Annotated in this window: 46 protein-coding genes, 1 tRNA gene and 1 riboswitch (2 of these 48 cut by a window edge); of the genes, 29 read left to right on the top strand and 18 right to left on the bottom strand. The window is 47.4% G+C overall.

Annotation, left to right across the window (positions count from 1 at the left end; translation table 11 throughout):
- The 4 genes from ACO0K1_RS02160 to rapZ all read left to right on the top strand — a co-directional run.
- A protein-coding gene (locus ACO0K1_RS02160) for an EAL domain-containing protein (RefSeq protein WP_423022221.1) crosses the window boundary here: on the top strand, positions 1-1679 show its 3' portion. It extends 997 nt beyond the left edge of the window; 1679 of the gene's 2676 nt are visible here — the last part of the coding sequence; its start codon lies off the left edge, out of view; the stop codon is at positions 1677-1679.
- Positions 1680-1777: 98 nt separating this feature from the next.
- Positions 1778-2251, top strand: a complete 474-nt coding sequence (locus ACO0K1_RS02155; RefSeq protein WP_423022219.1) for a PTS sugar transporter subunit IIA — start codon at positions 1778-1780, stop codon at positions 2249-2251.
- 39 nt (positions 2252-2290) lie between these two features.
- Positions 2291-3232, top strand: coding sequence for an HPr(Ser) kinase/phosphatase (gene hprK, locus ACO0K1_RS02150; protein WP_423022217.1), 942 nt, complete (start codon positions 2291-2293; stop codon positions 3230-3232).
- A 1-nt stretch (position 3233) separates the two neighbouring features.
- Positions 3234-4094, top strand: coding sequence for an RNase adapter RapZ (rapZ, locus tag ACO0K1_RS02145; RefSeq protein WP_423022215.1), 861 nt, complete (start codon positions 3234-3236; stop codon positions 4092-4094).
- Between the two features lie 107 nt (positions 4095-4201).
- On the opposite strand, the gene ACO0K1_RS02140 is transcribed toward rapZ, so the two are convergent.
- From ACO0K1_RS02140 to mutM, 6 genes are all read right to left on the bottom strand, one after another.
- A complete protein-coding gene (locus tag ACO0K1_RS02140) occupies positions 4202-5365 on the bottom strand; it encodes an ABC transporter permease (protein ID WP_423022213.1) in 1164 nt (387 codons plus the stop codon).
- On the bottom strand, positions 5362-6195 hold the full coding sequence (locus ACO0K1_RS02135) for an ATP-binding cassette domain-containing protein (RefSeq protein WP_423022211.1): 834 nt from the start codon (positions 6193-6195) through the stop codon (positions 5362-5364). The genes ACO0K1_RS02140 and ACO0K1_RS02135 overlap by 4 nt, the downstream gene beginning before the upstream one ends.
- Positions 6192-7625, bottom strand: coding sequence for an alpha/beta hydrolase (locus ACO0K1_RS02130; protein WP_423022209.1), 1434 nt, complete (start codon positions 7623-7625; stop codon positions 6192-6194). Before ACO0K1_RS02130 ends, ACO0K1_RS02135 begins: the two co-directional genes overlap by 4 nt.
- Before the next feature lie 232 nt (positions 7626-7857).
- On the bottom strand, positions 7858-9006 hold the full coding sequence (gene mutY / locus ACO0K1_RS02125) for an A/G-specific adenine glycosylase (protein WP_423022207.1): 1149 nt from the start codon (positions 9004-9006) through the stop codon (positions 7858-7860).
- Between the two features lie 5 nt (positions 9007-9011).
- Positions 9012-10949 carry a dynamin family protein gene (locus ACO0K1_RS02120; RefSeq protein ID WP_423022205.1) on the bottom strand — a complete coding sequence of 646 codons (1938 nt, stop codon included), beginning with the start codon at positions 10947-10949 and terminating at the stop codon, positions 9012-9014.
- Positions 10950-11049: 100 nt separating this feature from the next.
- Entirely contained in the window at positions 11050-11871 is an 822-nt protein-coding gene (gene mutM, locus ACO0K1_RS02115) for a bifunctional DNA-formamidopyrimidine glycosylase/DNA-(apurinic or apyrimidinic site) lyase (RefSeq protein WP_423022203.1), read from the bottom strand.
- 509 nt (positions 11872-12380) lie between these two features.
- On the opposite strand from mutM, the gene ACO0K1_RS02110 reads away from it, so the two are divergent.
- From ACO0K1_RS02110 to ggt, 7 genes are all read left to right on the top strand, one after another.
- On the top strand, positions 12381-14228 hold the full coding sequence (locus tag ACO0K1_RS02110) for a tetratricopeptide repeat protein (protein ID WP_423022201.1): 1848 nt from the start codon (positions 12381-12383) through the stop codon (positions 14226-14228).
- A gap of 127 nt (positions 14229-14355) precedes the next feature.
- On the top strand, positions 14356-14979 hold the full coding sequence (gene lolB, locus ACO0K1_RS02105) for a lipoprotein insertase outer membrane protein LolB (RefSeq protein ID WP_423022199.1): 624 nt from the start codon (positions 14356-14358) through the stop codon (positions 14977-14979).
- An 18-nt stretch (positions 14980-14997) separates the two neighbouring features.
- The gene (gene ispE, locus ACO0K1_RS02100) at positions 14998-15852 is read left to right on the top strand and encodes a 4-(cytidine 5'-diphospho)-2-C-methyl-D-erythritol kinase (RefSeq protein ID WP_423022197.1); all 855 of its coding nucleotides are present in this window, start codon (positions 14998-15000) and stop codon (positions 15850-15852) included.
- Positions 15853-15923: 71 nt separating this feature from the next.
- A tRNA-Gln gene (locus ACO0K1_RS02095) sits at positions 15924-16000 on the top strand.
- Positions 16001-16119: 119 nt separating this feature from the next.
- Complete coding sequence (locus tag ACO0K1_RS02090) at positions 16120-17082, top strand: ribose-phosphate pyrophosphokinase (protein WP_423022195.1); 963 nt, start codon at positions 16120-16122, stop codon at positions 17080-17082.
- 111 nt (positions 17083-17193) lie between these two features.
- Positions 17194-17781 (top strand): 50S ribosomal protein L25/general stress protein Ctc, encoded by a 588-nt coding sequence (locus ACO0K1_RS02085; RefSeq protein ID WP_423022193.1) that lies wholly within the window; start codon positions 17194-17196, stop codon positions 17779-17781.
- A gap of 223 nt (positions 17782-18004) precedes the next feature.
- Positions 18005-19732, top strand: a complete 1728-nt coding sequence (gene ggt, locus ACO0K1_RS02080; RefSeq protein ID WP_423022383.1) for a gamma-glutamyltransferase — start codon at positions 18005-18007, stop codon at positions 19730-19732.
- Between the two features lie 162 nt (positions 19733-19894).
- On the opposite strand, the gene ACO0K1_RS02075 is transcribed toward ggt, so the two are convergent.
- Complete coding sequence (locus tag ACO0K1_RS02075; RefSeq protein WP_423022191.1) at positions 19895-20485, bottom strand: 5-formyltetrahydrofolate cyclo-ligase; 591 nt, start codon at positions 20483-20485, stop codon at positions 19895-19897.
- Between the two features lie 35 nt (positions 20486-20520).
- On the opposite strand from ACO0K1_RS02075, the gene ACO0K1_RS02070 reads away from it, so the two are divergent.
- The 4 genes from ACO0K1_RS02070 (at position 20521) to ACO0K1_RS02055 (ending at position 25204) form a co-directional block, all read left to right on the top strand.
- Positions 20521-22491, top strand: coding sequence for a transglycosylase SLT domain-containing protein (locus ACO0K1_RS02070; protein WP_423022189.1), 1971 nt, complete (start codon positions 20521-20523; stop codon positions 22489-22491).
- The gene (locus ACO0K1_RS02065) at positions 22491-23204 is read left to right on the top strand and encodes a glutathione S-transferase family protein (protein WP_423022187.1); all 714 of its coding nucleotides are present in this window, start codon (positions 22491-22493) and stop codon (positions 23202-23204) included. Before ACO0K1_RS02070 ends, ACO0K1_RS02065 begins: the two co-directional genes overlap by 1 nt.
- A 2-nt stretch (positions 23205-23206) precedes the next feature.
- A complete protein-coding gene (locus ACO0K1_RS02060) occupies positions 23207-24439 on the top strand; it encodes a multifunctional CCA addition/repair protein (RefSeq protein WP_423022185.1) in 1233 nt (410 codons plus the stop codon).
- A 96-nt stretch (positions 24440-24535) separates the two neighbouring features.
- A complete protein-coding gene (locus ACO0K1_RS02055) occupies positions 24536-25204 on the top strand; it encodes a GNAT family N-acetyltransferase (RefSeq protein ID WP_423022183.1) in 669 nt (222 codons plus the stop codon).
- A 40-nt stretch (positions 25205-25244) separates the two neighbouring features.
- Here the strand turns inward: ACO0K1_RS02055 and ACO0K1_RS02050 are convergent, their stop codons facing one another.
- A complete protein-coding gene (locus tag ACO0K1_RS02050) occupies positions 25245-25748 on the bottom strand; it encodes an Lrp/AsnC family transcriptional regulator (RefSeq protein ID WP_423022181.1) in 504 nt (167 codons plus the stop codon).
- A 255-nt stretch (positions 25749-26003) separates the two neighbouring features.
- Here ACO0K1_RS02050 and hppD point away from each other — a divergent pair, with 255 nt between their 5' ends.
- Positions 26004-27119 (top strand): 4-hydroxyphenylpyruvate dioxygenase, encoded by a 1116-nt coding sequence (gene hppD / locus ACO0K1_RS02045; RefSeq protein WP_423022179.1) that lies wholly within the window; start codon positions 26004-26006, stop codon positions 27117-27119.
- 103 nt (positions 27120-27222) lie between these two features.
- Positions 27223-28116 carry a phenylalanine 4-monooxygenase gene (gene phhA, locus ACO0K1_RS02040; protein ID WP_423022177.1) on the top strand — a complete coding sequence of 298 codons (894 nt, stop codon included), beginning with the start codon at positions 27223-27225 and terminating at the stop codon, positions 28114-28116.
- 105 nt (positions 28117-28221) lie between these two features.
- Here the strand turns inward: phhA and ACO0K1_RS02035 are convergent, their stop codons facing one another.
- Entirely contained in the window at positions 28222-29067 is an 846-nt protein-coding gene (locus ACO0K1_RS02035; RefSeq protein WP_423022175.1) for a DUF2087 domain-containing protein, read from the bottom strand.
- 603 nt (positions 29068-29670) lie between these two features.
- Here ACO0K1_RS02035 and ACO0K1_RS02030 point away from each other — a divergent pair.
- Positions 29671-31707 (top strand): PIG-L family deacetylase, encoded by a 2037-nt coding sequence (locus ACO0K1_RS02030; RefSeq protein ID WP_423022173.1) that lies wholly within the window; start codon positions 29671-29673, stop codon positions 31705-31707.
- Positions 31708-31956: 249 nt separating this feature from the next.
- Here the strand turns inward: ACO0K1_RS02030 and ACO0K1_RS02025 are convergent, their stop codons facing one another.
- Entirely contained in the window at positions 31957-32823 is an 867-nt protein-coding gene (locus ACO0K1_RS02025) for a lipid A biosynthesis acyltransferase (RefSeq protein WP_423022171.1), read from the bottom strand.
- Positions 32820-33683: a lysophospholipid acyltransferase family protein gene (locus ACO0K1_RS02020; protein WP_423022169.1), complete on the bottom strand. Its 864-nt coding sequence runs from the start codon at positions 33681-33683 to the stop codon at positions 32820-32822. Before ACO0K1_RS02020 ends, ACO0K1_RS02025 begins: the two co-directional genes overlap by 4 nt.
- Before the next feature lie 231 nt (positions 33684-33914).
- Here ACO0K1_RS02020 and metK point away from each other — a divergent pair, with 231 nt between their 5' ends.
- The 8 genes from metK (at position 33915) to ACO0K1_RS01980 (ending at position 47327) form a co-directional block, all read left to right on the top strand.
- Positions 33915-35099 carry a methionine adenosyltransferase gene (gene metK, locus ACO0K1_RS02015; RefSeq protein ID WP_423022167.1) on the top strand — a complete coding sequence of 395 codons (1185 nt, stop codon included), beginning with the start codon at positions 33915-33917 and terminating at the stop codon, positions 35097-35099.
- A gap of 33 nt (positions 35100-35132) precedes the next feature.
- On the top strand, positions 35133-36104 hold the full coding sequence (locus ACO0K1_RS02010; RefSeq protein ID WP_423022165.1) for a M14 family zinc carboxypeptidase: 972 nt from the start codon (positions 35133-35135) through the stop codon (positions 36102-36104).
- Between the two features lie 406 nt (positions 36105-36510).
- Positions 36511-38349 carry a M4 family metallopeptidase gene (locus tag ACO0K1_RS02005; RefSeq protein ID WP_423022163.1) on the top strand — a complete coding sequence of 613 codons (1839 nt, stop codon included), beginning with the start codon at positions 36511-36513 and terminating at the stop codon, positions 38347-38349.
- A gap of 185 nt (positions 38350-38534) precedes the next feature.
- A complete protein-coding gene (locus tag ACO0K1_RS02000; protein WP_423022161.1) occupies positions 38535-40646 on the top strand; it encodes a prolyl oligopeptidase family serine peptidase in 2112 nt (703 codons plus the stop codon).
- A 131-nt stretch (positions 40647-40777) separates the two neighbouring features.
- The gene (locus ACO0K1_RS01995) at positions 40778-42529 is read left to right on the top strand and encodes an ABC transporter ATP-binding protein (protein WP_423022159.1); all 1752 of its coding nucleotides are present in this window, start codon (positions 40778-40780) and stop codon (positions 42527-42529) included.
- Positions 42519-44291, top strand: a complete 1773-nt coding sequence (locus ACO0K1_RS01990) for an ABC transporter ATP-binding protein (protein WP_423022157.1) — start codon at positions 42519-42521, stop codon at positions 44289-44291. Before ACO0K1_RS01995 ends, ACO0K1_RS01990 begins: the two co-directional genes overlap by 11 nt.
- Before the next feature lie 9 nt (positions 44292-44300).
- The gene (locus tag ACO0K1_RS01985; protein ID WP_423022155.1) at positions 44301-46565 is read left to right on the top strand and encodes a penicillin-binding protein 1A; all 2265 of its coding nucleotides are present in this window, start codon (positions 44301-44303) and stop codon (positions 46563-46565) included.
- 249 nt (positions 46566-46814) lie between these two features.
- The gene (locus ACO0K1_RS01980) at positions 46815-47327 is read left to right on the top strand and encodes a hypothetical protein (protein WP_423022153.1); all 513 of its coding nucleotides are present in this window, start codon (positions 46815-46817) and stop codon (positions 47325-47327) included.
- A 138-nt stretch (positions 47328-47465) separates the two neighbouring features.
- Here the strand turns inward: ACO0K1_RS01980 and metC are convergent, their stop codons facing one another.
- Positions 47466-48671: a cystathionine beta-lyase gene (gene metC / locus ACO0K1_RS01975; RefSeq protein WP_423022151.1), complete on the bottom strand. Its 1206-nt coding sequence runs from the start codon at positions 48669-48671 to the stop codon at positions 47466-47468.
- A 153-nt stretch (positions 48672-48824) separates the two neighbouring features.
- Between metC and ACO0K1_RS01970 the strand changes: the two genes are divergently transcribed.
- Complete coding sequence (locus tag ACO0K1_RS01970) at positions 48825-49307, top strand: Lrp/AsnC family transcriptional regulator (protein WP_423022149.1); 483 nt, start codon at positions 48825-48827, stop codon at positions 49305-49307.
- 30 nt (positions 49308-49337) lie between these two features.
- Here the strand turns inward: ACO0K1_RS01970 and ACO0K1_RS01965 are convergent, their stop codons facing one another.
- The 6 genes from ACO0K1_RS01965 to ACO0K1_RS01940 form a co-directional block, all read right to left on the bottom strand.
- On the bottom strand, positions 49338-50120 hold the full coding sequence (locus ACO0K1_RS01965; protein ID WP_423022147.1) for an MBL fold metallo-hydrolase: 783 nt from the start codon (positions 50118-50120) through the stop codon (positions 49338-49340).
- A gap of 203 nt (positions 50121-50323) precedes the next feature.
- Positions 50324-51154 carry a methylenetetrahydrofolate reductase [NAD(P)H] gene (gene metF / locus ACO0K1_RS01960; protein WP_423022145.1) on the bottom strand — a complete coding sequence of 277 codons (831 nt, stop codon included), beginning with the start codon at positions 51152-51154 and terminating at the stop codon, positions 50324-50326.
- Positions 51154-51495 (bottom strand): phage holin family protein, encoded by a 342-nt coding sequence (locus tag ACO0K1_RS01955; protein WP_423022143.1) that lies wholly within the window; start codon positions 51493-51495, stop codon positions 51154-51156. Before ACO0K1_RS01955 ends, metF begins: the two co-directional genes overlap by 1 nt.
- 80 nt (positions 51496-51575) lie before the next feature.
- Positions 51576-52985 carry an adenosylhomocysteinase gene (gene ahcY, locus ACO0K1_RS01950; RefSeq protein ID WP_423022141.1) on the bottom strand — a complete coding sequence of 470 codons (1410 nt, stop codon included), beginning with the start codon at positions 52983-52985 and terminating at the stop codon, positions 51576-51578.
- A gap of 39 nt (positions 52986-53024) precedes the next feature.
- Positions 53025-53172: riboswitch (S-adenosyl-L-homocysteine riboswitch) on the bottom strand.
- A gap of 189 nt (positions 53173-53361) precedes the next feature.
- Positions 53362-53904, bottom strand: a complete 543-nt coding sequence (locus ACO0K1_RS01945) for an adenine phosphoribosyltransferase (protein ID WP_423022139.1) — start codon at positions 53902-53904, stop codon at positions 53362-53364.
- Between the two features lie 32 nt (positions 53905-53936).
- Entirely contained in the window at positions 53937-55964 is a 2028-nt protein-coding gene (locus ACO0K1_RS01940; RefSeq protein ID WP_423022137.1) for a cation:proton antiporter, read from the bottom strand.
- Between the two features lie 213 nt (positions 55965-56177).
- Here ACO0K1_RS01940 and ACO0K1_RS01935 point away from each other — a divergent pair, with 213 nt between their 5' ends.
- Together ACO0K1_RS01935 and ACO0K1_RS01930 are read left to right on the top strand one after the other, a co-directional pair.
- Positions 56178-57188 (top strand): KpsF/GutQ family sugar-phosphate isomerase, encoded by a 1011-nt coding sequence (locus ACO0K1_RS01935; RefSeq protein WP_423022381.1) that lies wholly within the window; start codon positions 56178-56180, stop codon positions 57186-57188.
- On the top strand, positions 57188-57671 hold the 5' portion of the coding sequence (locus ACO0K1_RS01930; RefSeq protein ID WP_423022135.1) for a KdsC family phosphatase. 41 nt of this gene lie beyond the right edge of the window; only the first 484 of its 525 coding nucleotides appear in the window; its start codon is at positions 57188-57190; the stop codon falls past the right edge of the window. The genes ACO0K1_RS01935 and ACO0K1_RS01930 overlap by 1 nt, the downstream gene beginning before the upstream one ends.

Genomic DNA, 57671 nt, shown 5'->3' with positions numbered 1-57671 from the left:
ATCGCTCTGTGGTGACAAATCTATCTGAAGGCATTATGGTGATCGCCCCCGGAGGGCGAATCGTCACGAGCAATCCCAGTGCTTTACGGATTTTAAAAATTGATGATGTCGATAATGTCGGACGCAGACACCGATATTTCAAACGTATATTTAACGAAAGCGGTCGCACGGTAAACCTCGGTGAAGACCCTGCATCACGGGTCTTCAAAACGGGCACACCTGTTTTGAATTTATCAACGGGCGTAGAACTCAGCGATGGGTCAGTTGTCTGGTTGCTGGTCAATTGTTTGCCGATTTTCAAGAAAAGTAATTCTTCCATTTCTGCTGTCTTGATTTCGTTTACCGATACGACCGAAGTACGTGAAACTCAGCGGCAACTCAACTTTATGGCATCTTACGATGCCTTGACTGGATTACCAAACCGACATCAGCTCAACCTCAGATTAACCAAGGCCTTAGCGCACGCACAAAAGCATCAACAGCGCGTTGCGTTATTATTCCTTGATCTCGATCGTTTTAAAAACGTGAACGATACCGCAGGTCACGCTGCGGGTGACAAATTGCTTCGCGATGTTTCAAAGCGACTGAGCGCCTGCATAAGATCAACCGACCTGCTTGCGCGTCTGGGGGGCGACGAGTTTGTGATCATCGCTGAAAACATTTCTGATGCGCAATACTTACGAGACCTGGGCGAACGGGTTTTAGTGCAGATGCGCGATCCCTTTGCGATCGAAGGGAACGAATATCACCTCGGCACCTCCATCGGCATCAGTGTCTTCCCGCATGATGGCGACGATGCGGCAACGCTGATGCGTTGCGCTGATTCCGCGATGTACCACGCAAAAGAGTCAGGACGGAATAACTATCAATTCTTCACGACCGAGTTAAACGTCCGCGCACAACATCGTTATGCGCTCGAAACCAACTTACGGCGCGCACTGACTGAACAAGAATTTCTGGTCTATTATCAACCTAAAATTTCTCTGCAAACTTCACGTATTGTCGGCGCTGAAGCGCTGATCCGTTGGCAAATGCCTGGCGTCGGATTGATCCCACCAAATGAGTTCATCCCAATCTCGGAAGAAATCGGCTTAATCCTGCCTTTAGGTCGCTGGGTATTAGAACAAGTTTGTCGCCAAACGAGCATCTGGCGCAAAGGCTTGGCGCCGGATATCGTCGTCAGTGTGAACATTTCACCCAAGCAATTTCAAGATCCAAGCTTGAGCAAATTTATCGAGCGCACCTTGCAAGAAAGCAATTTGCCACCGTCGGCGCTGCAATTAGAAATCACTGAAGGTTTATTGATGGGTGAAATAGACTTATTGTTACCTGTCTTCGATGCCATCAAGCGACTCGGGGTCAGCATTTCACTTGACGATTTTGGGACGGGCTTTTCTTCGTTATCGTATTTGCAGCGGTTTCCTATCGACAACTTAAAGATTGATCGGTCATTTATTCATAAAATTCCAGACAATCAAGATTCAGTGGTGCTCACGCACGCAATTATAGCGATGGCAAACGCACTGGGCATGAGCGTTACCGCAGAAGGCGTCGAAAATGCGGAACAAATGTTCTTTTTAACGGATTCAGGTTGTCAAGAGATGCAAGGTTTCTATTTTAGTCAACCCCTTCCGTTGGACCAATTTGAGAAGCTACTTCAGAACAACAGGCAGCAGTAAGAGCATGTTTATTTAAACAAGTTAATAAAAAGAAGCCTATAATTTGGTTCACTCAGATCAGCACATGACATTTTATTGCTGTAACCAGATCTTGCACCATGACCAATATTGCAAAAATTCTTCCTTTAGCCAATGTCCTCCTGGATTTGGAAATTTCCAGTAAAAAACGTGCTTTTGAACAGGCTGGCCTGCTGTTTGAAAATAATTGCAGCATCGCCCGCTCTACGGTTTCCGACAATCTATTTGCCCGTGAACGTTTAGGTTCCACAGGCTTAGGTCATGGTGTTGCTGTGCCGCATGGACGAATCAAAGGGCTGAAAGCGCCGATTGCCGCGCTTGTCAGGCTAAAAGAAGCCATTCCCTTTGAATCACCAGATGCGCAACCAGTGAATTTATTGATTTTTCTACTGATGCCGGACAATGTCACGCAGCAGCATCTTGAGATATTATCTGAAATTGCTGAAATGCTTTCCAACGAAAATTTCCGCAACGAACTCAATTCTGAACCGAGCCCCACTGCCATTTACGAGAAAATTCTCGCCTGGCGCCCGGATTTATCAGCAACAACCTGATCAACATACTCGCTGTCCCGGGATTTTTACTTTATCGCCATGCCCTTATTCACTGAATTAACGATACAAAAAATCTACGATGACAATCGTGACATCATGCAACTGGGATGGTTTGCCGGTTTTTCAGGTGCTGACAAGCAAATCACCGGCGATGCGGCATCTTCCGCTGATCAGGTAGGTCATTTAAACCTGATCCACCCCGGGCGCATACAAGTGTTAGGACATCAAGAGCTCGCCTATTACAACCGCTTGTCGAATGCCTCGCGCGCCAATTTGATTCGTGAATTGGTTGCTGGAGGTCCACCTGCGCTGATCGTAGCGCAAGGGCTGGAATCACCACCCCCATTCCTGACAACCTGCGACGATAATAATATCCCCTTATTTTCGACCCCTTATCCTTCCGCGCAAGTCATCGATTACCTGCGCGTTTATTTGTCCAAAAAACTCGCACAAAGTATCACCATGCATGGCGTGTTTATGGATGTTTTAGGGGTCGGTGTTTTAATTACGGGCGAGTCTGGGTTAGGGAAAAGTGAGTTGGGTCTGGAACTCATTTCACGTAGTCATGGGTTGGTCGCAGATGATGCGGTGGAATTTTCACGGATCGCACCAAACATGATAGAAGGCCGCTGCCCTGAGTTATTGCAAAATTTATTGGAAGTGCGTGGACTAGGTTTGCTCGATATTAAAACCATTTTCGGTGAAACCGCAGTCCGTCGCAAAATGCGTCTGAAATTGATCGTACATTTGGTTCGTCGCAGCACACTCGAAGAAAATTACGAGCGCTTGCCGATCGATTCACAAACCGAAGATGTGCTTGGATTGCCGATTCGCAAAGTGGTTATCCCCGTGGCTGCAGGTCGCAACATTGCGGTGTTGCTGGAGGCTGCGGTACGTAATACGATATTGCAATTGCGTGGCATCAACACTCTCGAAGATTTCATGGAAAGACAGCGCCGCGCAATGGAGGCTGGCGACTAATATGCAAATATTACTCATCTCCGGGATCTCTGGCTCTGGCAAATCTGTCGCACTGAATGTTTTGGAAGATGCTGGCTATTATTGCGTCGACAATCTGCCGCCAAGTCTTTTGCCTGACCTCATCAAAACACTAACGCAAGAAGATCATACCAACACAGCTATCGCCATCGACTCACGTAGCGCGCATCTGCTGACAAACTTGCCGCAGACATTGCAGGTTCTGCGCGATCAGGGACATGATGTCAGGGTCTTATTTTTAACTGCCAGTACCGATTCACTGGTTGCCCGTTTCTCAGAAACGCGCCGTAGCCATCCGCTATCTCATCGTCTGGCGATGGAACTCGCTTCCAATGTGGATCTGAGTTTGACTGAATGTATCGAAGAAGAACGTGAGATTTTGGCAGGCATACAAAACTTAGCGCACGTCATTGATACAACCGATTTACGGGCGAATCAATTGCGCTCCTGGGTAAAAGCGGTGGTACAAATTCAACGCTCACCGTTGACGCTGATGTTCGAATCCTTTGCATTCAAACGTGGGGTGCCATTAGATGCTGATGTGGTGTTTGACGTACGCATGATCCCAAATCCGCATTACGATCCGTTGCTGCGCCCACTCACCGGACGTGACCAGCCAGTGATGCGTTTTCTGGACAACCAGGAAATGGCGCAAGAAATGTACAACGATATCCGGACTTTTATAAGCAAATGGCTGCCTGCATTTAAACAAGATAATCGCAGCTACGTCACTGTTGCAATTGGCTGTACCGGTGGGCAACACAGGTCAGTCTATATGGTAGAAAAACTCACCAAATACTTTCAACAAACGGAACAGGTTTTAATTAGACATCGACGGCTGTAAATAAATTTTAAAATATACTCCAGCCCAGTATTAAAAATACCCCATTTATTGTCAATGATAAATGGGGCATTTTTACAATGAAACAGGGGGAGTATCTATAAAATAGTTTAATTCATCACGACTTTACGCATTTTTTGTGCAATGTAAGCAAGGCTCACTCCAGTGATGCCGACACAAACTAACAAGGCTATTGTTACCGCCAGCGTATTCAAGCTCTCACCTTTCAAGACCTGATTCATCATCTGATTTTGTGCCAGCACCGGTATCCACTGAAACCACGCTGGCTCGCGTCCGGGAAACATGATCGGTATTAATGAGACAAAAGGAATGAACATCGACACGATTTGATTTCTGACCTGAGCTTCTTTATAACTTTTACAGTCCAAAGCCACCGCAATCTGCATCGCAGCCACACTCGCTGCAAGCGGAAGCAATACCACTAAAAACCCACATGCGTCTTTGAGACTGAACTGAAATTCAGCACGTAAAGTATCATTTCTAATCATCCATTGCGACGGGAAAAAACTCGCAATCGTTAAAATTGCCACCCCCATACCAACCAAAGCGACAGCACTCCACTTGCCGACTGCCAATTGCCAACCACTGACAGGATTCATCATCAATGGCTCCAACGAGCCACGCTCCCGTTCGCCGGCTGTTGTGTCTATCGCTGAGTACATGCCACCGATCACGATCGCCATCAACACCATCATCGGCAGCATTTCAGTCACGGAGGTCTTTCGCTCTTCCGGCTTTTGCAGATAATGCTCCTTGACCTCAACGAGTTGCAAAAGTTCGGCTGAAATTCCGCGCATCGTCAATCCCATCAATGTCAGTTCCTGGGTATAACTATCAAGCAAGCGCCGCAACGGACGCACACCAAATTCAGCAGTACGGTTAGAAGTATCGTAAGCAATTTCCAGATTTACTTTGATGCCACTACCCAATTTGTTTTCAAAATCTGGCGGAACGATCAGCACAGGTTGATCAATTTCCTTACTCCGTGACTTGGCCTCATAATCAACTGGCGCTGTCTTAATTTGATAACCTTGACGCAAAATAAAATTTTCTAACTGCGGTGCATATTGCATACCGACCGCTAACACGACGCGCTTTTCTTCCTGCGATTCGACTTGTGATAAAACGGTAGAAAATATAAGTAATAACAATGGAACACCAAGGAGCGAACTAAATAATGCCGTCATCAAAGTGCGCCGATCACGGAGCGCGTCCTTTAATTCTTTCCAGATAATAGCGAACAACACATTCATGACCGTCCCCCTTGCGATGGCTTCTGCTGTTCTAAAAATGCTAATTGCACGAAAGCATCTTCAAAATTCGATTCATGGGCTTGCTGCATCAATTCATCCACCGTTCCGCGTGCGACATTGCGACCTTGTGCGACGATCACCACGTCGTCACATAAACGTTCAACTTCTTGCATGATATGCGTAGAAAAAATGATGCATTTAGCACCGCCCTCAGGAGAGCGTAGACAACGCAAAAATTCACGTAAGGCGCGGGTTGCCACCACATCCAGTCCGTTGGTAGGTTCATCCAATATAATGTTTTTGGGATCATGTACTAGGGCCCGCGCTAACGCCGTCTTCATACGTTCACCCTGACTAAAACCATCTGTCCGACGATCCAGTAAATGCCGCATATCCAGCGAATCCGCCAATTGCTGCGTGCGCTGCGCGGTCTTCTCTGGCGTCAAGCCATGTAAGACACCGTAGTAATGAATATTTTCTCTGGCCGTCAGACGCGGATAGAGACCGCGTGCATCCGACAACACGCCCATATGAGATTGCGTTGAGGACTCGCCAGCGCGTACCTCGACGCCGTCCACCATGACATTACCAGAATCCGCCTGCAACAACGCTGCGACCATTCGTAAGGTGGTCGTCTTGCCCGCACCGTTCGCGCCAAGCAGACCGGTAATCTGACCATCACTGGCAGTAAAACTAACGCCGTTCACTGCTTGCACCACTTGCTCGGTCTTTTTCCCCACGCCAAGTAAGCGCACTATGTCGCTAACGCTCTTCAGACCAGGTTTATCGTGACGAACAAATTTTTTATGCAAATCATTCACAATAATCATGGCCGTTGCTCCTGTGTTTCGCGCAATGGCTGCCACGCTAAGGGGCGTGGAATTGACCGCACACAACTACTATCCACATGCAAAGCGTCTTGATCTTGCTTCGCATTCAAAAAACGATACACCACATCGCGAACACATCCTTGTGACAGCAAACCGTGGCCGGCATTATTGAGTGTCACGTGCACTGCATTTGAACCTAGCGCCTTGGCGACTGCAGCACCATGCCTGATCGGCGTGACAGGATCAATACCGCCACTCAGCAGCAATACGGGTGATTGCGCAACAGGGAGTGTAAAAAATCCATCCGGAATTTTCGCGCGTGGCCAATTTTTACAGGTACGTTCATACATACGGTTCATCAACTGTTCAAACTCATCTTTGGCGGCGGGCAATGGTCGCGCGAACGCCTCAGAACACCAGACTGAAAAATGCATCCCATAGTTAATGCTTCCAGCGCCGGGCAAATTGGTGGCACCACTCAGCGTGATGAGCGGTTGATAATTCCCGCGCTCTGCTTGCGTAATCACGTACGGTAACGCCCCCGTGTTTGACGCAGAATACAAAGTTTTATGCACCAAACTCAACAATAAATCGCGACGTAGTTCAAAATTTAACGGTGTTCCCAAACGTGGATGGGTAACACTGATTCGCTTGGGCATACTCGCCAACAACTGTTGCCAGCGAGCAGCCAATTGAGGATAACTGGCATTGCATGCCGCTTCTTGCACACAACTCCCAAAGACACCGTCCAACGCAGCTTGCGCATCACCGGCTGGCAAACTCATATCCGGCGGTACCACGCCATCGAGCACAAGTCGTTTCACTGATCGCGGAAATTGACGCAAATATTCGAGACCAACGCGCGTGCCATAAGAAGCCCCAACCAGATTGATTTTATCGTAGCCCTGCTGCACCCTGACGGCGTCAAGATCCTGCACCGCAATGCTGGTGCTAAAAAAACGTAAATCACCGTACGGCAGAGTCTTTAAACGCGCCAGGCACGCATCGGTCTTCTTTAACATCTGCTCTTCATTATCGACATCTGCTGCGTTCTCTACTTCGGGACACGCTAGCGATGCGCTTCGCCCTGTTCCGCGCTGATCAACAAAGACAATATCGCGGCGTTTATTCAAGCGACTCAGTACAGCCTGACCAAAACTGGCTACATTGATTGCACTTTGGCCCGGACCACCGGCCAGCAAAAATAGGGCGTCTTGTAATTTATTTTTATCTTGCGACGGCAAAATTACATAGTGAATATCGATTTTTTTCCCGGCTGGTTCGTCTGGATTCAGCGGGCGTTGGATTTTTCCACATCGAAGTTCCTGTGGGAAATCTGGCAAGCGGCATGGCGTAACTTCAGCTTGCGCAGCGACACATAAAAGCAACCCACACACCGCGAATAAACTCTGAAAAACGGGTCTCAACAAAGTATTCCCCTGATGAAAAAATGACAGGAATACAGTGTAAATCGAAGTGCGATTAAATTGTCAGGATGTGTACAAAATCTTTTTCTGCATCGGCAAAATCGAGCCAATGCAATTCACACAAGCATCGTATTTGTGTCGATCTGGCGAGTTACCCGCCCGACAAAATTCGAGCCATTTTGTACTGCTATACAGGGGGATAGCACTCGGTGGCGCACCACGAAAAAAATCTGAACTAGATGAGTATGGATGATTGTTCAGGCAGCGATAGCAATAATGTTTTAATCGGTGCTGGCAAAGCCGCATCACGCATTGCCGACAAGTTCATCCATACAAATTTATCCTCAGCAACCTCGTTATGTCGCTTCAAAAGTTCGGCCACAACCGGCTGTATATGTAACTTGAAATGGGTAAAACCATGTTCAATAGTCGGCAGCGTCCGGGTGGTAACCGCCACGCCAAATTTTTCCAGCATCTTATGCAATGCTTGCTCGTTCACAGATGCTAGCGTCGCGTCTTTTCCCAAATCTATCATGCCATCAAGTTCTGGCAGTGATAACAAGCCGCCCCAAATGCCGCTATCTGGCCGACGTTCTAATAGTACCTGCCCCTCATGCAGCACTACGAGCATCACCGCTTGTTTTTCTTTGGGTTGCTTTTTGGGCTTACGAGTCGGTAACTCTGCTGTGCGATTTTCAGCAAAAGCAACGCAACGCGTTTGCAAAGGGCAGCGTGGGCAAGCCGGACTGCTACGCGTGCACAAAGTTGCGCCTAAATCCATCAATCCTTGCGTATAGGCTTCAATCCCATTGTCTGGCAATAAAGCCATCGCTCGCAACCATAAATGATCCTCGATAGGCTTACTTCCCGGGTAGCCAGAGATGCCAAACACACGCGCAAAAACGCGCTTCACATTGCCATCTAAAATCGCGGCGGTTGTGCCATAAGAAAACGCAGTAATCGCGGCTGCAGTCGAACGGCCAATGCCAGGTAATTGTTCCAACAAGGCCGGATCGGCAGGAAAATTTCCATGATATTTTTCAACGACTTGCTTCGCGCATTGATGCAGATTGCGTGCGCGCGTGTAATACCCAAGACCACTCCAATGGGCCATGACAGATTCAGCAGAAGCAGTAGCCAAATCAAAGACCGTAGGAAAGCTTTGCAGAAATTTTTCGTAGTACGGAATGACGGCAGTCACCTGAGTTTGTTGCAACATGATCTCGGACAACCAGACGCGATAAGCTTCACGGCTTTGTTGCCATGGCAACAGATGACGGCCATGCTGTTTTTGCCATTCAATGACGGCGCGTGAAAAACTGGGATCGACGAATTCTGGATGAATAAAATTGGCGGCCGCAGCCGCCGGAATACTTCTTTTCATGTTGTTTACGCCGCTACTCTGAGGGTAGATAATTCAGCGGATAAAGCAGCTTTTAGCTTTGTTTCCAGCATACCTAAAGACGCTTTTTGTTCGTCAACTTCGCTTTGCAATTGCTCGAACGATTCAATTTTATCTTCCAGACTATCGGTCGCCATATGAATGCGCTGGATGGACTGCATGCGATTTTTCAATTGCGCTTTATGTTCGCGGATCTGCGCTTCCAAGGGTGCCATCACTACTTTTTGCCAGGCTTCGACATCCTTGTTTGCCTGCAAAAAATTTTGCTTTACCCGCGCCGCAACGGAATCAAAAAATTTATGAACAAGAGCAACGCGCGTGTTAGTCAACATCGTGGTGGCATTGAACTGTTTCTGATACACGATTTCAATGGCTTCTAGTTCTTTGATGTATTTATCCAACGAAAATGGCATCGGCGCGGTGAGTGCTAATCCATGTTCCGTTGAAAATTTACGGTACATGACCGTCATCATTTCTGAGATTTCGTCCGTTTTTTGATTTGATACGATCAAATTTAATTTAACCTGGGCAAAAAATTGTTTGATTGCATCGCGCAGCCCCACCGACAAATAACTTTTCTCCATCGCATCGCGGGTTCTGTGAATTTCTTCGCGCAAAATATCCATGCCAAGGCTGGTATAGACCTCCGTCGACAAACGGGTAAATACCGCCCGCGTACCTTGCATCCGTATCAGACTGGCATCAAAATCTTTTTTCTCGGCATCGACACGTTTCATCATGTGTTCGATGACATTCATATTTTTGCCGCGCAAACTCTTAAGCTCCAACATTTGCTCTACGACGCTTCGACCGCGCGAAGAAACAATCGACTGCTGGCCATTCGTAATCTCATTGATTTCCGCAACCATTTGCGAACGGATAATGCTCTGCTTTGCGGGAATTAATTCTTTCGACAGCGCGTACTCCAACGCTGGCAAGCGACTCTTAGCTAGCAGAGGCGCATCTTTGTTGATCTTCGCAACCAGCCCTTTTTGCGCAGAGACCGGAAATATTTGCTTCTCTTGCAGCGCCAGCGTATGCGCAACGGTATTCACCTGACGTACTAGCTGCTGTTCAATTTCTGCTGGCGTACGGAGTTCATCCCACATGCTATCGATTTTATTTAACACCACCATACGGCCCGGGCCACCGCCAATATGATTGCGCCAGACATCAATATCGCTCTTTGTCACGCCGGTATCGGCGGCCAAAATAAACAAGACGGCATGCGCGTTAGGAATCAAATTCAGTGTTAATTCGGGCTCAGTTCCGATCGCGTTTAAGCCAGGCGTATCGACAATGATCAAACCTTCTTTTAATAGCGGATGCGGGAAATTCACAATCGCATGACGCCATCTTGAAATTTCAACTAAGCCATTTTCATCGACTTCAAGTGCGGCATCTGGATCTTCTTCGTCAAACAGTCCATAAGACTTTGCCACCGCGATACTGACTTTCTTCGTCAAACTAACTTGTTTAAACGCTTCCAGCATGCCGTCGCCGGAATTGATGTTTAATGGTAAAACCGTCCAGACATGGCTTTGCCCTTTATATTCGCTCGTCGACTGTGTTTCTGCGCGAGTTTCGATGGGTAATAGGCGAATACAAGGAGGAATAGTGTCGTCGTACAATAATTCGGTAGGGCACATCGTCGTGCGTCCTGCCGACGATGGCAAAATCCGCTGGCCATAATCAGCAAAGAAAATCGCGTTGATTAATTCTGATTTACCGCGAGAGAATTCCGCAACAAAGGCGATCGATAGTTTATCGTCGACTAAACGCTCCATTAACCGCGCCAAACGCTGGTCAACTGCAGGATCCGCCATATCCGATTCACTAATCCAGGCACGATACTGCTCAAGCGCCCGGGTGACACCCTTACGCCACTCGCTGTACTCTTGGAATTTCTGAACCAGATTGCTCATGTTTCTCTCAGTTAATTTTTATACGTTTAAGTATATATGCTCGCGTGGAAAAATACGCGCAAAACGCCATTTCTGAAGGTTTTCAGACAACAAATTCGGTCTATTTCTGACAAAATACACAATAAAAGCTACTTCTTTGGCCTTGGATAATTTGTCTGATTGGCTTGGCGCATATTCTGCATGGTTCACCTGCGCGATTATAGACAAAATAGTTTTGCTGGAAATACCCGCTCTGACCATTCACGTTGAGAAAGTCTTTTAGGGTACTCCCTCCCTGTTCAATCGCCGCAGCGAGGGTCTCCCGAATCGCCTCTGCTAATAAGCCATATCGCGCCCGACTGATACGTTTTGCCTGCGTCTTGGGATTGATTCTGGCTTTAAACAGGCTTTCGGACGCGTAAATATTCCCGACGCCGACCACCACATCGCCGGCGAGCAACACTTGCTTTATCGGGGCGCTACGGGTTCGTGTTTCGGCAAACAACAATTCAGCGCTAAAGCCGCCTTCTAAAGGCTCAACTCCTAGTTGCCGTAGCATCACATGTTGGCCAAGATCGCCATCCTCAACGGCATGCCATAACACAGCGCCAAAGCGACGCGGGTCGGTCATTCTCAGGCATTGGTCACCCAATACGATATCAATATGATCGTGTTTTTCGGCGGGTGTAAGCCTTGGTAACACGCGCAAATGCCCAGACATACCCAGGTGAATCAATACGGTGCCATATGAAAAATGGAGTAATAGATATTTGCCACGCCGCCCGGTGGAAAGCACCTTCTGCCCACGCAACAGGGCCGGTAAATGAAAGGGAAATGGCCAGCGCAAACCTTCGCGACGCAAAATAACGTCCGTCACAATTCGCCCCTTTAAATGTGGATCAACCCCACGGCGTGTCACTTCTACTTCTGGCAATTCTGGCATGGTCAGGAACTTTAAAAAAAAATGCTGCTCTAAAATGCTGATTCAAATACGATGATAAATTTTGCGAAATGATTGAAGTAGTAATAAATTAGTAAATACTGAATAGTAACTAGTAGTAATAACTAGTAACTATTAAGTAGTGTTGAAATTCGCAAATTTTTTTGTTCATAGGAGCAATCAGATCATCCTGGCCCTACTCTACACATATTTCCGTATCAATTTTGATTCAGGTTTTACGTAAAATTTAAGGTCGTTTGTCTGCGCACTAAAAGGCACTTTTGACCTAATTCATGTATGCTGGCTAACAGACATTTTTTCACACTCAGCTTAGCTTTACAATTTGACACAAGACTTACAGTGCTACTCATTAATAATACGGATCAATAATACGAACCAATAATATGAATCAAGGATTTGGATCAACGCGCGCAAAATAAGCCCTTGACAAAAACACACACCATGAATACTTCGGCGTAAAATCAGCCATCACCGCTCATTTCGGACTTGTCTTGAAAACTATCTCTGCTTCTGTCACTACCTCTATTGTATCCGCACTTAGGCCTGCGGCTTTCCTCACCTGTGCGGCTGTGCTATCAGCGTGTACCAGCCTGAGCGGAAATGTGCCGCCGACTACGGTTGATGCTGGCCATGCGAGCGATGCAGCGCAAGCGGCATTAGCTGCGGATAAAGACCTCAACGGTTCAGTGCCTGCCGTTACTGAAAGCAAAGAAAAGCTGCCAAATACAGTTCTCACTGAAGAACTGTTTTACAAAATTCTGACCGCCGAAGTCGCCTATCAACGTGGCAACTGGCAAGCGGCCTATGTCACCCTGCTGACGACTGCGCAGCAAACACGCGATCCCCGCTTGGCTAAACGAGCAGCTGAAATCGCCTTAAGTGTGAAGCAAGCTGGCGAAGCTTTGGGTGCCATACGTTTATGGCGTGAGCTGTCACCAGACTCCAATGAAGCCACCCAGTATTACCTCGGCTTCATGGTGATGAACAATAACTTAGCCGAAATACAAAGTGTATTTTCAGAAAAACTAGCGAGCGCCGAAGGAAAACAATTTGGCGTCATCATGTTACAAGCACAACGTCTTTTAGCACGTGCCCGTGACAAAAATGCCGCTTTTGATGTCCTGGAAGAACTGTTAGCGCCCTACAAAAGCATGCCTGAAGCGCACCTCGCCTTAGCTCAGGGTGCCTACACAAAAGGCGACAATCAAAGGGCAATACTCGAAGCCAACGTCATGCTGGCCGCGTATCCAGACTCGCAACTCGCCATCTTGACGATTGCTCAAGCATCCTCACAAGTCGATGCAGCGCAAGCTTTAGCAGGTTTCATTGCGAAAAATCCGAATGCACGTGACATTCGTATGGCATATGCCAGCATCTTGATCGACCTCAAGCAATTTGATAAAGCCCAGGATCAATTTCAATTGATGTTGCGCGACCATCCTGACGACCTTAATTCAATATACACCCTCGGTGTCTTAGCGTTGGGCAAAAATCAACTACAGCGTTCTGAAGAATACTTTCTACGCTTCTTAAAAACCCTTGATGAAAAATCCGAGGATAGGGATGCCACGTCGACCTATATCAATTTAGCTGGCATTGCGGTTGAACGTAAAGACTACAAGGCCGCACAGGAATGGCTGGCAAAGGTAGAACCATATGAAGGGCGCAACCCTGCATGGTTCAACGTGCAATTGCGCCGCGCCAGTTTGTATGCCAAAGAACAGAATACGGAAGAAGCTGTGAATTTGCTGCACGGGCTTAAACCAATAGCCGAAAACGAACAATTGCTGGCATTGCAAACCGAAGCCCAAATTTTGCGAGATGCGAATTTGCCAGAACGCGCGGAAAAAGTATTGCAAGATGCGTTAGCAGCCCATCCAGATAGCCCAGATTTGATGTACGACTATGCGATGTTACTTGAGTCGCAAGATCGGGTCTTGCTGATGGAAACGATGCTACGTCGCGTCATCGAACTCGCGCCCAACAGCCAGCACGCCTACAATGCACTTGGCTACTCATTTGCTGACCGGAATATTCGTCTGGATGAAGCATTGACGTTAATCGAAAAAGCCAATCAGTTAGCACCCGACGATCCTTTCATTCTCGATAGCCTTGGTTGGATTAAATTCCGCCTTGAGAAATTCGATGAAGCCGAGACTTACCTGCGACGCGCCTATGAAATACGACCAGATGCTGATATCGCCGTCCATCTTGGCGAAGTACTGTGGCGCGCAGGTAGCAAAGACAAGGCCATCAAACTCTGGCGTGATGCCCGTACGAAAGATCCTGAGAACGCCGCTCTCAAGAGCACACTGGGTCGCCTCGATGTTCGTTTATAAAATAGCAAGCTTAGTCCCAGATTACAATCATGCCCCTGTGGATAATAATGGCTAGCCTCTCTAAGAAATTTCTGAGGCTCGCCATCAAAGACTAACGCAATTTTTCTAACGCTAATATCCAAAAAAAATGACGCACAGAAACAGCCATTGGCTGACGCTCGCCGTTTGCCTATCCAGCATCTTATTATGCAGTGCCTGTGCCAATCTCGGCCTGCCTCAAATGGCGGGAACCAACCAGCATGCGGATGATAGCGTTGTACGTGTTTATCAGGATACGATTCAACTCAGCGGAAAAATATCGGTTCGCTACGAAAAAGACAATAAGCCGCAGCAATTACCCGGGAATTTTGAATGGAACCAGGATGGGCAACATCTACAAATTTTGCTGCTTTCACCGCTCGGCCAGACATTGGCCCGGATCACGCAAGATGACCATCGCGCTATCCTTGAGCAAGAGGGCCAGGCGCCACGTTATGCACAAAATTTGGATGAATTATTGCAAAACCGCTTAGGATGGGCGTTACCGGTCATTGGACTGCGTGACTGGTTACAAGGATTTATCAGAAAAGCGGACGGCAAACGCGTCGCCTTAAGTCGGGTTGATCAAAAGCTTGATAGTGATGGCTGGAACATCCGCTACGCTAGCTGGCAAACAGAAACGACACTCCCAAAGCGTATCGAACTAAACCGCTATACGACTGAAGCTGGCAATATCAGCATTAGCATTTTTATTCAGGCACCTAGCCCATAACCGCAATCAGGCATCACCATGAAGCAAACCCGTATCCAATGTCAGGCACCGGCCAAACTCAATTTATTTTTGCATGTGACTGGTCGCCGTGCCGACGGTTATCATTTATTACAAACCGCGTTTCAGCTGATTGACCGCAGTGATACGCTCGACATAGAAATACGTCAAGACAACAACATTGTGCGAACGAACGAGATTCCCGATGTCCCGGCTGATTCCGATCTGATTGTGCGCGCCGCCCGTCTCTTGCAGCGAAGCACGAATTGCCCGCTCGGTGCGAATCTGACTTTGCATAAAATTTTGCCTATGGGCGGCGGCCTGGGGGGCGGCTCGTCCGATGCTGCATCAACGTTAATTGCGCTAAATCATTTATGGCAAACCGGTTTGAGTAAAACGGAATTGATGCAACTTGGATTGCAATTAGGCGCAGATGTTCCCTTTTTTATCTTTGGCGATAACGCTTTTGCTGAAGGAGTCGGCGAGGAATTACACGCCATTCAGACACCAGAACGCTGGTTTGTCGTCATAGAACCTGGCGTTCAGGTACCAACTCCTGCAATTTTTTCGGCAAAGGAGTTGACAAGAGACACGAAGCCCGTCAGAATAGCGGACTTTTCCAGCACTGCTGAAATGTTTTGGAAAAATGATTTACAAACAGTCGCCTGCGCACTATTTCCGGCGGTTGACGAAGCAATTAAATGGCTGTCACAATTCGGAAACGCGAAGATGACAGGATCTGGAGCTTGTGTTTTTTGTGCCTTTGCCGACGAATCGGCAGCGGACAAAGTGATGCAACAAGTACCTGATCGCTGGACATCATGGAAAGCAAAAGCACTGAGTCGCCACCCGATGGCAGATTTATTGAAGTCGTAAAAAAATTTGGTCTGATGCCGATTTGACGTTAAAATAGCGTCAAATTCTGGACGACAGACAAACGGTTGTGTAGGGGAATCGCCAAGCTGGTTAAGGCACCGGATTTTGATTCCGGCATGCGAAGGTTCGAATCCTTCTTCCCCTGCCATTAAATTAAAGCCGCCGCATCAATGTGCGGCGGCTTTTTCAGTTTTTATCTTTGATTAATTTGCAAAAAGCTATGTAAATTAATCAGATCCTCAAAAAATTCAGCCGATAGGTCCCGCCATGGCAAACGCGCGCGCAAATGACAATATGATGGTCTTCACTGGTAATGCTAATCCTGCATTAGCAGCTGGTGTTGCCAAACAACTCGGCATTCCTCTCGGTAAGGCAGATGTTTCTAAGTTCTCCGACGGTGAAGTGATGGTCGAGATCAATGAAAACGTCCGCGGTAAAGATGTTTTCGTTCTGCAATCCACCTGCGCGCCAACCAATGACAACCTGATGGAAATCATGTTGATGGTTGATGCTTTAAAACGTGCTTCTGCTGGCCGTATTACTGCCGCAATTCCGTATTTTGGTTACGCCCGTCAAGATCGTCGCCCACGTTCAGCGCGTGTTGCGATCTCTGCAAAGGTTGTTGCTAATATGCTGGAAGAAGCCGGTGTTGACCGTGTTTTGATTATGGATTTACACGCAGATCAAATTCAGGGCTTCTTTGATATTCCGGTAGACAACATCTATGCATCGCCAATTTTGTTGGGCGATCTGGTTGCTAAAAATTATGACGATTTATTAGTCGTGTCACCTGACGTTGGTGGCGTTGTTCGCGCCCGTGCGTTGGCAAAACGTTTAGGTTGCGACCTGGCAATTATCGACAAACGCCGTCCTAAAGCCAATGTATCTGAAGTCATGAATATCATTGGTGAAGTTGAAGGCCGTAACTGCGTCATCATGGATGACATGGTTGATACCGCTGGTACTTTAACAAAAGCGGCAGAAGTATTGAAAGAACGTGGTGCCAAAAAAGTATTGGCCTATTGTACGCACCCAGTGTTATCTGGACCTGCAATTGCACGTATCACGCAATCGCCATTGGATGAGTTGGTGGTAACTGACACAATTCCTCTGTCTGAAGCAGCAAGAGCCTGTTCTAAGATTCGTCAACTGTCTTGTGACAGCTTGCTGGCAGAAACGTTCCGCCGTATTACCAAAGGCGAATCTGTCATCTCGTTGTTCACTGACTAATTTTTTCTGCGCCCTTACTGACTCAATGAGTCGTATGGGCGTTTTTTCTGTAGTCCTGGTCGCGGGGCTACAAAACCGCAAGTTAATCCTTGCATATTTTGGAGTAATACCATGAAAGTTATCGCATTTGCACGCAAAGAACAGGGGACCGGAGCGAGCCGCCGCCTGCGCAATGCTGGCCAAACACCTGGCATCATCTACGGTGGCGCTGAAGCCCCGGTATCCATCACTTTGGATCACAATGCTTTGTACCATGCATTGAAAAAAGAAGCGTTTCACTCTTCTATTTTGGATCTGGAAGTTGACGGTAAAGTTGAAAAAGTTCTGTTGCGCGACTTCCAAGTCCACGCATACAAACAATTAGTATTGCACGCTGATTTCCAACGTGTTGATCCTAACCAAAAAATCCACGTTAAAGTGCCTCTGCACTTCGTTAACGCTGATGTATCCCCTGCTGTTAAATTGCACGCTGCTGTGATCAGCCACGTAGCAGTTGAGTTGGATATCTCTTGCTTGCCAGCAGATTTGCCAGAATTCGTTGAAGTTGACCTGTCCAAACTGGACGCTGGTCAATCGATCCACGTATCCAGCCTGGTATTGCCAAACGGCGTTACAGCAGTTGTTCACGGTGACGACGCTACTGTTGCAATCGCTACAGTACCAGCTGGCGCAGTATCTGCAGAATCCGAAGCAAAATAATTTTTATTTGCTTTTGCTTCCGGGCAGAAATAAAAAAGCCACCTTCGGGTGGTTTTTTTTATGGCGAAGAGTTCACAAAGAATACGAACCACTCAAGCTCTGATAGGATGTATATTCGACAGAGATCCTCGCAATTAATCTAACAATAAGCCATGCTCCATAGGATAGCTTTAGTTTTATGATTGTCTGGCAATAAAATACGTATTTGGAGTGAAGAATAGTGATCAACAAAAAGAAAATTTCCCTCGGGCTCGCGTTGGCGTTCGTAGTCAGCCTCCCTGGCCAGGCGCAAATTGCCGCAAATATTCGTTACGACACCAACTTCCCTATTCTCAGTCCAGTCAGCAATAAAAATGGCATGGTGGTCACAGAACAAGCCTTGGCAAGCCAGGTTGGTGCGGATATCTTAAAGCGTGGCGGGAATGCTGTGGACGCCGCGGTAGCAGTTGGTTTTGCCTTGGCAGTAGTACTGCCGAATGCAGGCAATATTGGTGGCGGTGGGTTCATGCTGATTCACGATGCTAAATCGGGCAAAGACATTGCTCTGGACTTCCGTGAATTAGCGCCAGAAAAAGCCCATCGTGATATGTATCTGGACGCCCAAGGCAAAGTCATCCCTGACAGCTCAACCTATACCCACCGGGCAATCGGTGTTCCCGGGACCATCGCGGGACTCGATCTTGCTTTGCGCAAATATGGCAGCATGCACTTCGCGGACGTGATTGCACCGGCTATTCGCTTGGCGGAACAAGGATTCACGATCAGCCCTCATCTGGCTTCCTTGCTCGAAGCCGATAGTGACCATCTAGGAAAATGGCCAGCAAGTCGCGCAATTTTCTTCAAGAATGATCACCCCTTACGCGTCGCTGATAAATTAGTGCAAAAAGATTTGGCACACTCTCTCAGACTGATTGCTGAACAAGGCGCGAAGGCGTTCTACGAAGGTGAGATTGCAAAAAAAATCGTCGCCGAAATGCAGCAGCATCAGGGTCTGATTTCAGCAACAGATTTAAAAAACTATAAAGCTGTAGAACGCGTCCCTGTCACCGGCAACTATCGCGGCTATCAAATCGTTTCTATGCCGCCGCCGAGCTCAGGTGGTGTTCATATCGTACAGATGCTTAATATGCTGGAGCATTATCCACTCAAGGAGCAAGGCGCCAATAGTGCCAAAACGCTGCATGAGTTAAGTGAAGTGATGAAGCTGGCTTACGCTGATCGCTCAGAATATCTCGGCGACCCGGATTTTCTTCAGGTGCCAGTTGCGGGACTGACGTCTAAGTCGTACGCCGATGCACTGGTCAAAAAAATCGACCTCACCCATGCAACACCATCTGAGAAGATTAAACCCGGGACGCCAGCGGCCTATGAAAGCGATCAAACGACACACTTCAGTGTCGCGGATAAATTCGGTAACGTGGTCGCTACCACCTACACTCTGAATCTGAATTTTGGAAGTGGCATAGTGGCAGCCGGTACGGGGATCGTGCTCAATGACGAGATGGATGACTTTTCCATCAAGCCGGGTGAACCCAATGCCTTTGGTTTAATAGGCGGCGCCGCCAATGCGGTGCAGGCATTTAAACGCCCTCTGAGTTCCATGTCTCCGACCATCGTGTTAAAAGACAATAAGCCATTTCTGGTCACTGGTAGCCCAGGTGGTAGTCGCATCATTACGACAACCTTGCAAACTATCATCAATGTCATTGATTTTAATATGAACGTCGCCGAAGCGACTATTTCACCTCGTATCCATCAACAATGGATGCCTGACCAATTACGCTACGAAAAAGGAATTAGCGTCGACACCTTAGATATTCTGGAACGACAAGGGCAGCATTTAAAGGCGGGTCAGGTCATAGGGAAAACGCAAACGATACAAATTGGTAAAGACGTCTTTTATGGTTATTCCGATCCTCGAAATCCAGACGGCTTAGCGACCGGGTTTTAAAACGATCAGGTCATGGGATGAGAGGGGCAACTCTCAGCCCGCGCCTAGACACGCGACCCAGGCACGCGATAGTTTCAGAACAAAGAATGCAGATTGGAACCATTGCCATTAAGAGGAATGATGGCTTTTCCCTGATTGTCACCGCCCATTGAATTCGAACCGCTATTCGCAACTACTTTCGGTCAGGATCTTTACCATGGCAATGTCATGTATTCCTGGCTCAAACTCGCACAGTTGGTTTTGATATGCAATACCAATAGAAATCACTGACGGCAGCACGGCGAGCGTGCGATCGTAAAAGCCCCCGCCATAACCAAGCCGATAGCGGCGGTCGTTAAAACCAACGCAGGGAATCAACATAGCTTCCGGCGTAATCAAGTGATCACGCTGAAGCGGCACCGGTATGCCAAATTCATCAGTCGTCATCGGATCGCCTTCCCGCCATGCTAAAAATTCCAAAGGCCTGTTTTTTGTCAACACAAACGGAAAAGCAAGTGCAATCCCCATCGCACTAATACTAGAATAGCTTCTGCACAAATCTGGCTCTCCCCTGATCGGCGAATACACAGCCAGGCTGGCTGGCTTTTCTGCCTCGCACCATGCCAAGAGATGGTCTATCAAGGATTGATCCCACATCTTGCGCAATTCAGGGTCAAGCTGGCGACGTTGTTGCAATAAAGTTTGGCGCAATGTGCGACGCTCATCGATAACTTCTGTTGTCTTCAGGTGTGCGCTGGATGTTGGCTGTGTCATACTGTCAGAAATTAGATTTTGATAACGAACTTACGATGTCCGTGAAATATAAAATAGCACAACTTAGTCTGGTAATCTTAGCAGGTTTAAGCACCTATCCGGGCGCCTGTACGGCTATCGATAAAAGAAGCTTCATTAGTGACGATGACCGTTTTATGGCGCTCCGTGATGCTGCCTATCACGATGATCCTAAAAACGCTGAACAACATGCAGCAGCGCTCACTTCCTACGACATCCCATCCTACGTTGACTATTACCGTATCCGGTCACACCTGCTACGGGCGTCAAACACTGAAATCGCTGATTTCATCAACCATTATGAAGGTAGCGCGATTGCGGACCGCATGCGCAATGACTGGCTGAGTTTGCTCGGTAAGCATGGCAATTGGGACTTATTCGATCAACAATACCCTTTATTCGTCGTCGCGGATGACAACCAATTGCGTTGCTACGCTCTTTTATCGAAAGCCGTAAAAGGTCAAAAAGTCAGTAACGAGGCTAAAAATTTACTGACGGCACCACGCGATTATGGCGAAGGCTGTTATAGCCTGATTACCTACCTGACCGACAATGGCCAATTCACAAAGGCAGATTTGTGGACGCAAATGCGTATGGCCGCCGAAAACGGAGCCCAACCACTGGCGCAACGCTTAGGGAAATTACTTGATATTCCAGAGAAAAAAGTCAGTGTAGTGTTCGACAAGCCAGCAAAGATGTTCAAACAAGGGCCAGAAAACAGTCAATCCAGCCGTGAACTCTTTGTCGTTGCCCTGGGTCGCATCGCAAAAAATGAGCCGTCCGATGCAGCAGAATTACTTTCACGGTTTAGTACTAAACTCAGCGACGAACAGCGCAGCAATGGCTGGGCACAAATCGCCTTACAGTCAGCATTAAAACTAGAGCCAGAAGCCCTGGCATATTGGGTACGTGCAGATGGCGCCAGCTTCTCGAATGAGGCTTACCAATGGCGTGTTCGCACCGCACTGCGAGAAGGCGACTGGAAATTAGTCAAAAATGGCATTAACGCTATGCCAGCAACGTTAAAAAATGAGCCAACCTGGACATATTGGTTAGGCCGCGCGTTAAAAGCAGAAGGTAAAGCCGACGAAGCACGGCGTATTTTTGCCAGTATTGCTGACCAAATCCATTTTTATGGACAACTTTCGTTAGAAGAAAATGGCCAGAAGATCGGTGTTCCGGTTGTCGCCAGACCTATCAGCGCAGAAGAACTTGCGCCCATGGAAAAAAATCCAAATTTACAACGTGCCTTACGATTTTATGCGATGAATTTGCGCACTGAGGGCCATCGGGAATGGAACTGGGAATTACGCAAACTCAATGAACGCCAATATCTGGCAGCAGCAGAACTGGCGCGCAAAAATAACTTGCTCGATCGTATGGTCAATACGTCGGACCGCACCAAAGGTGAGCTCGATTTTAGCCAGCGCTACCCTACCCCATTCAACGAAAGCATGTACAAAACAACGCAAGCATTGGGGTTGGATATGGCGTGGGTCTACGGACTGATACGCCAGGAATCACGTTTTATCATGACGGCAAAATCTCAGGTGGGCGCTTCTGGCCTGATGCAAATCATGCCAGCGACCGCACGCTATGTCGCAAAAAAAATGGGCTTAGGCAACTTCGTACCAGAGCAAGTCAACGACGTTGATACCAATATCGTGCTGGGCACCAATTATCTCAATATGGTACTCACTGATTTAGGCGGTTCCCAAGCCTTGGCGTCGGCCGCCTACAATGCGGGCCCTGGCAGACCTCGCGCCTGGCGAGCGAAATTGACGCGCCCCGTCGAAGGCGCAATTTTTGCTGAAACCATTCCATTCAATGAGACACGTGGCTACGTCAAAAACGTTTTGTCAAATGCAACCTACTACGCAGCATTATTTGAAAAGAAACCTCAATCCCTGAAAGCACGTCTCGGCACCGTTGTGCCCAAAGGCATGTCAGCTAGCGATGCCGATTTACCTGACGAGATAAAACAATAATGCAAGATACAGAAATACACCCTGCCCTGGCTGCCATCATGAACGACCGTCGCTCCAAAATAGTGCTCGTCATCGGTAACAAAAATTACTCTTCCTGGTCAATGCGCCCATGGATCTTGATGAAAGCATTTGGCATTCCCTTTGAGGAAATTCGCATCTTGCTAGGACAACCTGATACCACCACACGCATTGCCGAATATTCCGTCGCCGGCAAGGTGCCGGTTCTGTTAATGGGCGACATGAAGGTGTGGGATTCATTGGCAATTTGTGAATTTTTAGCTGACCAATTTTCAATATTAAATTTATGGCCCGAAAATGTTGCCGCAAGGGCGCATGCGCGCAGTATTTGCGCAGAAATGCATGCTGGATTTTCTTCATTGCGCTTTGATATGCCGATGAATATTCGTGCAACTTTGCCAGGCAAAGGACGAACCTTAGGTGCACAAGCAGATATCGGCCGTATTAGCGAAATATGGGAAGAGTGTTTTGCCTTGTACGGTGCGCATGATTATTTATTTGGTGATTTTTCAATTGCTGACGCTTATTTTGCGCCGGTCGTGATGCGCTTCCGCACGTACGGCGTGTCTCTGGCACCTGCCTTGCAAGCCTATGCGGACCGCGTCGCGACCCACCCTGCCGTCATGCAATGGATCCGTGAAGCCTGCGCAGAGACGGAGACAATGGCATGGCATGATGCCAGGGCAGAAAAATAAGCATGAAAAAAACGTACATCGTTGGCGGTGCCGTTCGTGATGCCTTGTTGGGATTAACAATACAGGACCGTGACTATGTCGTTGTCGGTAGCACACCCGCAGAAATGCTGGCGGAAGGCTTCAGGCCAGTAGGCAAAGATTTTCCGGTATTTTTGCATCCCAAAACAAACCAGGAATATGCACTCGCAAGGACAGAGCGTAAAACAGCAGCGGGCTACAAAGGCTTTGTCTTTCACACCGATGAACACGTTACTTTAGAGCAGGATTTGATACGCCGCGATCTGACGATCAATGCCATGGCGCAAGATGAAGACGGCATTATCCACGACCCGTTTGGTGGCCAACAAGATTTGCAACAACGAGTATTTCGCCACGTGTCGGCGGCGTTTGCCGAAGATCCAGTACGAATCTTGCGTTTAGCCCGGTTCGCTGCGCGTTTTTCAGTCGCGCCCTACGATTTCTCTATTGCGCCCGAAACCATGGCGCTGATGACAGAAATGGTCAATGCCGGCGAAGTCGATGCCCTCGTTCCTGAACGTGTCTGGCAAGAATTAGCGCGGGGCCTCATGGAAGCCACGCCATCACGCATGTTTGAAGTGCTCCGGGCCTGTGGTGCGTTGAAACGTTTAATTCCCGAACTCGACGCGCTATGGGGTGTGCCACAGCCTGCTAAATACCACCCAGAAATTGATACCGGCATCCACATCATGTTGGTGGTGGATTATGCGGCAGCACAGGCTTATTCCTTATCCATCAGATTTGCGGCGCTATTGCATGACCTTGGCAAAGGCACCACGCCGCCAGAACTTTGGCCACGGCATCTTGGGCATGAAGAACAAAGTGCGAAATTAGTCGATATTGTCTGCCATCGCCTCAAAGTCCCGTCTGATTGTCGTGATCTGGCGTTTATGACTGCACGTGACCATGGCAACGTCGGACGCGCGTTAGAAATGCGACCAGCGACCATTGTTGACCTCCTCACCCGTAATGATGCATTTCGCAAACCGCAACGCTTTGTTGACATGTTACGCGCCAGCGAATGTGATTGTTTTGGCCGCAGCGGTCTCGAAACGATCAATTTTCCACAAACTGCGTTTCTGGAAGGTGCTTTGCATGCAGCGCAACAAGTGAATGGTGGTGACATTGCGCGCCACTACGCAGATCGGTCTCAGCAGATTCAAGAAGCCATTCGCGAAGCTAGAATTTCTGCGGTGCAGCAATTTAAAAATAGATGATTTCTTCGTATTTGAGGGGTTTTCTGGAATAATTGAGTCAAATCGTCTAGAATACTTTGTGCGCTGCACCATTTTCTTTTGCAGCAAGGAGCAGTCATGAATCCTGTCGATATTTTCCCTCTTAATTTCAGCAACTCCAGCGGTTCCGGCAAACCAAGCGTCTACGTCAAAGAACTATCGGAAAAAGATAGACATCGCATACTTCGCCATTTCCTGGCTTTGGAAGAAAGCGACCGTTTATTGCGTTTTGGCACATATTTGCCGGATGCCATGATAGAAAAATACGTTGAAGGCATTGATTTCTCGCGTGACAAGGTTTTTGGCGTCATGAGCCATCACTTCCGCTTGGTCGGGGTCGGCCATTTGGCGTTTGCCCCGCGTAGCGAAGATGACGATGTGACGGATAAAGATACCATCGCCGAGTTTGGTGTTTCCGTTTCAAAAACTGCACGTGGCAAAGGCGTTGGCGCCAAGTTATTTGAACGCGGCGCAATCCATTGCCGTAATGCAGACGTTGACACTTTGTACATGCATTGTCTGTCGTCGAATCAGACCATGATCCATATCGCCAAAAAAGCTGGTATGGAAATTCATCGCGAATACGGTGAAGCCGATGCGTACCTTAAATTGGTACCGGCAGACGCTGTTAGCGTTTTGCGTGAAGCCGTTCAAGAACAAGTCGCCTCGATCGACTACACCATCAAAGCCAATACCCGCGCAGCGGTAAAATGGATCAGGCATTTGCCGGGTTTGCGGGACAAATAACGTATCGCACTTGTTAAAGCTTTATTGTTATTTGAATGGCTCAACCACCACCCAACACAGGCAACGCCGTCGTTTCTTTGATCTGTTGCAAGGCAAAGCTTGATTTAACATCGAGTACCGCTGGATGGCGTAATAAGGTTTCCATCATGAAACGGGAAAAATGGTTCATGTCTTCGACGTGAACACGCAGTAAATAATCCATCTCGCCCGTCATGGCGTAACAAGCGACAACTTCTGGCCATTGCGCCACTGAGGCAGAAAAATCGTCACGCGGTGAACGAGACGCCCCTTTACCGGGATGATCGCTATGTTTTTCCAGGCGCACGTTGACGTAAGCGAGCAGACCCAAGCCTATTTTGGCGGGTTCCAGCAAGGCCACATATTTGCGAATCACGCCTGTTTCTTCCAAGCGCTTAATGCGGCGCAGACACGGCGATGGCGACAGGTTAATGCGCTCTGCAACTTCCTGATTTGTTAGTTGACCATCGGCTTGCAAAATAGCAAGAATTTTACGGTCAAGCTTATCCAACAATATCTCAGTCATAAAATGCCACTTATTTAATAATATCAGCAATATTATTGCTCAAATTGGCAAATGTTTGGGTTATTTTGAAATTTTATGGCGCGTTTGACGGACTATACTGAAAGCTTGATCTACGTCAAATCACTGGGATTTAATCAGTGTGGCGTGATGGGTAAGTAAGCTTTTTGAATGCTTTTCACGTCATTCAAGCGCGCTATCCTATAAATATTGACCTTAGTTGACCTTAGTTGACCTTATTAAATAACGGAGACAAGCATGACATTTCAAACATGGGAAAACCCAATGGGTACCGATGGCTTTGAGTTTATCGAATATGCCGCACCAGATCCAAAAGCACTCGGCGATTTGTTCCTCACATTGGGCTTTACGGCAATTGCAAAGCATCGCACGAAAGATGTCACGTTATTTCGTCAAGGCGACGTCAACTTCATCATCAATGCAGAACCAGATTCTTTCGCACAAAAATTTGCCCGTAAGCACGGCCAATCTGTGTGTGCTTTTGCGTTCCGCGTCAAAGATGCAAACGCTGCGTACAAACGCGCACTCGAATTAGGTGCATGGGGCTTCGATAACAAAACTGGTCCGATGGAATTGAACATTCCAGCAATTAAAGGCATTGGCGATTCCTTAATTTATTTCGTTGACCGCTGGCATGGTAAAGACGGTGCAGAAGCTGGCGCAATCGGTAACATCAGCATTTATGATGCAGACTTCGTCGCGTTGCCAGGCGTGGCTTCTAATCCTGTCGGTAATGGCCTGACTTACATTGATCACCTGACACACAATGTGCATCGTGGCCGCATGAAGGAATGGGCCGATTTCTATGAAACACTGTTTAATTTCCGTGAAATCCGTTACTTCGATATCGCTGGTAAGCACACGGGCCTGAAATCCAAAGCGATGACTTCCCCATGTGGCAAGATTCGTATTCCTATTAACGAATCGTCGGATGACAAATCTCAGATCGCAGAATATCTGGATCAATACCATGGCGAAGGCGTACAACATATTGCGATGGGTACGGACAATATCTACAAAACCGTCAGCGATATGAAAGTAGCAGGCGTGAGCTTCCAGGACACGATAGAAACTTACTATGATCTGGTAGACCGTCGTTTGCCAGGCCACGGCGAAAACCTCGAAGAATTGCGCAAGCTGCGCGTACTGATCGACGGTAAGAGCACGGAAACATCCCGCGAATTGTTATTACAAATCTTCACAACAACGGTGATCGGCCCGATCTTCTTTGAAATCATTCAACGTAAAGGTGATCAAGGTTTTGGCGAAGGTAACTTCCGTGCTTTGTTTGAATCGATTGAACTCGATCAAATTCGTCGCGGTGTATTGAAGGACGATAAGGCAACCGCCTGATTACTCTGCTACAGACAAGCTACCATGAGACAATGACAAAAGGCTGACACTTCAAGATGTCAGCCTTTTGTTCTTAAAAAAGCGTTAACAAAGAAAAAATAAAATGGATACGACAACTCTCGATACCACCGTTTCGAACAAAGATTTTTTAGCGACAGTCGCCAGCAAATCTGACGGTGCAGAATTACGCGGCGACTACACGCATGCTGACGAACATTACGTCGTGCAGCAAAACTGGGCAGCCTACAGCGAAGAAGAACACGAACTCTGGCGCAAGCTGTATCAACGCCAAATGAGCTTGTTACCTGGTCGTGCTTGTGACGAGTTTATCGATGCGTTGGTGCAAATGGATGCCGCCAATGGCATCCCGGAATTCACTAAAACATCAGATGCATTATTCAAAGCAACAGGATGGACTATCGTTGCGGTACCTGGCTTAATTCCTGAACTGACCTTCTTTGAACATCTGGCGAATCGTCGTTTTCCAGTGACTGTGTGGTTACGCAAGCCAGAAGAATTCAATTACATCGTCGAACCCGATGTGTTCCATGATTTCTTTGGACACGTACCGATGTTGTTCAATCCAGTATTTGCCGACTACATGCAGTTGTACGGCAAAGGCGGTTTGAAAGCCATGAAACTCGGCGGTCTGGATCAACTTGCGCGCTTGTATTGGTACACGGTGGAATTTGGTTTGATCAATACTAAAGATGGCTTGCGAATTTACGGAGCCGGCATCTTATCGTCCGGTGGTGAAGTTGAATATTGCCTGACGCCAGGAACAACGTCACGCCATATTCATCTGAACATCGAACGTTGCCTCAATACTCTATACAAGATAGATAGCTATCAAGAAACCTATTTCGTGATCGATAATTTCCAGGAATTATTTGACGGTACGGCACCTGATTTCAAACCCTACTACGATAAACTCAAGCAAGGAGACGCATTTCCGGCAAACAGTTTATTGCCTGGTGAAGTGGAGTTATTGCCATAAATCTCGTGAAAGAAAAATATACTCCCCGATAGTATTAAAAAAGCGCCCTCGTATCACAATGATATGAGGGCGCTTTTTATATCCAGGCAGGGGGAGTATTTACATTCAGGCAGCAACATCAACATCTTCGAGCTGACGCCAATACACGCCGTTTTCTCGGAGCATCAAGCCGTTAATAATCATTTCTCGTCGCAACGTTGCGTAGTCTTCATGAAAACCCAAAAAGAAACTGTTTATTTCCGCTTCTGAATAACGGCGTGTCGCTTCTAATTGATCGACCAACCACCGCAAAATCACCAGCCGTTTTTTGCGTTGATCTGGAATTTTGATCAAACGTCCTTGTTGTACAAACGACTTCAACACGCGCTGCACTTCGTCTGCCGTCGATTGCAAATCTAACTGACTTTGCTGCACATCCCAGACTTTTTCAAAACGTTCAACGCGGGTTGCCTGCAACCGTTGCTGCGCTAAGGTCTGCCAGCTCATAGATCCGTACCCGGCAACTACATCATTGCCAATGATCAACCAGGAAGCATCATCGGGATTCACGCCTAAGGCACGAATATAATCGACACCAACCACCACATAGTGGCGACGATACGGCAACAAATAATCCTCCGGATGTGCGTGCAATTGGACGAGTGCTTCCGCATAACTTGAGAACCAATGATTGGTATAACCACCCACTTCCGCACCATGCCAAAAATCACCCATATCTGCATCACTAAGTGCTTTCCCACCTAATATATCGCGCGCTTGTTCCCAATGCTGAAAACCACAATCGACAGCCGCCAGATTAAGACAATGGCGTAATTGCCATTCCTCCGGTAACTCCCATTTTTGCTTGCGACTCAGGATAAGTGCACGCTTATTGGCCGCCACATTTTGATTCTGCAGCAGCTTCAGCAACAGCCGCGCACGAGTTTTGATTTCTGTCGTCAAGGCATTCATAACGACACTCCGGGGACACGACCGCAAACATCAGTTCGCAACGATAGCAACTGACATGCAGTTTGAAAAAGGACGACAAAGAAAGGACAACAAGACGATAACATGACAGACTCCCATTCGCTTATCGACGACCCGCTGACGTCAAACGAAGATGGCAATATCACATTAATCAAAAGAAAATAAGTGAAATAGCAGGGTGAGAGCCTCTTGTGCGGGCAGGCGCCCCTTAGCACCTGGACACCGATTGTAGAGGCCATCAATGGACGTTGTCAATAAGCCGCGAATACGACGCAAATTTTGCAGCCACTATTGCTTTTAATTAATAAAAAGTCTGGAATTGTAAATTCTCTTTAAAAGCATATTTAAAGAATAAAGATAGACCCGAAAAAAGGCTAAGCAATGATTCTCTGCCATTGACTTGAAAAGATCTTCGCTTTTACCATCGTCGCAGTAGATAAGAGCAGGCGCTCACTTCCAAACCATCACTCATTAGATGTAAAAAATCAAACGGTATACGTCAAAACGTCATGCCGAAACACTGTTCTCGCATTGCGCGTGTCGACATCAAACTACGACTTAAAAATTTTTGAAAATGGGATTGTGATGAAATATTCTCCGGGGATAAATCGCTATTTGAAATTAGCTCTTTCAGAGATGCAATTATCAAAATATGTCATTGCAACAATTCTCGGTTTTACCCTTTGTTCGCCTCTGATCGCGCGAAGTCAGGTGATGACACCGGCGCCAATGGTAATGCAAGTTGTGGCGCATGAAGATGATGATATCTTGTTCATGAACCCAGATTTATCGGCCTCTGTTAGTGCGGGCACCGGCGTCGTTACCGTGTATGTTACTGCAGGGGAGTCTAATGGATCGCTGACGGGGGATCCCCGAACACTTTACGCCGCACAACGTGAAGAAGGAGCACGCGCTGCCTATGCGGCAATGTTAAAGCAATCGAATACGTCGCTGACATGGATACGCTCGTTACTCACTTTACCAAACGGTATCGTTGCTGAAAAAAACACCCTGAGGTCCAATCCCTCTGTCGTTCTTATTTTTCTTAATTTACCTGATGGTGGCGATCCGGACGCCGCGTATGCGCTTTATCATTTATATGAGGGAGTTGCGCCTTCTTCTTATGCCACAATCGTTCCAACAGGTACAGATGGAATCGGTTTGAAGTCATCAACTTATGGCAGTAAAAGTGATCTCGTCAACGCTCTTGTATTTTTAATGAATCAGTATAAACCAACAGTGATTCGAACCCTTGACCCCCGACCATATTCTTGCCCGGCATGTACAGGAATCGATTATGTGAATTTCGACAATACGGATCATACTTATGTCGGGAGATTCGTTGACGTAGCGCTTAATCAATATCTGGCTGCATCAACGTCAGTACCCAGAGTTAGCCTGAGAAATTACCTCGGTTATTCCATTGGACAATATCAGGGCAACTTAGGCGCCAGCGAATACACTGTCAAAAGATCCGTATTTGATGCCTACAAATATTGGGATCACAATTTACTCTCCCAAGAAAATAATTATTTAGGCTATTTCGGTACCTCATATCCTAAATATTCTGGCGGCACTGCTTGGTTAACTCAAACCCAGTCAGGGAACCTCGCTGCATTTTCAGTACAAAACGGCAAACTTGCAGTGTGGTCTCGCCCCAATGCTAATCAGCAATGGACTGGCCCAGTTTTACAAACAAGCTCAGATCCACTGATGCCCGGTGTCGCTGTTGCAAAAAGACCCGTTCCCGATAATCGAATGCAAGTGTTCGCTCTCAGTATTCCACTCGCTCAAAATACGGATGGCGCGCCTGAAAGTCTTAAAATTGTTACCTCAATTGAAAATACTGCTGGCGGATTAAACTTTACAAAATGGCTTAGCTTGGGAATTCCTACAATGAACTGTGATCCCAATGCGAGCTGCCTGGCAAGCTTGGGTTCGCCAATCGTAGCGACGAGTCAAAACGGCTTATTCCATGTATTTATCCGAAATGATCGACAAGGCATCAGTGCCATTCATCAACGTACTGGAGATACTTGGTCATCATGGTCAGATATTGGTGGTGCAGACCTTTTTGGAGACCCAACGGTGGTAGTTTCAAAAAATGGATTAATTCATGTATTTGGCACGTCGAGAAATGGGCAAATTTCTCATTGGATCGAGACGGCAAATAACGCCGAAACCTTTAACATTGATTCTCACTTCCCGACAACAAGCGCCGCTAGCACAACGAACGCAAGCATCGATAGCGACGGCAAAATAGCACTCTTCTATCGTCAACCCGGGACTGCAAATGTCGTTTTTATTAAAGAGAGTGTTTCTGACAGTCTTTGGAGCGCAACTGTCACCAATATTTCCAATGACGGCGGATTTGGGCCTGTGGTACCGCTTTTGAATCCAACTACAAAAAAATTGTCTCTGGTTACCACGAATTCTCTTGCTGGTCTGTCGTCCAGTACGCAATCATCACCTGCCTCCAGCGTATACAGTGGATGGAGTAAATTAAATGGATTATATGTAGGATATCCAAGCGCAGTTGCAGATAACGGCGGCAATACGGTCATTGGCGCTATTGGACAAAATGGTCGACTCTACATTAACGGCGTGGCGGTAGGAAATTAAGTTTGAACAGAACAAGTGGCGTTATTTTTTACCTGTAATAAATAGACAATAAAAAAACAATGTTCGTGCGTACTATCATCACCGAAAATATTGATTCTTTTCGGTGATGCAACCTACTTCCGGAACCTATTTGATCGATCATTGATAACCAAAATGAATTCGGGGTAAGCTAGCCTTGATGATCAATGCAGTTGTTAAAGATAGACTTTTTTAGCGAATAATGTGCCTTCACAATGAAGGCCGACATGTCTAATAAACCCCAGTTTCACCCTCAGGCCGAGTTTTGAATCGTTTATGCGCCCAGAAATATTCGGAGGGTGCTTTTAAAATTTCTTGTTCGATAAACGCGTTCATCTGACGCGTAGCGACAGTGATGTCGTCACCCGGATAGTTCTCCCACGGCGGGTGAAACGTCACTTTCCAGCCACGATAATTGGGTAGCATGGTCGCGATTACGGGCACAATTTGTGCGCCGGTACTGGTTGCAAGACGGGGCATTGCGGTTAAGGTCGCGGCGGGAATGCCAAAAAATGGAATGAACTCCGCGTTCTTAGCACCAAAATCCATGTCAGGTAACATGAAATAGGGAAGCCCGTCTTTGGTCATTGCACGAATAATTGGCTTGACGCCTTCGGCACGAGAAAATAACTTCACAGGACGAAAACGTGAACGCCCACGGCGTAGTGCACGGTCAAACACTTTGTTGCGCTGTTCGGTATAAATTGAGCACAAAGAAGATTCCAGCATCACCGCGACGCCAGCCACATCCAGACACACAAAATGTGGACACATCAAAATCGTTGGTCCGGCATTGATCACGTCCAGCGGCACTTTTGGTTCTACCACAATCAGACGTTTCAGCCTTGCTTCTGAACCCCACCACAAAATGCCCCGCTCGAACACACTTCGTGCGTACATCTGAAAATGTTGTTTGGCGATTTTTTCTCGTTCGGCTTCACTCAGATCGGGCCAACACAAACGCAAGTTGGTCAGCGTGATGTGCTTACGTTTGGGAATCAAAGTAAATAAAATACGACCAACGCCTTCACCAAGTCGTCCGAGTATTGGCAACGGCAGCCAATGCAATAACCACATTAAGGCAAGCACGACTCTCATGCGTGCTCCTGCTGTTCTGCTGAACTATCAGGACCTGCAACACCATCCGGCTTTTTATATCGGTTATAACTCCAGAAATATTGACCAGGTGAACGTGCAATTAATTTTTCCATTGCCCGATTAATGGCTTCGGCTTGTTGTGTCACATCATTGCTCAGTTCTTCTTCAAATTTGACAAATCGCACAACGTAGCCTTTACCGTGCGGCAGACGTTCGGCGTACGTCAAAATAATTGGCGCACCATTCATGCCGTGCAATTTAGCTGACAGGGTCATGGTGTAGGCTTTTTTGCCAAAAAAATTCGCCCACACGCCCTCGCCTTCTTGCGGCACCTGGTCTGGTAACAAACCGATCGCTTCGCCTTTTTTAAGTGCCTTGGCCATAATCCGCACACCGGACAAATTCGCTGCGGCCAACAAAAGATTGTCGCGCGCACGGGCACCTTCAATCAAAGGTTTGAGAGCGGCTTTACGTGGTGGTCGATACAACACGGTCAATCGGGTGTGGGCGGCGATCATTTGCGCCACAATTTCGAAACAACCTAAATGTGGTGTCAATAAAATAACGCCTTTTTTGGCATCCAAGGCTTGCTGCAAGAGTTCCCAATTTTCCATCGTTGCAGTCGCCAATACCCGCTCTGGTTTGGCGCACCAGATGAATGGCAGCTCTAACACGTTCTTACCGGCTTCACGGATAGCGTCGCCTAAATGCGCAGAAAAACCGGCGCGCGCGAGATTTTCCTGCAAACGTCGACGATATGATCCTGACAACAAATAGACGACACGCCCCACTAGCGCACCGATGAAATGCAGCACCGGTAATGGGAAAATGGATAAGAATCGGAAGAGAGTGACGAGCATGAGGCTGATCAAGAATGTTAGAAAAAATGAGGGGTATTCGACACAGCTTGAATAGAAGGCGTAAAATATCACACATTGGCATGCTTTGGATGTTCTCCGGAACCCGAAAAGCGTGCCACCGCCGAGTTAACAGACAACTTGCGAGGCGGTATATAAGTTCCGCTAAAGCGTCGCAGGTTCTCTTTCCGACTGCGGCACAATTTTTACGGTCATTTTTTATAGGAGCCTGCGATGGCAAATGATTTCCTTTTTACCTCCGAATCCGTGTCCGAAGGACATCCGGATAAAGTCGCCGATCAAATTTCTGATGCGATTCTTGACGCGATTCTTGAACAAGATCCCCGTTCCCGCGTTGCGGCTGAAACCCTGACCAATACTGGTTTGGTTGTGCTGGCAGGTGAAATCACCACCAATGCCCACGTTGATTACATTCAAGTTGCACGTGACACCATCAAGCGTATTGGTTACGACAACACTGACTACGGCATCGATCACAAAGGTTGCGCAGTACTGGTCGCCTACGATAAACAATCGAATGACATCGCGCAAGGTGTTGATCGTGCAAGCGATGATTACCTCAACATTGGCGCTGGTGACCAGGGTCTGATGTTTGGTTATGCTTGCGATGAAACACCAGAACTGATGCCAGCACCGATTTACTATGCGCACCGATTGGTAGAACGTCAGGCACAATTGCGTAAAGATGGCCGTTTGCCATTCTTGCGTCCAGATGCAAAGTCCCAAGTGACGATGCGTTATGTCGATGGTAAGCCACATAGCATTGATACCGTCGTCCTGTCGACACAACATAGCCCTGACCAAAGCGAAACAGCGACCAAGATGAAGCAGTCGTTCATCGACGCTGTCATCGAAGAAATTATCAAACCTGTGTTGCCAAAAGAATGGTTGCAAGACACTAAATACCTGATCAACCCAACCGGTCGCTTTGTCATCGGTGGGCCACAAGGCGATTGCGGTTTAACTGGTCGTAAAATCATTGTTGACACGTACGGTGGTGCTTGCCCACACGGCGGTGGTGCATTCTCTGGTAAAGATCCAACAAAAGTGGATCGCTCTGCCGCCTACGCAGCACGTTATGTTGCTAAAAACATTGTTGCTGCTGGTCTGGCGCGTCAATGCCAGATTCAGGTGGCTTATGCGATTGGCGTCGCCCGCCCAATGAATGTCACGGTATACACCGAAGGCACAGGTGTGATTCCTGATGATCAAATCGCAGCACTGGTCAATGAACACTTTGACTTGCGTCCACGTGGCATTATCCAGATGCTGGATCTGTTGCGCCCTATTTATTCCAGGACCGCAGCATACGGCCACTTTGGCCGTGAAGAACCAGAGTTCACTTGGGAACGCACGGATAAAGCAGCGATCTTACGTGCCGCTGCCGGCTTGAAATAAACTCAAAAACAGAACGAAGGAGTTGAAGCAGAGATGCAATGGAGTCCGTTGAAAAGTAGTGTCATTGCATCTTGCTGCAACAATTCTTACTCGGAACGTAAAAACATCGCCGTCGCGATGTTTTTCGTGACGGCGTCCCTGGGTTTATTGCAAACGTCTGTCGCAGCGCCAGCAACGGCACCCAAGGCCAAGGTCATCACCGATTGGTGCACTCCTCTGGCTGCCCGGTTGCCAAAAATTTCTGCCAATGATTGTCGCAACGTTAAGTTACAGCCGACAGGAATCAATTCTCTGAATGGGTTTCCACTGCTATCTCGCGATTTAAGCGCGGATACCAAGCATCCACACGCGATCAAAGTTTTGCTGATCGGTGGCATACATGGCGACGAACAAACCGCGTCAGCCATCGTTTTTAAGTGGTTGAATGACATGCAAAAAACGGGAGCGCAAGAATTTCAATGGAAAGTTGCCCCAATCGTCAACCCTGATGGCCTATTGGCCACCAAACCGAGACGCATGAACGCGCATGGGGTCGATCTGAATCGCAATTTTCCGACTCCTGATTGGCAAAAAGAAGCACCCGCATATTGGTCACGCGTCACCCGCAGTGATCCTCGCCGTTACCCTGGCAAAGCGCCCATCTCTGAGCCAGAAAGTCGCTGGGTCTACGACACCATAGAAAAATTCAAACCCGACGTCGTTATCTCTGTCCATGCCCCTTTTGGCGTGCTTGATTTCGATGGCCCTGCAGCGCCCCCGAGTCGCTTCGGCCGCCTCATCTACAATCGGGTGGGCGTGTATCCGGGATCACTCGGCAATTACAGTGGTTTGCATAAAGACATTCCTGTTGTCACGATAGAACTCCCGAATGCTAGTCAAATGCCACCTGATGCCGAAGTGCAACGTATCTGGCAAGACATGCAAAAATGGATACGCCAAAACATCACCGCATCGGCAACGCCAGCGAAATCCACAAAACCTGCTCCATCTGGCAAGCATGCCTGAAGTCTTCCCCCTATTTATTCCGTACCAAAAATAGCCGTACCAGGGTTCTAAGGGATAGATGCGAGCCACTTTTTTCATCACAGTCAAGATCCCTGCTATGCAAGGCAGTTCTATTTTACTATTTTCAGTAAAAATACTTGATACATAATGATACTTATTGCCGAATATTCATTTAAATATTGAATTTTTAAACAATTTAATTCTGCTTTTCATTAATTATAGAAATTTAATTTGTTTTAAAAATTTCACGATTTGTTTTTTCGATACATTACGACACTTTAATATTTCTTTTCAACAATTTTACTTGCTTTACTAACAACAATGACCGGTGCATTGGTCATTGTTGCGCAATGCATTGAGCAAGTTCAATTGGTGCATGCCATTTAAAACCATCGTTGGAGAAAAAATGAAGTCACCCATACAAACAAAGTATCACCTACAACTGACAATCACTGCCTTGATTGTGACATCAGCCGCGAACATCCATGCTGCAGAACGCGTCGAGCTCAGCAATTTATTGACACCTTTGATAGCGAACAACCGGGCAAACGTAGCAATTTCTGTCAGCGAACACTTAGGCTTGAGTTTAGGCTTGAGTAGCGAGGAACTAAAACCTTTACGTAGTCAACGTTACGCGAATGGCAAACTGGTCACGCGCTACCAACAATTTCACCAAGGTGTACCAGTCTGGGGAGAAACCATAACCGAAGACACCGCACCAGCAGGCCAACAAGCCAGTTTATCGGGCGCGGTTGTGCGTCAGATTGGTAAGGATATTCCCTCGATCACGCCACTTTATGGGCCGCAACAGGCACTAACCCTTGCCAAAACACGGGCGCAAACAAGCAGCACAGAAAATGATCAATCCCAGTTATACGTCCGACTCAATCACGAACAAGTAGCGCAACTCGTTTATGTGGTGTCGTTTGTCGACACATCACACCCGAATCGCCCTTCCCGGCCACACTTCATTATCGATGCCAATACGGGTGTCATTTTGCAGCAATGGGAAGGTCTGACTCATACAGAGATTGGTACGGGCCCTGGGGGAAATACGAAGACTGGTCTCTACGAATATGGAACGACGCCAGGTTTTTCATTCATGGACGTCGACGTCAAAGGTGCCAATTGCAAACTAAGCAGCGCCAATGTCGATACCTACAATATGAATAATAGTACCTCCGGCAATGGTAGCTTGCACACATTCACTTGCCCACGTAACACGGTTAAACCGGTGAACGGTGCCTATTCGCCGATGAACGATGCGCATTATTTTGGCAATCAGGTATTCAATATGTACCAGAGCTATTTGGGTATCCGGCCGATCAGTCAAAAACTCAAAATGAAAGTTCACTATGGCGTGGCGTATGAAAATGCATTTTGGGACGGTACCAGCATGAACTTTGGCGATGGTGCATCGCACTTCTACCCACTGACTTCGTTAGATGTGACCGGACATGAAATTAGTCATGGATTTACGGAGCAAAATTCTAATTTAGTGTATTCCGGCATGTCGGGTGGCATGAACGAAGCGTTTTCAGACATGGCTGGCGAAGCAGTTAAATACTTCGTTAAAGGAAGTAATGACTTCAAAGTCGGCGTCGACATTTTCAAAACGTCGGGTGCTTTGCGTTACATGTACAACCCACCACTTGATGGCAGTTCTATCGATCATGCGAGCAAATATAACAGCAGCCTGGATGTGCACAATACCAGTGGCGTGTACAACAAAGCATTTTATTTGCTGGCAACGACCAGCGATTGGAATACACGTAAAGCCTTTGAAGTGATGGCCGATGCAAACCGCCTTTACTGGACAAGTAATAGCACGTTTAATCAAGGCGCTTGCGGCGTAGAAAAAGCGGCCGCGAACCGCGCTTATCGAGTTGCCGACGTGACCAATGCGTTTAAAACGGTCGGTGTAAGTTGCCCAATTACACAGGCAACGGTGACGTTAAAAAATGGGGTTCTGGTTGATCATATTCAACTCGCGCAAGGCAGTAGTCAACTTTACAAAATTCTGGTGCCCGCGAGCGCTAAAAAGCTCAGTATCAAACGCACTGGCGGTGGTGAAATCTATGTGAAAGCCACAAGCGCGGCAACCACATCGAGCTATGATGCCAAATCCACCGGCACCAGTGATACTGAAACCATCACCTTACTGTCACCACAAGCAACGACCTACTACATCTTGTTCTACGCAACGACAGACATGAACAGCGCTTCTATCGTAGCAAGCTATTAAATGCGAACAGTTTAACTCCGGAAACTATTTCCGCGACCCGCCACCAAAAAATACCGCTGCGTGCCAATGCAGCGGTATTTTTATCAAGTTTCGATTATTATTCGTTGTGCATTATACAAAGACACGACCGACACCAAGACTAAGATCCCTAGTCAAAAATAAATCGACATCCCATCGGAGAATCAATGAGACACCCATCCAAAATCATCGCCGCCCTTTATTTATGTAGTGTTGCTGGCATCAGTACCGCGCAAAGTCAGGATCCCAATTTGTGGCTGGAAGATGTGACTGGCGAAAAAGCCTTAGACTGGGTGAAATTACGTAATCAGGAAACACGCAACAAGCTCGATAATGATGCTGGATTTCAACATTTACGTAGTGAATTACAAGTAATTTTAGACTCGAAAGACCGCATTCCTGGCATCACTCAAATGGGCGATGCCGTCTACAATTTTTGGACCGACGCCGACCATCCGCGTGGAATATGGCGCAAAACGACATTAGAAGCATATCGCAAAGCAGACCCAAAATGGGAAACCGTTTTAGACATTGATGCGTTGGCAAAAAATGAAAACGAAAACTGGGTTTTCAAAAATAGCCAATGCCGCGAGCCAGTTTATGACCGCTGCCTGATCGAGTTATCGCGCGGTGGCGCCGACGCCGTGACCTTGCGTGAGTTTGACCTGCGCAGCAAACAATTTGTGAAGAACGGATTTCATTTACCAGAAGCAAAAATGACGGTCGATTGGCGTGATCTGAATACGCTATTTGTCGCGACCGATTTTGGTAAAAATACCTTAACCGATTCTGGCTATCCACGACAAGTAAAAGAATGGAAACGTGGCACACCGATTACAGCTGCCAAGCTTATTTTAGAAAGCAAAAAAACCGATTTATCCGTCGCTGCACAAAGTGTCAATCATGCAAATTTGCATTATGAATTAGTGCAACGACAAATCGATTTTTACAGTTCAGAACAATATGTACGTGAACACGGCAAACTTAAAAAACTCGACGTCCCACTTCAGGCTGATCTGGCGTTTTTTGAAGATCAGTTACTCATTACCTTGCGTCAGGCATGGACATTGAAAGACAAAACCTATCCTGCTGGTGCTGTCTTGGCGATCAAGTTTTCTGCATTTGAAAAAGGTGACCGTAATTTCAATACATTATTTGAACCGAGCGACAGCACTTCATTTACAGGTTTAGCGACAACCCGCCATTTCTTGCTGCTGCAAGCCTTGGATAATGTTAAAAGCAATCTCAAAGAATGGTCTCTGAAAGACGGCAAATGGGTCATGAGAGAAGTCAAATTGCCAACCTTGGGCAGCATTACCGTCAGCCCGATGGATGCCGACAAATCCGATGATTACCTGCTCAGTTATTCAGATTACCTGACGCCAAGTGTTTATTTGCTGGCGCATGCAGGCAGTGACCAACGTAGCACTTTAAAATCTGCGCCAGCGTTTTTTGATTCGACGCCCTATGAAACCTTGCAACAATTTGCGACCTCGGCGGATGGCACCAAAATTCCTTATTTCATCGTCAAGCGTAAAAACCTCAATTACGATGGCAACAACCCAACCTTATTATATGGCTACGGTGGTTTCCAGATTTCATTGACGCCATCGTATTCTGGCACCTTAGGCAAAGCCTGGTTAGACAAAGGCGGGGTCTATGTGATCGCGAATATCCGCGGTGGTGGCGAATTTGGTCCACGTTGGCATCAAGCAGCACTGAAAGAACATCGTCAACGCGCCTATGACGACTTTGCGGCGGTCGCCAAAGATTTAATTACCAGTAAAATAACCAGCCCTCAACATTTGGGTGCTATGGGTGGCAGCAATGGGGGCTTGTTGGCGGGCGTCGCACTGACCCAGCATCCAGAACTGTTCAATGCCGTGGTGAGCCAGGTGCCGCTGCTCGATATGCAACGTTTTAATCAATTACTCGCCGGTGCATCGTGGATGGGCGAGTATGGCAATCCAGATATTGCGAATGAATGGGCATACATTAAAGAGTACTCACCTTATCAAAATGTTAAGCCGAATATCATTTACCCCAATGTTCTTTTTATTACCTCGACCAGAGACGATCGCGTACATCCCGGCCATGCGCGTAAAATGACAGCAAAGATGCTGGAACAAGGTCATAAAAACGTGTGGTATTTTGAAAATACCGAAGGTGGCCACGGGGGCGCAGCAAACAGTACCCAACGTGCTGATATGAGCGCCATCACGTATAGTTTCTTGTGGAACATGCTGAAGTGGGATAATACGGCATATGTTGTACATTAATTGTACGTTAACTGTATTTTAATCGTCGATTGATCGTAGATTGCGTTTGATGCAATCACATCAATGAGCACTGACGATCCGTTATCTTGACCGCCTGATCGGGATAACGGATTTTTTATTTAAGAACTGGCATGACACTGTTTCAACTACTCAGAGAATTTATACGTCGTCATTGGCTACACTATTGCGCCGCCGGCAGTATGCTAATGGCCGTCGCCATCATGACAGTGCTTATACCACGACGCGTTGGAAACGTGATTGATGGCATGGTCAATCATCAACTCGATCAACATGGTTTATTGATAGAACTTAGCTATTTAGTATTAATGGGGGTCGCAATTTACTTTTTGCGGGTAGGTTGGCGTATGCAATTATTTACGGCGTCCTATCAACTCGGTGCTGAGTTGCGTACCCGCTTATATCAACGTTTAAGTTTGCAGGGACAAAGTTTCTTTCAACAACAACGCACGGGCGACCTGATGGCGCTTGGTACCAATGACGCTGATGCGATCGAGCTGGCCGCTGGCGAAGCGGCACTCGCTGGTTTCGATGGCTCATTAACGTTCGCATTGGTCATTGGCATGATGTTGCTGGGTGTTGACTGGCGCTTAGCATTGGTAGCATTGCTACCGTTTCCTTTCATGGCATGGGCATTCAAGCGTATTACCCATCACGTACATGAAGCTTCTCGTGACTCTTTAGAACGCTTCAGCAAACTCAATGACCAAGTGCAGGAAACGCTGGCAGGTGTGCGCACCCTTCGGGCATTAGGTTTGGAACAACGCAGTGCCAGTCAATTTGCTGAGCTTGCTGAACACGCGGCCGATGCCAGCCTATCGGCGCAGCGCTGGGAAGCCGCCTACGAACCTGCTGTCGGGATCACCTTGACTTCTGCTGGCGCATTAACGCTGGCAATGGGCGGCTATCTGGTCTGGCAGAATGAAATGAGCATCGGCATGCTTACCAGCTTTAGCATGTATCTGGGTCAATTAATCTGGCCCATGTTTGCTGCGGGCTGGGTTTTATCACTGTTAGAACGCGGCAAAGCTGCATGGAACCGCTTAGAGCCCGTCTTGAATATGCCATTATCTATCGAAGACCACGGCGCCGTACAGACAGCGCCAAGCGGCGCCATCCAACTGCGAAACATTTTCTTTTCTTATCCGTCACAATCGCAGCCCGCATTGCATGATATTTCTGTATCGATAACACCCGGAAAAACATTAGGCATTGTTGGTCCGACGGGTGCGGGAAAGTCCAGCCTCATCAAGTTGATATTACGTCAAATTGAAACGCCTCAAGGAACGGTCACCTGGGGTCATCATGCCGTCGCTGATTACCCTTTGCACACCTTGCGCAATGCCATCAATTGGGTAGCGCAAGAACCATTCTTATTTTCAGCAAGCATTGCCGACAATATCGCTCTGGCAAAACCCGATGCGAGCCGGGCTGACATTATGCATGCGGCTGAATTAGCGTCGGTTCACGACGATATTGTCCGTTTCCCGCAAGGCTACGACACACCAGTCGGTGAGCGTGGTGTAACCCTATCAGGCGGCCAGCGCCAGCGGGTGGCGATAGCCAGAGCTTTATTGACAGATAGTCCGTTGTTACTATTAGACGATGCCTTATCAGCCGTCGATACTGAAACAGAAAGCCACATCCTTCAACATCTGACAACTTTGCGTCATGAACACACCCATCGTAGCGCGGTGATTGTCAGTCATCGTCTCAGTGCGGTAGCAAACGCCGACCACATTGTCGTTTTACGCGACGGCACAATAGCAGAGCAAGGAACACATGCGGAACTGCTGGCAGCAAACCATTGGTATGCCTCGCAATGGCGCTATCAACAACTGGAGGCAAGTTTACATGCCGCGTGATTTGCATATTCCAGAACAAAAAACACCCCCATCAGAAAAGAAAATGGCGGTGCAACTCCTGATCGCCTCAGCACAACCAGAAAAGTCGCAAGTTATATGGGGCATCATTTTCTTGTTGATCGCGGCAGGGTTAGAAGCAATCGGCCCGTTGCTAGGAAAGGCATTCATTGATCGCTACTTATTGCCACATCAAATGGACTTGCAGTTCGTTGTTAGCTTGCTGAGTGCCTATGTCATTACGGGTTGGGGGGCAACCTGGTTACGCTATCTGCAATTGGCCCGCCTGGCTGGTGTCGCCATGCGGTCTGTGCGACGCTTGCGCGAACAAGTCTACGGTCATGTGCTGCGCTTACCCATGGCATTTTTTGACAAAGCCATGACCGGACAGTTGGTCAGTCGTGTCACGAATGACACGGAAGCAGTCAAGAACCTCTATGTGCAAGTCTTGTTTGTGATGCTCGATAGCTCCATCGTGGTGATCGGTGCGCTTGCTGCAATGGCTTGGCTGGACTGGCGTTTAATGTTGATCGTGACGATGCTGATTCCGGCCGTCGTGATTATCGTTTGGTTTTATCAACGTTGGAGCGCACCGGCTGTCAGCAAGGCGCGCCAATTACGCAGTGAAATCAATGCTCAGGTAGCAGAAAGCATCAGTGGCATGAGTGCGCTACAAGCAAGTAATGCACAACGACGCTTTGGCGAACGTTTTGCGGACACCAATCAACGACACTATCGTGCGCGGCTTGACGAATTGAGAGCAAATGCCTGGTTGCTGCGCCCCGCATTGGATTTTTTAAATTCAATATTACTGGTCGTGGTGATTTACTGCTTTGGGCAGCGTGATTTTTCTGGCATTGAAGTCGGCATCCTTTATGCGTTTGTCAGCTACATCGCACGCGTTGTTGATCCATTGATACAAATTACCTTGCAATTCGGTCAGATTCAGCAAGCCGTCGTGTCTGCTGCACGTGTCAATACCTTGTTGCACGAACCGCTGACCGCCGATGCAAATACTGGTGCCATCATGGAATCTGGTGAGGTACATATCTCGCATCTTACTTTTGGTTATACGCCGACACACCCCGTATTGAACGACGTCAATCTGTTGATACCATCGGGCGCCTTTTTTGGTGTCGTAGGTCATACCGGTAGTGGAAAATCAACATTGATGAGTTTGTTATTGCGTTTTTACACTGCCCAATCAGGCAGCATTACGATTGATGGGCGGAGCATCGCTGACTTTTCTGATGCGCATTTCCGTGCCAGCGTCGGCTTGGTGCCGCAAGAGCCATTTTTGCTCGCTGCCAGCGCCCGCGAAAACATTGCGATGGGCAGAGAAATCAGCGAAGCAGACATCGTCGCAGCCGCAAAAGCTGCACACGTCCACGACTTAATTTTGCAACTGGAACAAGGCTACGATACCCCGTTAGGCGAAGGTGGTGCCAGATTATCGACAGGACAAAAGCAATTGATCGCCATTGCTCGCGCATTGGCAGGGAAACCGCGTATTTTGTTTCTTGATGAAGCCACATCCCATATCGACAGCGAGACAGAGCAAATTATCCAAATCGCCTTAACCGAATTGCGTCATCAAGTCACAATCATCGCGATTGCACATCGTCTATCAACCATCCGCGATGCCGATTGCATTATCGTACTCAACCACGGCAAATTGGTAGAGCGTGGCAAGCATCAGGAATTGATGCAAATTGATCATGGTATTTATCAAAAGCTGTATTTGCTACAAACTTTGGAAGAATAAGGAATCAGAATGAAATGGATACTCGCCATCGTGGCGTTGTTGGGCTCAGTCATTATCGGTGCCCTTGCTTACATTTTCCTGGGACTCGCCCCCGGCTTGCCCGCCCTGGATGCCATTACCGATTACCAGCCTAAAATACCGCTACGAATATATACAGCAGACAATGCGCTGATCGGTGAATTTGGCGAAGAACATCGCGATTTTGTGCCGATCAAAGAGATTCCTGATGTGTTGAAAAACGCTTTACTATCCATTGAAGATGCCCGCTTTTACGAACATAACGGCGTAGATTTTATTGGGCTCACCCGCGCTTTTGTGGCGGATCTTGGTGGCGGCTTTCATCAGGGTGCGTCGACCATTACCATGCAAGTTGCACGAAATTTTTTCTTATCTCAGGAAAAAACTGTTACGCGTAAAATCAAAGAAATTTTACTGACGTTCCGTATCGAAGCAGCACTTAGTAAAGATCAGATTCTGGAACTCTATATGAACCAGATCTATCTCGGTCAGCGCACGCATGGTTTTTCAAGCGCTGCCAAAACATATTTTGGTAAGCCACTAAGCCAAATCACTCTGGCAGAAGCAGCAATGTTAGCCGGTATTCCGCAAAATCCTGTACGACATAATCCGGCAGTCAATTTTCAACGTGCCAAACAACGTCAAATCCTGGTACTTAAAAGCATGCTCAACAAAGGCATCATTACTGAAGCACAATTTGACCAAGCCAGCCATGAACATCTGACAGTCACCGGCAAACAAATGTACGACGCGCATGCGGACTATGTCGCGGAAATGGTCCGTCAAAGTATTGTGACCGAATACAAAGATGCGGCTTATACCACTGGTATCAAAGTTTATACTACGATACTCAAGGCAGATCAGGATGTTGCTTACGAGGCCGTTCGAAAAAATATTATGGACTACGATCAGCGCCATGGTTACAGGGGCCCTGAGGAATTCATCACACTGCCAACCGACGAGGACGAGCGTGACGATGCAATTGATGAAGTACTTAAAAAACATCCCGCCAACGACAAACTCATTGCTGCCGTCGTGACCAATGCCACCACCAAAGTGGTACATGCTGAACTGGCGTCTGGTGAAAGTATAGAAATCAATGGCGATGGCTTACGTTTTGCCAATGGTGCTTTACAGAGCAAGGCCAAGTCAGATCTCAAGATTATCCCGGGCGCCGTAATTCGCGTCATTCAAGACGCCAAAATGCGATGGAGCATCACCCAACTACCTGAAGTGGAAGGTGCCTATGTCGCGCTTGATGCACAAACTGGCGCCTATCGCGCGTTGGTTGGGGGTTTTGACTTCAATCGCAAAAAATTCAATCACGTTACCAGTGCATGGCGTCAACCTGGCTCAAGTATCAAGCCATTTATCTATTCGGCAGCATTAGAAAAAGGCTACTCGCCGTCGACTTTGATCAATGACGTCCAGCTGTCATCGACCACTGAAGAATCATTAAAATGGGATCCACGTAATGACGATGGCAAATACGATGGTCCAGTAACAATGCGGACCGCCTTAGCACAATCTAAAAATGTCGTATCGGTACGTATCTTAAAATCAATCGGGGTTAACACGGCACTAGAATGGCTGCCGCACTTTGGCTTTAGTAAAGATAAACACCCTGACAACCTGACCCTTGCATTGGGTACCGGACAAGTGACGCCAGTGCAATTAGCAGTTGGTTATGCTGTTTTTGCAAATGGTGGCTACCAGGTCACTCCATGGCTGGTTGCCAAAATCACAGACGCACGCGGTAAAGTATTGAGCGAAACCAAAGCGCCTGCGATTGCACAAGATAGCGACAGAGTGATCGATAGCCGAAATGCTTTTATCACCGATAGTATGTTGCGTGAAGTCGCTTTACGCGGTACAGGCGCGGCGGCAGACCAAAAATTAGGTCGCCATGATCTGGCAGGAAAAACCGGCACCAGTAGCGAGGCAGTAGACGGTTGGTTTGCAGGTTATGCGAACAATATCGTGGGGGTTGCCTGGATGGGTTACGACGATCCAAAATCGCTTGGTGGACGTGAATTTGGTGCGACCCTTGCGCTGCCGATCTGGATTGATAGTATGCGGGTCAGTCTGGCCGGCAAACCTGAAATGCAAAGAACAGCGCCAGAGGGTGTCAGTAATGCCGAGGGCGACTGGATGTATTCCGAGTTTCTCAATGGGGCCGGGATTAAATCGCTGGATTTAGATGAAGCTGCGGGCACACCGCCGACGCCGGCAAGCAAACAATCTACCCCACCATAATTACGTCAAAAAAAAACCCGCAGAGTCAATCTGCGGGTAAATATCCTTACCTTTGGAGGAGAAGCATTAGGATGTCGTCATGATACTCAATAGGAATGACGAGATTATGACAATGCCGCCCCCCCCTCTTAGAACTCGAAATATCACATTAATTGCCAAACAAAGAGGTGATTTACCCTCTGTTCTGCCACTGCTTTCCAACGACTTATTTGTACACTGACCCAGATACAACCACACTCAGGGTCAGCTATGTCAACCGGATATCAAAATTACCGTACCTTGCCACAGGAGCCAAAATTTTTACACGGCACACCTGGCACCATCTACATCCTGCAAAACGATGGTTTACGCCCTGGCCTCTACCGCATTGGCGCGACGCGTCGTTCCGGCGTGTCTAAAGCAATGGAATTTAATCGCGACACGCAAAATATGTTGCCAGGAACCTATGAATGTGTGTTTGAACTTCACGCCAAAGATTGTGGTGCGGCATTAGAAGTGATACTGCGTCAATTTGAAACTTATCGCCATGGCAAGAAAAATCTCGATTTTTACCAATTAGATCTCGAGCAAGCCAGCAATGAGATTGTCAGTATTATTGCAGATATCAATACAGTGGCCGTTGAACGAGCGAAATCCAGGCAACAACATGCACCGGAATCGATGCGCCATTTGTTGCCTGATCTGGAACCAGCCAATCATGCCGTCTTTAATCTACCGCCACCAAGTTTCCTGAAAAAAGCATTTGAGTGGGTAGCGAATTAACATCGTACCCAAACCATGATGATGGAATGAACGCGCGCTGATTGGTCGGGCGCGTACGACCCGCGCTGATCACAACATGCAAGATCTGGCGGGTTGCAATTGCATGCCAGCATGCCAGCATGCCCATACTAAACAAACTTAAGCTACCTGAACTAAGGTTGGTAAGGTACGCAACGCATTAAATCCTACGTCCAAATCAGCCAGTAAATCCTCTACCGCTTCCAGACCAACGTGCAAACGTAACATCGGAGCAGTCCATTTTTCGGCATTTATCGTACGGCAACGCGATGGGTTGGTTGGCAAAATCAAGCTTTCGTAACCGCCCCAACTAAAACCAATACCAAATAAACGGGTACGATCAATCAAGGCCGCAACCTGTTGCACGGTGACATTGTTATGAAAAACTGCGCCCATCAAACCGCAAGCAAACTCTGGACGGAAATCGCGCTTCCATAATTCGTGACCAGCGGTGCCTTCCAAAGGTGGGTATAACACTTCAGCCACTTCCGGCTGGGCTTGCAACCAACGCGCCACAACTTGCGCACTTTGCCGATGCACTGCGAGACGTGCTGCCATTGTACGCAAACCACGTAACGCCAATGCAGCATCATCACTGCCAATCGACATCCCTAACTGTTTATAGGTATCGCGTACCCGATGTTGTAAGGCGTCATTGGTCAAGATTGCGCCCATCAATGCATCTGAATGGCCAACAATATATTTGGTCGCTGCATGAATTGAGACATCAACACCTAATTCAAATGAAGCCCAACCGATCGGCGTTGCCCACGTGCTATCAGAAACAACCACGGCGCCAGCAGCATGAGCCACAGCAGCAATCGCCGGAATATCCTGCACTTCAAACGTTAATGAACCTGGCGACTCGACAAAGACGACTTTCGTCGTTGGCTGCATCAAAGCGGCGATTCCTGCACCGATCAACGGATCATAGTAGGTCGTTGAGATACCATTTTGCTTCAACAAACCATCGCAAAATAAACGCGTAGGGTCATAAGCGGTATCCACCATCAATAGATGATCGCCCGGTTTTAACAGCGCCAACAAGGTCGTTGTAATCGCCGATAGGCCAGATGGGGTCAACATACATGCCGCAGCGCCTTCTGCAGAACATAGAGCCTGCTCCAAGGCCAACGTCGTCTCAGTCGCATGGCGGCCATAGATACGGCGCGTACCATTCGCTTCTTGCAGGGAAGCACAATCAGGAAACAACATGGTTGATGCGCGCACCAAGGGCGGATTGACAGGACCGTGATGGTCTTTTCCTTTACGCCCGGCATGAGTCAAACGGGTTGCGGTTTGTAAAGTGGATTCGTCGCGGTTCATAAGTGCTCCTGATGCTGAATTTTTTGAATAGGAAGTGAGGCGAATAACGGTCGACTTCAGACCTCCATCCTAGCAATCAAGCGAAGAAATTATTTACTAAATAGTTGATCAATATGTGTTATTTTTAGAAAAATTTTCTAATTTAATAGAATCATGGATAAAAAAGATCTAGAAATACTGAATTTTCTACAAAAAGATGCATCAATAGCACTAGCCGATCTGGCGCAATCTGTGCATTTGTCCATCACGCCATGCTGGCGTCGTCTGCAGAAATTGCAAGAAGAAGGCGTAATACGCCAACAGGTCGTGTTATGTGACCCGGTCAAGCTCAACCTCGGCTTAACGGTGATGGTTGCGCTCAAAGCAGCGCAGCATAATGACAAGTGGATGCAAAAATTTATCAGCGGCGTCAGGGACATTCCTGAAATTGTCGAAATCTTACGTATGAGCGGCGATATTGATTATCTGCTCAAAGTACATGTACCCGACATGGCTGGATTTGATCTGGTATATAAAAAACTGGTGAAAGTCGCTGACCTACAGGACGTCAGCTCCAGCTTTGTCATGGAGGTGATAAAAAGCACAACGGCATTGCCACTCGACTACGCGATTTTAAAACAAGGCAAAGGAAACTGAGTCGATTGGCTATGCCAAGCGTTTGGCGGATCAACCGCGGAAGCGATAGTGCTCCTGAGTGAATAAGTCGATCCCACATTGGAGATTTTCTATCCAATCCAAAAATGCGTGGATCGCTTCTTTTCCAACAAAATAGCGTCCATGCTGCGGCACCATCATATCGATATCCATGTCTCTGACCATGTTGGCCCATAAGCGACATACTTTGTTAGAGACCATGTAGCGTTGATGGAATCCTCTCATGGTATGCAACGCCTGAAAGAAATCTTCTCTGGAACATATCGGCTTATGGATATCGTTAGCATCAACCATCGATGCTCCCATATCGCCGGAAAACAGTATTTTCGATGTGCTGTCGTAAAATTGGAAATTACCCTCAGCATGTAAAAAATGAGCGGGAACGGCATGTAATGTCGTGTCGCGCATATGAACTGGCATACCCTCATCCGGAATCCCGATAATACGGCCATCGGCGCGATTCAGATTACAAAAATGAGGGACGAAACGCGACCAAAGTTTAGACACGTACAAGCTACATTCGGTACTAAACAACCACTTATCGAGTGCCCCGATAATGTCCGGATCCTGATGCGATGCAAACAAATATTTGAGATGTTGCTTGGGCAAATATTTGTGCATGGCGAGTACCAGCGAGTTATAGGTGAGGTGTCCGGAAGGATCGATCAACGCACCCTCGCCGTCCGATACGATCAGAAACTGATTGGCTTGAACAGCATGATCACCGGCATCCTTCACGAGATCATTGAACATTACGCAAATATGTTTGCCGTCGTTAAAAAGTTCTATAGCCAATGGGTCTCCCGTTCTGGATGTCATCCAAAATATGACATCCGATTGTAATCAGATCAGGGAGACATAATCTTGATGCAAATCAAGGCGTTAGCACAGTTTGTAAAATAGAAATTTTCAATAAAAAACCCGTCCATCACTGAACGGGTTTTGAAACTTCTGCTCAGGGAATGACGTAAGTCACTCACTCGATTGCAAGCGATTTGTTATGACACTAATCGCTGCCAAATAGCCGTCGTCGCAGCAGCCTGGTTGAGGGAATAAAAATGCAAACCTGGCGCGCCGCCTTGCAACAGGCGCTCACACATACTGGTGACAACATCGAGACCAAATGCTTTAATCGACGCACTATCATCGCCATAACTGTTGAGTTTCAGACGTATCCAGCGCGGGATCTCCGCACCGCACATTTCTGAAAATCGCTGCAATTGGCTGCTATTGGTAATCGGCATAATACCGGCAACGATAGGCGCGGTCACACCCAATTTCTGAGCGTCTTCGACAAAGCGGAAATACGCATCGGCATTATAAAAATACTGTGTGATCGCCGCATCGGCGCCTGATTGTATTTTACGCACAAAGTTATTCAGGTCATCTTGTGGTGACCGCGCTTGCGGATGCATTTCTGGGTATGCAGCGACTTCGATATGGAACCAATCACCCGTTTCTGCACGGATAAATTCGACTAATTCGTTGGCGTAGCGGAACTCGCCCCCCATCCCGTAACCACTTGGTAAATCTCCACGCAGCGCCACTAAGCGACGGATATCATTGGCTTGATATTCGCGCAAAATGCTCCGTATGGATTCACGTGTCCCACCAACGCAAGATAGATGCGGCGCCGCATCAAAACCTTCACGACGAATTTCAATAACGGTGTCCAGTGTTCCTTGTTGGGTTGTTCCACCTGCACCAAAAGTAACTGAAAAATATTTCGGATCAAGCGTCGCTAGTTTGGCGCGAGTAACGCGTAACTTTTCTGTGCCCTCGCCCGTCTTGGGAGGGAAAAATTCTATACTGAAATTATGCGGTTTCATTATTTTTGCAAAATAAGGGTCGAGAGTGTCCACGAAATCACGCTATACAGCAAAGCGCCGCCCACAGCAGCCCAAAATCCGGCGACATGAAATCCATCGACCATATTCGCCACACCCCAAAACAACAGGCCGTTGATGACAAATATAAACAGACCCATTGTGATCAAAGTTGCAGGTAACGTCAGCAACACCAGCACTGGACGCAACACCGTATTTACCAACCCCAGCACCACAGCCACCACCAGCGCCGTTCCGAAACTATCAATCGACACCGAATGCATCAAAAAAGGTATGGCCAGTAAGGCTAATGCATTAATTAACCAGGTTGCAAGCAAGCGCATGAACACTCCAAACATAAATTAGAATTAAAAAAAACTCCTCGCCACTGTCAGGTGCAACGAGGAGTTGAGCCGCCAGCTAATTAATAGCGATAGTGCTCAGGCTTATAAGGGCCCTCTTTCGTCACGCCAATATAGGCCGCTTGTTCATCTGTCAAAACACTCAATTGCGCATTGAGTGTTTTCAATTGCAAACGAGCGACTTTTTCATCCAGATGTTTAGGTAAAGTATATACACCAACTGGATATTTATCGTTATTCAAGAATAACTCAATTTGCGCGATCGTCTGATTCGCGAAAGAAGAGCTCATGACATATGAAGGATGACCAGTACCACATCCCAAATTCACCAAACGTCCTTCCGCCAGCAAAATGATACGTTTGCCGTCAGGGAAAATCACATGGTCAACTTGTGGCTTGATGTTTTCCCACGTGTATTTTTTCAGGGAAGCAACGTCAATTTCATTGTCGAAGTGACCGATATTGCACACGATCGCCTGATTTTTCATCTTCACCATATGCGCGTGGCTGATAACGTGGTAATTACCTGTTGTCGTCACGAAAATATCACCAAATTCTGCAGCGTATTCCATCGTCACTACGCGGTAACCTTCCATCGCTGCTTGCAATGCGCAGATAGGATCGATCTCTGTGACCCATACTTGCGCAGACAAAGCACGCATCGCTTGCGCACAACCTTTGCCGACGTCACCATAGCCCGCGATCACAGCGACTTTACCGGCGATCATCACGTCAGTTGCACGTTTAATACCGTCAACTAAAGATTCACGGCAGCCGTACAAGTTATCAAACTTGGACTTCGTTACCGAATCATTCACGTTGATTGCTGGGAAAGCAAGTTTGCCTTCCTTATGCATTTGGTACAAGCGATGTACACCAGTGGTTGTTTCTTCGGTCACGCCTTTGACTGCCGCCAGACGTTTAGAGTACCAGTCTGGTTCGTTTTTCAAATGGGCTTTGATGGAATTGAACAGACAAATTTCTTCTTCTGAACCTGGATTATCCAGCACGGACAAATCTTTTTCTGCACGTGTACCGAGGTGCAACAACAGCGTTGCATCGCCGCCATCATCCAAAATCATGTTGGAATAACCACCGTCGGTCCATTCAAAAATGCGGTGGGTAAATTCCCAATATTGATCAAGGTTTTCACCTTTGAATGCAAATACTGGCGTACCACCTGCGGCGATCGCAGCAGCAGCGTGATCTTGCGTCGAGTAGATGTTGCAGGACGCCCAACGTACTTGCGCGCCCAATGCAATTAAAGTTTCAATCAGTACTGCTGTCTGAATCGTCATGTGCAACGAACCAGTAATGCGCGCACCTTTTAATGGCTGGCTGGCAGCAAATTCTTCACGAATTGCCATTAAGCCTGGCATTTCAGTTTCTGCAATTGCAATTTCTTTACGTCCCCAATCAGCAAGACTGATGTCAGCGATAAGGTAATCTTGGTGGGTAGTTTGCGTAGTCATGGTGGTGGCGTTCTCACGCCCTCCTTTCAATAGAAAAAAGTAACGTGAGCGCAGTTGAGGCAAGCGAGTCCGATTGTGTGTCGGTTCTTCCTATCAATTTTGACAAAAAGAAACGACAACATCCTGATCTGCATTGAATTCCAAGCCTGGCAAGATAGTTACTCTCGTCGCAACGCTCCTTGGAAGGGTTGAAGTATAGCGCAGCTTAAGAATTTCTGCATTTTTTCAACGAAGGATGGAAAATGCGCCTGCTATTGGTCTATTAAACCTCACCGAGCTTGATAATATTTTGGCAAATACCATAAAAAATGGGCACTTCTGCATTGGAGAAGTACCCATTAAGCAACCATTTATTCAGAGACGACAGCAGAAATAACTAGTGTCCCTCGAAATTGCAGACCGTAAATAATGGTAAGCCACTTTCCTTAATCAATTTTGACCCACCTAATTCTGGTAAATCAACAATCACAGCACCTTCGACCACGGTTGCACCAAGACGTTCGAGCAATTTTTTACCGGCCATCATCGTGCCACCGGTGGCAATCAGATCATCGATCAACACAACGCGGTCACCAGATTTACAAGCATCCGCGTGCAATTCTACCGTTGCACTACCGTATTCAAGTTCATATTGTTCAGACACGGTGTGAAAAGGTAATTTGCCTTTTTTGCGAATCGGCACAAAGCCAAGATTCAATTCATAAGCCAATACCGATCCGATAATAAAACCACGCGCATCCAGTCCAGCGACGACATCAATTTTTTCATCCATATAACGGTGTACAAACATATCAATCAAGACGCGAAATACCTTCGGGTTTTGCAATAGTGGGGTGATATCGCGGAACATCACACCTTCTTGCGGCCAATTTGGCACTGTGCGGATATGTTCTTTTATGTATTCAGACGGATTTAACATCGCCAGAGGCCCTTCAAATTTAAAATAACCCACTATTTTAGCAGGCGCGTCTCGGCTCTAGCGACTGCTTCAGAGGTACCACGCAAAACTAACACGTCTGCCGCTTGTAATACTAAAGAATTAGTCAGTTCAAGGCGACTCTTTCCACGTCTAATTGCCTGGACGTCAACACAAAACTCAGACAAACCTAATTCGGGTAACAGTTTACCAACACAATGTGATTTGTTACTCAACACCACGGTATGCAAACGAATTTGCATATTTTCTGGACTATCGGTGGCGTCACTGACACCGTGAAAAAATCCCCGTAAAGATTCGTATCTGGCGTCACGTGCTGCCTGCACGCGATGTACAACTCGCCGTAAGGGTACGCCAAGCAAAACAAGCGCATGAGAAGCGAGCATCAAACTCCCTTCCATTAACTCGGGCACGACTTCCGTCGCCCCAGCGGCCTTGAGTTTATCGAGATCAGTATCGTCGTGGCTACGAACAATGACTGGCAAACTCGGGTTCAGTTCAGTCACAAAATGCAGAATTTTCAATGCTGATGCCGTACTGGTATAAGTAACGACCAAGGCTGCAGCCCGATTGATCCCTGCCGCCATTAAACTTTCCCGGCGCGCAGCATCGCCATAGGAAACATGATCGCCGGCCATTTGGGCTTCCTGAACGCGGTCAGGATCAAGATCGAGAGCATGATAATCGATATTTTCTTCGCTCAACAACCGTGCCAAACTCTGCCCGCTACGACCAAAACCAGCAATGATCACATGCTTCTTGGCGGTCATCGTGCGTGCCGCAATCTGCGTCAGTGCCAGTGATTGCATCATCCATTCATTGCTTGAGAACTTCATTACAATCACATCTGATTTAGCCAATATATATGGCGATGCCAACATGGATAAGACCATCGAAGCCAGAATCACTTGTATCAAATTGGCATCGATGAGATGTAAATCACCCGTCTGATTTAACAACACAAAGCCAAATTCGCCCGCTTGTGCCAATGCGAGACCTGTCCGCAGAGAAACACTCGTTGAATTACCAAACATTTTAGCCAAACCGGAGATCAGCACTAACTTCAATAACATGGGGCCAACGAATAACAGCAACACCATCCAGATATTATTCAAGACGACCGCTAAATTGAGCAGCATACCTATCGTGATAAAGAACAGGCCAAGCAACACGTCCCGAAACGGTTTGATATCTTCTTCAACCTGGTGCCGATATTCAGTTTCAGAAATCAACATGCCAGCAACAAAAGCCCCTAGCGCCATCGACAGCCCCGCTTTGTCCGTCACCCAGGCCGCACCAAGCGTGATCAGCAAGAGATTCAACATAAATAACTCTTGCGAACGCCGCTTAACAACAATTTTGAACCAGGTTCGCATTAGCTTTTGCCCAAGAAACAACAAAATCACTAATACCAAAATCACTTTTGCGCTTGCCCAGGCAAGCGTTTGCAAAATATTGCCCGAATGCGTCGCCAGCGCTGGCACCAATATTAATAAAGGAACAACTGCTAAATCTTGAAATAACAAAATACTAATGATTTGTCGTCCATGCAGACTCTCTAGCTCCAATCGCTCGGTCAGCATTTTTGACACGATTGCGGTCGACGACATTGCCAAGGCACCTCCGAGTGCAAATGCCCCCTCCCAGCCGATCTGAAAAAAACGGGGTAACCACATTGAAGCGCCCCAAGCCGCCAGCATACTGATCAAAATACTCAGAACGACCTGAGCCAGACCAAGACCAAAGACTGCCTTACGCATTGCCATGAGCTTAGAAAGCGAGAATTCCAGTCCAATTGAAAACATCAAAAAAACAACGCCAAATTCCGCCAACGTGTGGGTAACCGCGCCATCTTCGGCAACTTTTAAACCAAATGGCCCAATCAAGATGCCCACAGTAAGATAGCCAAGAATCGGCGGCAATTGCAGCATGCGAAACGCGACCACACCAAGAACGGCGGCGGCTAACAGGACTAAAGTGATATCTAGTGCATTCATACTGTGCATTATTGCCGATTTATGAGAACCAACTGTCGTTTTCATATGCTAAATTTGCATTTTAGCAATACTAATTTCAGTTATTTCTAATTGATTTCTAATTGATTTTTAATTTATTTCTAAATTTATTTTTAAAATTATTTTTAAATCATTTTTGCCTGATTATAACTTCGTTACATCTGGCAAAGTTTTTGCTTTAGCGATTTCGTTTATACTGTGAGGATGAACGATTTGAACGCATCCCCACCTCCAAGCACATTGACGGCGACTGACGACGTCATTGAAAAGGCAGCACTACGTGCCGTGCAATTAGCAACCGACACGTTACAAATTGAAGCTGATGCTTTAATTGCATTACAAGCTCGTCTCAACCAAGAAGATGCCGCCGGCTTTGCTCAAGCAGTACGTTTGGTACTCGCGTGCAAAGGCAGAGTTGTTGTGTCAGGTATCGGCAAATCCGGGCACATTGCCCGCAAAATCGCCGCCACCTTTGCCTCAACTGGCACGCCAGCATTTTTTGTTCATCCAGCTGAAGCAGCTCATGGCGATTTAGGCATGGTCACACCACAAGACGTGTTCATCGCCATTTCCTATTCAGGTGAAGCGGCTGAACTGATGTCCATTTTGCCAATCATTAAACGTTTAGGCGTAAAACTCATTTCCCTGACCGGCAATCCAACGTCCAGCCTAGGGAAAATTGCAGACGTCCATTTAAGTCTGCAAGTTGACAAAGAAGCCTGCCCGCTCAATTTAGCACCAACTGCCAGCACAACGGTCACGTTAGCATTAGGGGATGCCCTTGCTGTCGCCGTATTAGACGCACGCGGCTTCAGGGAAGAGGATTTCGCCCGCTCGCATCCAGGTGGCGCATTGGGAAGAAGGCTACTGACCTATGTCAAAGATGTCATGCGTACAGGAGATGCTATTCCGTGTGTCGCTCCGGATACAAAGCTTACCTCTGCCCTCCTTGAAATCACAAAAAAAGGAATGGCGATGACGGCTGTTGTCGACACAGACCACCATATTGTCGGCGTCTTTACTGATGGTGATCTGCGGCGACTGATGGAAGGTGCTTGTGATTTCACGCAAATCAGCATCGCTGACGTGATGCACACCAAGCCACGCAGCATTCGCGCAGATCAACTCGCCGTCGAAGCCGTTGAGGTAATGGAAACTTATCGCATTAATCAATTACTCGTCACCGATGCACAAGGAAAATTAGTCGGCGCCTTACATATTCACGATTTGACCAGAGCGAAGGTGATTTAATGACTGACGCAACGACGAAAGCAGCCGCCATTAAGCTGATGATATTTGATGTCGATGGCATTTTGACTGACGGGAGTTTGCATTTTAGCGCCGACGGCGAAGCACTAAAAACCTTTAATGTTCTTGATGGTCAAGGTATTCGTCTATTGCAAAAAGCGGGGATCGCTACAGCAATTATCAGTGCACGACAATCCGCCATCGTCTCGAGGCGCGCCTCCGACCTTGGGATTACCCACGTCCGTCAGGGTATCCACGACAAAAAAACGGCATTTTTTGAGTTACTGGCTGAATTGAACTTCGACAGCAAAGAATGTGGTTTTATCGGCGATGATGTGATTGATTTACCCGTATTGAGCCGCGTAGGATTCGCGGCCAGCGTACCAAATGGACATCCGGAAGTTCGTTATCGCGTTGACTACGTGACAGTTGCGAGCGGCGGCAAAGGTGCTGTCCGCGAAGTCTGCGATTTTATTTTACAGGCAC

Origin of the sequence: Undibacterium sp. SXout20W (assembly GCF_049340285.1) — a bacterium.
GTDB lineage: Bacteria > Pseudomonadota > Gammaproteobacteria > Burkholderiales > Burkholderiaceae_D > Undibacterium.
This window is presented reverse-complemented; position numbering and strand designations above follow the sequence as displayed.

Bases quoted from the DNA above. Each gene is read 5' to 3' on its own strand.
- ACO0K1_RS02155 (WP_423022219.1), top strand. From the start codon at position 1,778: ATGACCAATATTGCAAAAATTCTTCCTTTAGCCAATGTCCTCCTGGAT.
- hprK (WP_423022217.1), top strand. From the start codon at position 2,291: ATGCCCTTATTCACTGAATTAACGATACAAAAAATCTACGATGACAAT.
- rapZ (WP_423022215.1), top strand. From the start codon at position 3,234: ATGCAAATATTACTCATCTCCGGGATCTCTGGCTCTGGCAAATCTGTC.
- ACO0K1_RS02140 (WP_423022213.1), bottom strand. From the start codon at position 5,365: ATGAATGTGTTGTTCGCTATTATCTGGAAAGAATTAAAGGACGCGCTC.
- ACO0K1_RS02135 (WP_423022211.1), bottom strand. From the start codon at position 6,195: ATGATTATTGTGAATGATTTGCATAAAAAATTTGTTCGTCACGATAAA.
- mutY (WP_423022207.1), bottom strand. From the start codon at position 9,006: ATGAAAAGAAGTATTCCGGCGGCTGCGGCCGCCAATTTTATTCATCCA.
- ACO0K1_RS02120 (WP_423022205.1), bottom strand. From the start codon at position 10,949: ATGAGCAATCTGGTTCAGAAATTCCAAGAGTACAGCGAGTGGCGTAAG.
- mutM (WP_423022203.1), bottom strand. From the start codon at position 11,871: ATGCCAGAATTGCCAGAAGTAGAAGTGACACGCCGTGGGGTTGATCCA.
- lolB (WP_423022199.1), top strand. From the start codon at position 14,356: ATGACGCACAGAAACAGCCATTGGCTGACGCTCGCCGTTTGCCTATCC.
- ispE (WP_423022197.1), top strand. From the start codon at position 14,998: ATGAAGCAAACCCGTATCCAATGTCAGGCACCGGCCAAACTCAATTTA.
- ACO0K1_RS02090 (WP_423022195.1), top strand. From the start codon at position 16,120: ATGGCAAACGCGCGCGCAAATGACAATATGATGGTCTTCACTGGTAAT.
- ACO0K1_RS02085 (WP_423022193.1), top strand. From the start codon at position 17,194: ATGAAAGTTATCGCATTTGCACGCAAAGAACAGGGGACCGGAGCGAGC.
- ACO0K1_RS02075 (WP_423022191.1), bottom strand. From the start codon at position 20,485: ATGACACAGCCAACATCCAGCGCACACCTGAAGACAACAGAAGTTATC.
- ACO0K1_RS02070 (WP_423022189.1), top strand. From the start codon at position 20,521: ATGTCCGTGAAATATAAAATAGCACAACTTAGTCTGGTAATCTTAGCA.
- ACO0K1_RS02065 (WP_423022187.1), top strand. From the start codon at position 22,491: ATGCAAGATACAGAAATACACCCTGCCCTGGCTGCCATCATGAACGAC.
- ACO0K1_RS02060 (WP_423022185.1), top strand. From the start codon at position 23,207: ATGAAAAAAACGTACATCGTTGGCGGTGCCGTTCGTGATGCCTTGTTG.
- ACO0K1_RS02055 (WP_423022183.1), top strand. From the start codon at position 24,536: ATGAATCCTGTCGATATTTTCCCTCTTAATTTCAGCAACTCCAGCGGT.
- ACO0K1_RS02050 (WP_423022181.1), bottom strand. From the start codon at position 25,748: ATGACTGAGATATTGTTGGATAAGCTTGACCGTAAAATTCTTGCTATT.
- hppD (WP_423022179.1), top strand. From the start codon at position 26,004: ATGACATTTCAAACATGGGAAAACCCAATGGGTACCGATGGCTTTGAG.
- phhA (WP_423022177.1), top strand. From the start codon at position 27,223: ATGGATACGACAACTCTCGATACCACCGTTTCGAACAAAGATTTTTTA.
- ACO0K1_RS02035 (WP_423022175.1), bottom strand. From the start codon at position 29,067: ATGAATGCCTTGACGACAGAAATCAAAACTCGTGCGCGGCTGTTGCTG.
- ACO0K1_RS02030 (WP_423022173.1), top strand. From the start codon at position 29,671: ATGAAATATTCTCCGGGGATAAATCGCTATTTGAAATTAGCTCTTTCA.
- ACO0K1_RS02025 (WP_423022171.1), bottom strand. From the start codon at position 32,823: ATGAGAGTCGTGCTTGCCTTAATGTGGTTATTGCATTGGCTGCCGTTG.
- ACO0K1_RS02020 (WP_423022169.1), bottom strand. From the start codon at position 33,683: ATGCTCGTCACTCTCTTCCGATTCTTATCCATTTTCCCATTACCGGTG.
- metK (WP_423022167.1), top strand. From the start codon at position 33,915: ATGGCAAATGATTTCCTTTTTACCTCCGAATCCGTGTCCGAAGGACAT.
- ACO0K1_RS02010 (WP_423022165.1), top strand. From the start codon at position 35,133: ATGCAATGGAGTCCGTTGAAAAGTAGTGTCATTGCATCTTGCTGCAAC.
- ACO0K1_RS02005 (WP_423022163.1), top strand. From the start codon at position 36,511: ATGAAGTCACCCATACAAACAAAGTATCACCTACAACTGACAATCACT.
- ACO0K1_RS02000 (WP_423022161.1), top strand. From the start codon at position 38,535: ATGAGACACCCATCCAAAATCATCGCCGCCCTTTATTTATGTAGTGTT.
- ACO0K1_RS01995 (WP_423022159.1), top strand. From the start codon at position 40,778: ATGACACTGTTTCAACTACTCAGAGAATTTATACGTCGTCATTGGCTA.
- ACO0K1_RS01990 (WP_423022157.1), top strand. From the start codon at position 42,519: ATGCCGCGTGATTTGCATATTCCAGAACAAAAAACACCCCCATCAGAA.
- ACO0K1_RS01985 (WP_423022155.1), top strand. From the start codon at position 44,301: ATGAAATGGATACTCGCCATCGTGGCGTTGTTGGGCTCAGTCATTATC.
- ACO0K1_RS01980 (WP_423022153.1), top strand. From the start codon at position 46,815: ATGTCAACCGGATATCAAAATTACCGTACCTTGCCACAGGAGCCAAAA.
- metC (WP_423022151.1), bottom strand. From the start codon at position 48,671: ATGAACCGCGACGAATCCACTTTACAAACCGCAACCCGTTTGACTCAT.
- ACO0K1_RS01970 (WP_423022149.1), top strand. From the start codon at position 48,825: ATGGATAAAAAAGATCTAGAAATACTGAATTTTCTACAAAAAGATGCA.
- metF (WP_423022145.1), bottom strand. From the start codon at position 51,154: ATGAAACCGCATAATTTCAGTATAGAATTTTTCCCTCCCAAGACGGGC.
- ACO0K1_RS01955 (WP_423022143.1), bottom strand. From the start codon at position 51,495: ATGCGCTTGCTTGCAACCTGGTTAATTAATGCATTAGCCTTACTGGCC.
- ahcY (WP_423022141.1), bottom strand. From the start codon at position 52,985: ATGACTACGCAAACTACCCACCAAGATTACCTTATCGCTGACATCAGT.
- ACO0K1_RS01945 (WP_423022139.1), bottom strand. From the start codon at position 53,904: ATGTTAAATCCGTCTGAATACATAAAAGAACATATCCGCACAGTGCCA.
- ACO0K1_RS01940 (WP_423022137.1), bottom strand. From the start codon at position 55,964: ATGAAAACGACAGTTGGTTCTCATAAATCGGCAATAATGCACAGTATG.